Annotated in this window: 44 protein-coding genes and 2 tRNA genes (1 of these 46 cut by a window edge); 25 read left to right on the top strand and 21 right to left on the bottom strand. The window is 66.9% G+C overall.

Annotated features, from left to right (window positions below; genetic code table 11):
* On the bottom strand, nt 1–783 hold a 783-nt coding region (locus DMB80_RS08875), incomplete at its 3' end, for a DUF1542 domain-containing protein (RefSeq protein WP_111509501.1).
* 210 nt (nt 784–993) lie between these two features.
* Between DMB80_RS08875 and DMB80_RS08870 the strand changes: the two genes are divergently transcribed.
* On the top strand, nt 994–1,392 hold the full coding sequence (locus DMB80_RS08870) for a DUF4383 domain-containing protein (RefSeq protein ID WP_240431081.1): 399 nt from the start codon (nt 994–996) through the stop codon (nt 1,390–1,392).
* A gap of 3 nt (nt 1,393–1,395) precedes the next feature.
* Here the strand turns inward: DMB80_RS08870 and DMB80_RS08865 are convergent, their stop codons facing one another.
* The 4 genes from DMB80_RS08865 to DMB80_RS08850 form a co-directional block, all read right to left on the bottom strand.
* The gene (locus DMB80_RS08865; RefSeq protein WP_111509499.1) at nt 1,396–2,196 is read right to left on the bottom strand and encodes an MBL fold metallo-hydrolase; all 801 of its coding nucleotides are present in this window, start codon (nt 2,194–2,196) and stop codon (nt 1,396–1,398) included.
* Nucleotides 2,197–2,201: 5 nt separating this feature from the next.
* On the bottom strand, nt 2,202–2,894 hold the full coding sequence (locus tag DMB80_RS08860; protein ID WP_111509498.1) for a Crp/Fnr family transcriptional regulator: 693 nt from the start codon (nt 2,892–2,894) through the stop codon (nt 2,202–2,204).
* An 80-nt stretch (nt 2,895–2,974) separates the two neighbouring features.
* Nucleotides 2,975–4,006: a PE-PPE domain-containing protein gene (locus tag DMB80_RS08855; protein ID WP_111509497.1), complete on the bottom strand. Its 1,032-nt coding sequence runs from the start codon at nt 4,004–4,006 to the stop codon at nt 2,975–2,977.
* Between the two features lie 236 nt (nt 4,007–4,242).
* Nucleotides 4,243–5,436, bottom strand: coding sequence for an FAD-dependent monooxygenase (locus DMB80_RS08850; protein WP_111509496.1), 1,194 nt, complete (start codon nt 5,434–5,436; stop codon nt 4,243–4,245).
* Between the two features lie 72 nt (nt 5,437–5,508).
* On the opposite strand from DMB80_RS08850, the gene DMB80_RS08845 reads away from it, so the two are divergent.
* Nucleotides 5,509–6,072 (top strand): TetR/AcrR family transcriptional regulator, encoded by a 564-nt coding sequence (locus DMB80_RS08845; protein ID WP_111509495.1) that lies wholly within the window; start codon nt 5,509–5,511, stop codon nt 6,070–6,072.
* Nucleotides 6,073–6,173: 101 nt separating this feature from the next.
* Nucleotides 6,174–7,022, top strand: a complete 849-nt coding sequence (locus DMB80_RS08840; protein ID WP_111509494.1) for an NAD(P)-dependent oxidoreductase — start codon at nt 6,174–6,176, stop codon at nt 7,020–7,022.
* 5 nt (nt 7,023–7,027) lie between these two features.
* On the opposite strand, the gene DMB80_RS08835 is transcribed toward DMB80_RS08840, so the two are convergent.
* Nucleotides 7,028–7,101, bottom strand: a tRNA-Gly gene (locus DMB80_RS08835).
* 152 nt (nt 7,102–7,253) lie between these two features.
* Between DMB80_RS08835 and DMB80_RS08830 the strand changes: the two genes are divergently transcribed.
* The 4 genes from DMB80_RS08830 (at nt 7,254) to DMB80_RS08815 (ending at nt 10,201) form a co-directional block, all read left to right on the top strand.
* Nucleotides 7,254–7,330 (top strand) — tRNA-Pro (locus tag DMB80_RS08830).
* Between the two features lie 39 nt (nt 7,331–7,369).
* Nucleotides 7,370–8,812, top strand: coding sequence for a trigger factor (tig, locus tag DMB80_RS08825; RefSeq protein WP_111509493.1), 1,443 nt, complete (start codon nt 7,370–7,372; stop codon nt 8,810–8,812).
* 115 nt (nt 8,813–8,927) lie between these two features.
* Nucleotides 8,928–9,539, top strand: a complete 612-nt coding sequence (locus DMB80_RS08820; protein ID WP_111509492.1) for an ATP-dependent Clp protease proteolytic subunit — start codon at nt 8,928–8,930, stop codon at nt 9,537–9,539.
* Nucleotides 9,536–10,201, top strand: coding sequence for an ATP-dependent Clp protease proteolytic subunit (locus tag DMB80_RS08815; protein ID WP_046364528.1), 666 nt, complete (start codon nt 9,536–9,538; stop codon nt 10,199–10,201). The genes DMB80_RS08820 and DMB80_RS08815 overlap by 4 nt, the downstream gene beginning before the upstream one ends.
* Nucleotides 10,202–10,204: 3 nt before the next feature.
* Here DMB80_RS08815 and DMB80_RS08810 read toward each other — a convergent pair whose 3' ends face one another.
* Nucleotides 10,205–10,648 carry a TIGR03618 family F420-dependent PPOX class oxidoreductase gene (locus DMB80_RS08810; protein WP_111509491.1) on the bottom strand — a complete coding sequence of 148 codons (444 nt, stop codon included), beginning with the start codon at nt 10,646–10,648 and terminating at the stop codon, nt 10,205–10,207.
* 95 nt (nt 10,649–10,743) lie between these two features.
* Here DMB80_RS08810 and DMB80_RS28050 point away from each other — a divergent pair, with 95 nt between their 5' ends.
* Both DMB80_RS28050 and clpX read left to right on the top strand, forming a co-directional pair.
* Complete coding sequence (locus tag DMB80_RS28050) at nt 10,744–11,013, top strand: hypothetical protein (RefSeq protein WP_162938455.1); 270 nt, start codon at nt 10,744–10,746, stop codon at nt 11,011–11,013.
* A gap of 272 nt (nt 11,014–11,285) precedes the next feature.
* The gene (gene clpX / locus DMB80_RS08800; RefSeq protein ID WP_046364531.1) at nt 11,286–12,566 is read left to right on the top strand and encodes an ATP-dependent Clp protease ATP-binding subunit ClpX; all 1,281 of its coding nucleotides are present in this window, start codon (nt 11,286–11,288) and stop codon (nt 12,564–12,566) included.
* 68 nt (nt 12,567–12,634) lie between these two features.
* Here the strand turns inward: clpX and fdhD are convergent, their stop codons facing one another.
* A complete protein-coding gene (gene fdhD, locus DMB80_RS08795) occupies nt 12,635–13,459 on the bottom strand; it encodes a formate dehydrogenase accessory sulfurtransferase FdhD (protein WP_111509489.1) in 825 nt (274 codons plus the stop codon).
* A gap of 191 nt (nt 13,460–13,650) precedes the next feature.
* On the opposite strand from fdhD, the gene DMB80_RS08790 reads away from it, so the two are divergent.
* A complete protein-coding gene (locus tag DMB80_RS08790; protein ID WP_111509488.1) occupies nt 13,651–15,828 on the top strand; it encodes a glutamine synthetase III family protein in 2,178 nt (725 codons plus the stop codon).
* 82 nt (nt 15,829–15,910) lie between these two features.
* On the opposite strand, the gene DMB80_RS08785 is transcribed toward DMB80_RS08790, so the two are convergent.
* A complete protein-coding gene (locus tag DMB80_RS08785; RefSeq protein WP_240431080.1) occupies nt 15,911–16,999 on the bottom strand; it encodes an NHL repeat-containing protein in 1,089 nt (362 codons plus the stop codon).
* Between the two features lie 123 nt (nt 17,000–17,122).
* On the opposite strand from DMB80_RS08785, the gene DMB80_RS08780 reads away from it, so the two are divergent.
* Entirely contained in the window at nt 17,123–18,148 is a 1,026-nt protein-coding gene (locus tag DMB80_RS08780; RefSeq protein ID WP_276131527.1) for a Gfo/Idh/MocA family oxidoreductase, read from the top strand.
* 89 nt (nt 18,149–18,237) lie between these two features.
* On the opposite strand, the gene DMB80_RS08775 is transcribed toward DMB80_RS08780, so the two are convergent.
* The 5 genes from DMB80_RS08775 to iolC are packed head-to-tail and all read right to left on the bottom strand — an operon-like array spanning nt 18,238 to nt 24,421.
* Nucleotides 18,238–19,737, bottom strand: coding sequence for a CoA-acylating methylmalonate-semialdehyde dehydrogenase (locus DMB80_RS08775; RefSeq protein WP_111509486.1), 1,500 nt, complete (start codon nt 19,735–19,737; stop codon nt 18,238–18,240).
* 19 nt (nt 19,738–19,756) lie between these two features.
* The gene (gene iolD, locus DMB80_RS08770) at nt 19,757–21,709 is read right to left on the bottom strand and encodes a 3D-(3,5/4)-trihydroxycyclohexane-1,2-dione acylhydrolase (decyclizing) (protein WP_111509485.1); all 1,953 of its coding nucleotides are present in this window, start codon (nt 21,707–21,709) and stop codon (nt 19,757–19,759) included.
* A gap of 3 nt (nt 21,710–21,712) precedes the next feature.
* The gene (gene iolB, locus DMB80_RS08765) at nt 21,713–22,582 is read right to left on the bottom strand and encodes a 5-deoxy-glucuronate isomerase (RefSeq protein WP_111509484.1); all 870 of its coding nucleotides are present in this window, start codon (nt 22,580–22,582) and stop codon (nt 21,713–21,715) included.
* Nucleotides 22,579–23,460, bottom strand: coding sequence for a Cgl0159 family (beta/alpha)8-fold protein (locus tag DMB80_RS08760; protein ID WP_111509483.1), 882 nt, complete (start codon nt 23,458–23,460; stop codon nt 22,579–22,581). Before DMB80_RS08760 ends, iolB begins: the two co-directional genes overlap by 4 nt.
* Nucleotides 23,453–24,421 carry a 5-dehydro-2-deoxygluconokinase gene (gene iolC, locus DMB80_RS08755; RefSeq protein WP_046364011.1) on the bottom strand — a complete coding sequence of 323 codons (969 nt, stop codon included), beginning with the start codon at nt 24,419–24,421 and terminating at the stop codon, nt 23,453–23,455. Before iolC ends, DMB80_RS08760 begins: the two co-directional genes overlap by 8 nt.
* A 151-nt stretch (nt 24,422–24,572) precedes the next feature.
* Here iolC and DMB80_RS08750 point away from each other — a divergent pair, with 151 nt between their 5' ends.
* Nucleotides 24,573–25,304 (top strand): GntR family transcriptional regulator, encoded by a 732-nt coding sequence (locus DMB80_RS08750; protein ID WP_111509522.1) that lies wholly within the window; start codon nt 24,573–24,575, stop codon nt 25,302–25,304.
* A 1-nt stretch (nt 25,305) separates the two neighbouring features.
* On the opposite strand, the gene DMB80_RS08745 is transcribed toward DMB80_RS08750, so the two are convergent.
* A complete protein-coding gene (locus DMB80_RS08745) occupies nt 25,306–26,088 on the bottom strand; it encodes a TIM barrel protein (protein ID WP_111509482.1) in 783 nt (260 codons plus the stop codon).
* 174 nt (nt 26,089–26,262) lie between these two features.
* Here DMB80_RS08745 and DMB80_RS08740 point away from each other — a divergent pair, with 174 nt between their 5' ends.
* The 4 genes from DMB80_RS08740 to DMB80_RS08725 are packed head-to-tail and all read left to right on the top strand — an operon-like array spanning nt 26,263 to nt 29,661.
* Entirely contained in the window at nt 26,263–27,252 is a 990-nt protein-coding gene (locus DMB80_RS08740) for a substrate-binding domain-containing protein (RefSeq protein ID WP_046364009.1), read from the top strand.
* Nucleotides 27,252–28,310, top strand: a complete 1,059-nt coding sequence (locus tag DMB80_RS08735; RefSeq protein WP_111509481.1) for an ABC transporter permease — start codon at nt 27,252–27,254, stop codon at nt 28,308–28,310. Before DMB80_RS08740 ends, DMB80_RS08735 begins: the two co-directional genes overlap by 1 nt.
* A gap of 4 nt (nt 28,311–28,314) precedes the next feature.
* Nucleotides 28,315–29,139: an ATP-binding cassette domain-containing protein gene (locus DMB80_RS08730; RefSeq protein ID WP_111509480.1), complete on the top strand. Its 825-nt coding sequence runs from the start codon at nt 28,315–28,317 to the stop codon at nt 29,137–29,139.
* Nucleotides 29,140–29,181: 42 nt separating this feature from the next.
* Nucleotides 29,182–29,661, top strand: coding sequence for an SRPBCC family protein (locus DMB80_RS08725; RefSeq protein WP_111509479.1), 480 nt, complete (start codon nt 29,182–29,184; stop codon nt 29,659–29,661).
* A 12-nt stretch (nt 29,662–29,673) separates the two neighbouring features.
* On the opposite strand, the gene DMB80_RS08720 is transcribed toward DMB80_RS08725, so the two are convergent.
* Together DMB80_RS08720 and DMB80_RS08715 are read right to left on the bottom strand one after the other, a co-directional pair.
* The gene (locus DMB80_RS08720; protein ID WP_111509521.1) at nt 29,674–30,939 is read right to left on the bottom strand and encodes a DUF445 domain-containing protein; all 1,266 of its coding nucleotides are present in this window, start codon (nt 30,937–30,939) and stop codon (nt 29,674–29,676) included.
* 10 nt (nt 30,940–30,949) lie between these two features.
* Nucleotides 30,950–31,648 (bottom strand): Abi-alpha family protein, encoded by a 699-nt coding sequence (locus DMB80_RS08715; protein ID WP_111509478.1) that lies wholly within the window; start codon nt 31,646–31,648, stop codon nt 30,950–30,952.
* A 137-nt stretch (nt 31,649–31,785) separates the two neighbouring features.
* Between DMB80_RS08715 and DMB80_RS28045 the strand changes: the two genes are divergently transcribed.
* The 7 genes from DMB80_RS28045 (at nt 31,786) to DMB80_RS08690 (ending at nt 37,040) form a co-directional block, all read left to right on the top strand.
* Nucleotides 31,786–31,935, top strand: a complete 150-nt coding sequence (locus DMB80_RS28045) for a hypothetical protein (RefSeq protein ID WP_162938458.1) — start codon at nt 31,786–31,788, stop codon at nt 31,933–31,935.
* A 274-nt stretch (nt 31,936–32,209) separates the two neighbouring features.
* On the top strand, nt 32,210–33,571 hold the full coding sequence (locus DMB80_RS08710; protein ID WP_111509477.1) for an RraA family protein: 1,362 nt from the start codon (nt 32,210–32,212) through the stop codon (nt 33,569–33,571).
* The gene (locus DMB80_RS28805) at nt 33,568–33,945 is read left to right on the top strand and encodes a TRAP transporter large permease subunit (protein WP_276131526.1); all 378 of its coding nucleotides are present in this window, start codon (nt 33,568–33,570) and stop codon (nt 33,943–33,945) included. Before DMB80_RS08710 ends, DMB80_RS28805 begins: the two co-directional genes overlap by 4 nt.
* Nucleotides 33,942–34,907 (top strand): TRAP transporter large permease subunit, encoded by a 966-nt coding sequence (locus DMB80_RS08705; RefSeq protein WP_276131525.1) that lies wholly within the window; start codon nt 33,942–33,944, stop codon nt 34,905–34,907. The genes DMB80_RS28805 and DMB80_RS08705 overlap by 4 nt, the downstream gene beginning before the upstream one ends.
* Before the next feature lie 24 nt (nt 34,908–34,931).
* Entirely contained in the window at nt 34,932–35,201 is a 270-nt protein-coding gene (locus tag DMB80_RS08700; RefSeq protein ID WP_111509476.1) for a hypothetical protein, read from the top strand.
* On the top strand, nt 35,198–36,199 hold the full coding sequence (locus tag DMB80_RS08695) for a cyclase family protein (protein ID WP_111509475.1): 1,002 nt from the start codon (nt 35,198–35,200) through the stop codon (nt 36,197–36,199). Before DMB80_RS08700 ends, DMB80_RS08695 begins: the two co-directional genes overlap by 4 nt.
* A gap of 82 nt (nt 36,200–36,281) precedes the next feature.
* Nucleotides 36,282–37,040 (top strand): IclR family transcriptional regulator, encoded by a 759-nt coding sequence (locus DMB80_RS08690; protein WP_111509474.1) that lies wholly within the window; start codon nt 36,282–36,284, stop codon nt 37,038–37,040.
* A gap of 13 nt (nt 37,041–37,053) precedes the next feature.
* Here DMB80_RS08690 and DMB80_RS08685 read toward each other — a convergent pair whose 3' ends face one another.
* The 4 genes from DMB80_RS08685 to DMB80_RS08670 are packed head-to-tail and all read right to left on the bottom strand — an operon-like array spanning nt 37,054 to nt 41,049.
* Complete coding sequence (locus DMB80_RS08685) at nt 37,054–38,016, bottom strand: Gfo/Idh/MocA family protein (protein WP_111509473.1); 963 nt, start codon at nt 38,014–38,016, stop codon at nt 37,054–37,056.
* Nucleotides 38,013–38,885 (bottom strand): sugar phosphate isomerase/epimerase family protein, encoded by an 873-nt coding sequence (locus DMB80_RS08680; RefSeq protein ID WP_111509472.1) that lies wholly within the window; start codon nt 38,883–38,885, stop codon nt 38,013–38,015. The genes DMB80_RS08685 and DMB80_RS08680 overlap by 4 nt, the downstream gene beginning before the upstream one ends.
* Complete coding sequence (locus DMB80_RS08675; RefSeq protein WP_111509471.1) at nt 38,882–39,898, bottom strand: Gfo/Idh/MocA family protein; 1,017 nt, start codon at nt 39,896–39,898, stop codon at nt 38,882–38,884. Before DMB80_RS08675 ends, DMB80_RS08680 begins: the two co-directional genes overlap by 4 nt.
* Complete coding sequence (locus DMB80_RS08670) at nt 39,895–41,049, bottom strand: phytanoyl-CoA dioxygenase family protein (RefSeq protein WP_111509470.1); 1,155 nt, start codon at nt 41,047–41,049, stop codon at nt 39,895–39,897. Before DMB80_RS08670 ends, DMB80_RS08675 begins: the two co-directional genes overlap by 4 nt.
* Nucleotides 41,050–41,203: 154 nt before the next feature.
* Here DMB80_RS08670 and DMB80_RS08665 point away from each other — a divergent pair, with 154 nt between their 5' ends.
* Complete coding sequence (locus tag DMB80_RS08665; RefSeq protein WP_111509469.1) at nt 41,204–42,214, top strand: LacI family DNA-binding transcriptional regulator; 1,011 nt, start codon at nt 41,204–41,206, stop codon at nt 42,212–42,214.
* 334 nt (nt 42,215–42,548) lie between these two features.
* A protein-coding gene (locus DMB80_RS08660; RefSeq protein ID WP_420812156.1) for a 2-oxoacid:acceptor oxidoreductase subunit alpha crosses the window boundary here: on the top strand, nt 42,549–42,748 show its beginning. It continues 1,753 nt past the right edge of the window; only the first 200 of its 1,953 coding nucleotides appear in the window; its start codon is at nt 42,549–42,551; its stop codon lies off the right edge, out of view.

The raw sequence follows: 42,748 nt of genomic DNA, 5'->3' as shown, positions 1-42,748 counted from the left end.
GCCCCAGTCTCCGCCGCCGTTGTCCCAGCCCCCGCCGTCCCAGCCGCCGCCGGTGTCGGCTCCGTCGAAGCCCCCGCCGTCTGCGCTCCCGCCGTCGAGTTGGCCCTGTTCCATCCCGTCGGCGAACCCGTCGCCGTAGCCGTTTTCGAAAGCGTTCGCGTCATAGCCGACTCCGGCCATCCCGGAGAACAACGAGCTGAACAGCAGTGCCGAGCCGACGCCCCAGGCGCCCGCCACCAGCGCCGGCTTCCACCACGGCTCGGAATACCAGCCCGCAGGCACCGGACGGCCGGCGACCCGGCCACCGGGGTAGTAGTTGGGCGTGCGCTGCGACGGTGTCGGCGACGCCTCGATCTGCCGGCCGTCGAAGTCGACGCGGCGGTCCTCGGTGACTGCACCGGCCGATCGCTGACCGGACAGCGTCTCCAGATCCGGCCCCGGGTCCATACCCATCGCGGTGCGCGCCGCGCGCACGTAGTACAGCCCTTCGACGGCGCTCTCCTTGGCCAGTGCCGCCTGCTTCACGGTGGTGGCCTGGTCGATCTGCGAGGACGCCGCGGTGTACCGCTCCGATGCGTCGGCCAGCGCTTGCTTCGAGGCGTCGTCGGTTCCGCTCAGCCCGTACACCTGCCCGCCGAGACGCTCGATGAGACGACGGGCGTCGGCTTTGGCATCGGCCAGTGAAGCAGCGCTGCGCTGACCGGACGCCTTGGACGATGCGTACACGGCGATGCCGATCGCCGCGACCACCAGCACGATGAGGAGCAGGAGAACGCCTTCCATGGTTCACAGCGTACCGACAGGCCGCCGGTGAGCCCGGTGTCGTTTCAGGCCCTCACCCTCGGGTAGCAGGGCCGTCGACCGTCGGCGCCGCCGCGCGCCCCACGACACGAAAGGACATGACCCACCATGACCTCTCACAGGCCGACCTCTTCCACACCGAGTTCTTCGACTCGAGTCTCGGCGTCCCGATCGCACGTCCAGTGGGCCGCGATGATCGTCGGCGTCGTCTTCCTCGTCGTCGGCATCGCCGGGTTCATTCCCGGTGTGACCACCAATTACAGCGAGTTGAGTTTCGCGGGACATCATTCCGGGGCCATGCTGTTCGGGCTCTTCGCCGTGTCGGTGCTGCACAACATCGTCCACCTGGCATTCGGGATCGCAGGAATCCTGTTGGCGCGCAGTGCGACTACGGCGCGGCTGTACCTCATCGTCGGCGCCGTGATCTATGCCGTGCTGTGGCTGTACGGACTCATCATCGATCGCGGCAGCAACATGAACTTCGTACCGGTCAACGATGCCGACAACTGGCTGCATCTGATCCTGGCGTTGGGCATGCTCGCGCTCGGGTTGGTGCTCGGCCGCCCGGTGGCCGGTGCCGAGCGACGGTGACCCTCAGAGGGTGACCGTCTGACCGCGTTCGATGTGGATCAGACGGTCACCGAGGCCGCGCTCACGCATGGCCGCCGTGAAATCACTGAGCGGAGACGCAAAGACCCCGTAGTCGTCGAAGTGCACAGGAACGACCCGCGGAAGGTCCAGCCGCCGCGCCGCCTCCGCGCCGGCAACACCGTCCATGGTGACCGTGACGCCGAACGGGAGCTTCCCGCCCGCCGGTAGGCGCGTGCCACCCAGGTGAAGGATGCCGGCATCGATCGCGTCGAAATGCAAAGGAATCTCGGCGAGTTCGTCGATGAGCAAAGTGTCGCCGGAGATGTAGAGCCGGCACTGTTCGGTGCCGTCGCTGAACTCGAGCATGGAGCCCATCACCGGGGGGAGCAGCCGGCGCAGGGGCATAGGCGCGTGCCGGCCGGGTAGAGCCGTCACCGTCAGACGGTGACCGTCCTTCTCGATCAGCGACGTCCGCCACGTGTCCAACCCGTGCGCGGCGTGAAAACCCTTGCTGTGCAATCGGTGTGCGGCAGCATGCGTGGTCACGATCGGTAGCTCGTGGTCGAGCCCGCGTTCGGCGACACGATCCCAGTGGTCGCCGTGCATGTGGGACAGCACGACGGCGTGCAGGGGCGGGAGCTCGTCGACAGTGATGGCCGGCGGGCGCCGGCGCCTGGACCACAACCCGTACCCCAGGTAGGCGCGCTGGCCCTGATGGAGGAAGTTCGGATCGGTGAGCACCGTGATCCCGCCGCAGCGGATCAGCGTGGTGGCATTTCCGATGAACGTGACGCGCAGGTCCATTCCCGTCACCGTGCTGCCAGCTGGGCGCGGCGGGCGCCGTGCATGCGGGCGGCCAGAGGCTCGGACTCCCTGATCACGATGCTCTTTTTCGCGATGACGATCCAGCCGCGCGCGGCGAAGTCGCACAGCGCCTTGTTCACCGACTCTCGCGAACTGCCGACCAGATGGGCGAACTGCTCCTGCGTCAGATCCATCGGCACCCGCATCGCGCCGTGCTCCTGAACGCCGAAGCGCTGCGCGAGACCGAGCAGGTGTTTGGCCACGCGCGCGGCCACGCTGGCGTAGACGGTGTCGGTGATGCTGCTCGAGGTGTTCCGAATTCGGCGGGAAAGGATACGCATGAATCGCTGAGCCATCTCTGGCTGTGTCGTCATCATCGCCAGCAGCTCGTCGCGTTCGATCCTCGTGGCGGTCGCGTCGGTGATCGCGACGGCGCAGGTGGTGCGTGGGCCGGGATCGAAGACGGACTCCTCGCCGAACAGTTCGCCCGGCCCCAGTACCTGGACCAAGCACTCCCGGTCGGTGTCCCTGTTGAGGCCGACCCGAACCCTGCCGTCGTTGATCACGTACAGGCAGGTGTCGAGGTCACCCTCGGTGAAGATCACCTCGCCCGCGCCCCACCTCGCTGGGCCACGATGTCCGTTGAACCGCAGTCCAGGCATCGCTGCGTCGAGCGGCGCTTTCGAAGCGTCGATCATGATTCCTCCCCGAATAGCCGGCGTGGTCGCTTCGCCTGCTACCCGGAAAGAGGGCGTCTACGCGTGATGGAGAGACGAGATCAGTCCGCCGACGATGCGGCGCGCTCGGCCTGCCGAGCCGCGATGCGATCGCGCAGACGCGGGCGATCCTTCTTCGCCTTGGTTGTCGTGGAGTCCTTAGCGGCAGCAGCAACATCCGGCTGCGACGACTGCTGGCGCTCCGACAGCCTCGAGAACAATTTGCGGATGGGGCGTGGTGAATCGTCGTTCTTCGCGGTCGATGTCGTGGCGTCGGTGTCCGTCGGAGTCGTTGATTCGACCTGCGCGACCGTCGGTGTGACGGGGTAGGTGGGCGAGGGGAGGACCACCGGCCGCTGAACCTTGCCCGGCACGTAGTACTGGCTCTCGATGCCCGGTCGCAGCGCCTTGTCCTGAGCAGCGATCTGCTCCGGTGTCTTCCAGCCCGGGTTGATCAAGGGCAGCGGATAGGTGAGGAAGTACTGGGTGGTGGACCCGGTTCGCGGGTCTGTGTAGGAGACCGCCGGGTTGGAGAGATCGAGGCCGTTGTACCCGTCGCGGTGGACTCTCTGACTGAGGTTGTACCGGGCGAAGTTCCTGGTCCCGGCCGGGACGTCGGCGACGATGTCGTACTGCCGCAGGACGAACGTCGCGTTCGAACCGACGCCGTTGGCCAACGTCGGATGGCGACTGAAGAAGCTGAAGGGGCTGAAGTTGCCGGGTGTACTGGGCGCCCCGAGCAGGTAGAACTGCGTGGTGGTGTCCTCGGGGTGGGTGTTCATGTACTCGATGGCGGCGTCGGTGGAGTCGGAGTAGGTCCAGATCGTGTTCTCGCCGGGGTGTGCGGCGACATAGTCCTCGATCGCTTGGACGCCACGCTGCAAGCTCGCCGCGTTGACGCTGAAGTTGGCATAGGGAATCAGATCGCAGCCCGCGCCGGGATCGCAGCCCTGCCCGGTCGGCGCCTTGATGCTGGCGTAGTCCACCTTGGCGCCGAACAACCCGGTCATGTAGGCGACGTCCGCGACAGCAGGTGTCGCGGACAACAGCGCTGCGGCCGCCACCATCGGAACTGCGGCGATCACTTTGTTCATGGTTGCCCCCCTGTGGCTGTGCGCTAGCGGCACCCACCGCTCGAGCTGGAGGTTTGCCCGAATTGCTCAGGTCTAATCCCGTTCCCGCGCGACATTCGATGCCCGCGCGGTTGCTCGGCGACAGATGGCCCCCCATTCGTCGTTGGCGACGCTACCCGTGCGGTGTGGAAGTGTCGCCGGTAATCCCGGAAAAGTTCCACGCCCGTAATGATTTGCTGTTGTTGCGTCGTCATTGGTCATGCCGCCGAGAGCGCTGCGCGCGCCACGCTTTGCGCGTCGTAGGAGTTCACGGCAATCCGGTCGAAGATGGCTTCGATGCGTTCGGCCCGCTCGTGCGGTGTGAGCTGGGTCGAGCGGTAGGTGCGCCCTGCTTCCCGGGCGCCGTCTCGCACCTGGCGGGTCCGGGCCAACCGGAGATCCTGATAGAGCCGGAGCCGGGAAGGGAGATCGGCTCGCACGCACCCCTGCAGGACGGTCGCCAGGGTGACGGCGTCTTCGACGGCCTGGTTGGCGCCCTGGCCCAAGTGGGGGACGACGGCATGGGCTGAATCGCCGAGCAGTGTGACGTGACGTCCCGACCAGTTCGCGAGCGGCTCGCGATCGTAGATGCCCCAGCGGAACGTCTCGTCCATCCTGCCGATGATGTCGAGCACGGGTTGGTCCCACCCCGCGTAGGCGGCGGCGAGTTCGCGAACATCGCCGGGTGCGGTCCACGATTCGGTGACGTCGAGGTCGGTCGGCACGAAGGCGACGACGTTGAGCAGCCGGCCCGCGGAGACGGGATAGACCAGGAAGCTGCGGCCTGGGCCCATCCACATCGCGCAGGCATCCATCGCGGCGATCGGCTCGATGCCCGCAAGTCGGTCGGCCGGAATCAGCCCGCGGTAGGCCATGATGCCTTCGCTGACCGGCTGGGCTGGTTCGCTGACCAGGCCTTGCAGGCGCGAATGGATTCCGTCCGCGGCGATAAGCAGATCAGCGTCGACGGTGCTGCCGTCGGCGAACCGCACCGTCACCCCGTCGTCGCCATCGCGCGCCTCGATCACCCTGCGCCCCAACTGGATTGCCGAGGCGGGGAGCGCGCCGGAGAGCGCCGCCTGGAATTCGCCGCGGTGCAGGAACATCGTCCGCTGCGGATCGCCGAACGAGAGGCGGGACGGCTCACCGGCGACGGGCCGGCCGTCGGCGGTGCGGAACACGTAGTGCGAGTATTGACCGGCGACCGCGCGCAACCGCTCTCCGACGCCGAGGCCGTCGAACACCCGCGCTCCGTTGGGGGCGATCGACACGCCGGCGCCGAGGGCTCGCAGTTCCGTTGCCTGCTCGTACACCCGCGCATCGAATCCCCGGGCGCGCAGCGCCAGGGCCGCCGTCAGCCCGCCGATGCCGGCTCCGACGATCGCGACCCGCAGTGTCTTCCCATCCGTCATCGTCCACTCCTTTATTCGTGTACCGATCGGCACATCATTGACGATAGACGTACCGATCGGTACGTTCAACTGATGCCGCGCACTGCCGATCCCCAGCGTCGGACCGAGCTACTCCGTGCCGTCGTGACCTACCTCGAGGAGCGGGGAGTCGCCGACATCTCATTGGCGCCCATGGCCGAGGCGCTGGGGACGAGCAAGCGCATGCTGCTCTACTACTTCGGCGACCGCGGGGAGCTCCTGGCGCAGGCGATGGCCGCGAGCCGTCCGAACGCCGGCGAGATCTTCGACGGGGTGGCTTCGGCGGACGACTTCGTCGCGGCTGCACACACCCTGTGGCGAGCCATCACCCGCGGGCGGCAGCGACGCAGCGTCGCCCTGCTGTTGCAAGTGCTGAGCCTGGCGATCACCGATCCGGACACCTACCAGCCCTACGCCGACGATGCCGTGACCGTGATGCTCGACCCGATCGCCGCCGCACTGACGGGTCTGGGCTTCGAGAAAGCCGACGCGAGGGCGCGGGCGACGCTAGTCGTCTCCGGGTTGCGTGGACTGTGCCAGGACGGACTGGTCACCGGCGACCGGTCGCGCGTCGACGCCGCGGCAGAACGCGTGATCGCCGCGGCCGTCGCGGACTGACAATGTCGAGGGTGCCCAATTGACGTTGCGCACCAACGCGTTTCACGGTTTTCGGCAGCGCGCGCGGCCTCCCGCAGCTCGGATGACGCAGAATGGCGTGAATGCGGATCACGGTGTTGGGAACGGGCGCGATGGGCGCCGGGATGGCGCAGTCACTGCTGCGCGACGGCTTCGACGTCACGGTGTGGAACCGCACACCCGAACGGGCCGAGCCGTTGACCGACGACGGTGCCGTGGTGGCGCTCGACCCGGTGGCGGCGGTCGCCGATGCGGAGGTCGTGATGGCGATGCTGTTCGACACCGAGTCGACGGTGTCGGTGATGGAGACCGTGCTGCCGCACCTCGGCGACGGCGCCGTGTTCGTGCAGTGCGCGACGGTCGGGGTGGAAGGTGCGGCGCAGACCGCGTCGCTGGCCGCCACGCACGGTGTGGCGTTCCTCGACTGCCCGGTACTGGGCACGAAGGGGCCCGCGGAGCAGGGCAAGCTCGTGATGCTGGCCTCTGGCGATCCCGCCCTGCGGGACCGGGTGCAGCCGGCCTTCGACGCCGTCGGGTCCAAGACGCTGTGGGTCGGCGAGGAGCCCGGGGCGGGCTCCAAGCTGAAGCTGGCGTGCAACGCGTGGATCGCCTCGATCGCGGCAGCGACCGCGCAGTCGATGGCTCTGGCGAAGGGCCTCGGCGTGGATCAGCGCCAGGTGCTGGAGGCGCTCGACGGGTCGGCGGCGAACTCGGCCTACCTGCAGATGAAGGGCACGGCGATCATCGAGGATTCCTACGCGCCGCAGTTCAGTGTGGACGGCGTGCGCAAAGACACGGGTCTGATCCGGACCGCACTCGCCGACGCCGGGGTGTCGACGGACCTGATCGATGGCGTCCGCGCGGTGTTCGACAGTGCGAGCTCAGCCGGCCACGGCGGCGACGACATGGCCGCGGTGTACTTCGGGTTCTGAGCGGGTGGAGCGGGCGACGGGAATCGAACCCGCGTAATCAGTTTGGAAGACTGAGGCTCTACCATTGAGCTACGCCCGCGTGTCGCTGCAGCGCCGCTGCAGTACCGCCAGAGGATACCGGCCCCGCCCCCCGAGAATCCAATCGCCATCTGGATGTGGCTTCGCTGAGGTCAGGACGTAGGATCGCCGGTGGTCTGACGCTGCGCGTGAGCGTGAGGCGGCAGCGACGACCGGGGTGTAGCGCAGCTTGGTAGCGCATCCGCTTTGGGAGCGGAAGGCCGCAGGTTCAAATCCTGTCACCCCGACCAGTTCGACCCATCAGACGAAAGCAATAGAGGAGTACCGAAGTGAAGAGCACCGTCGAGAAGCTGAGCCCGACCCGGGTGCGCATCAACGTGGAGGTGCCCTTCACCGAACTCGAGCCGGAGATCGACAACGCCTTCAAGCAGCTGGCCAAGCAGGTCCGGCTGCCCGGCTTCCGCCCGGGCAAGGCGCCGCGCAAGCTCCTCGAGGCGCGCGTCGGCCGCGGCGCGGTGCTCGAGCAGGTCGTCAACGACGCACTGCCCACCCGCTACAGCGAGGCCATCACCTCGGAGTCCCTGCAGCCCATCGGTCAGCCCGAGATCGAGGTGACCAAGCTCGAGGACAACGAGGAGCTGGTGTTCACCGCCGAGGTCGACATCCGTCCCGAGATCGACCTGCCCGACCTGAGCACCCTCAAGGTCACCGTGGACCCGATCAGCGTCGAGGACTCCGACGTCGAGGCCGAGCTGGACTCGCTGCAGAAGCGTTTCGGCACCCTGACCGGTGTCGATCGCGCCGCCGAGAACGGCGACTTCGTCTCCATCGATCTGTCGGCCACGGTCGACGGCGAGGACGTGCCGGAGGCCAAGACCGAGGGCCTGTCGCACGAGGTCGGCTCCGGTCAGCTCATCGACGGCCTCGACGAGGCGATCGTCGGGCTCACAGAGGGCGAGTCCGCGACGTTCACCACGACGCTGGTCGCCGGCGAGCATGCCGACCGGGAGGCTGAGGTCACCGTCACGGTGAAGTCGGTCAAGACCCGTGAACTGCCCGAGCTGGACGACGAATTCGCGCAGCTGGCAAGCGAATTCGACACCATCGACGAGCTCAAGGCCGACCTCCGCGAGAAGGTGGCCCGCGTCAAGCGCGTGCAGCAGGCCGAGGCCATCCGCGACAAGACCATCGAGGAGCTGCTCACCCAGGTCGAGGTGCCGCTGCCCGAAGCCGTCGTGCAGGCCCAGGTCGACGACACGCTGCACAACGCCATCCACGGCCTCGACCATGACGAGGACAAGTTCGCCGAGTCGCTGGCCGAGCAGGGCAGCAGCCGCGAGGAGTTCGACACCGAGAACCGCACCAACGCGGAGAAGGCCATCAAGACCCAGCTGCTGATGGACGCGATCGCCGACAAGCTGGACATCCAGGTGGGGCAGAACGACATCACCGAGCGCCTGGTGCTCATGTCGCGCCAGTACGGCATCGAGCCCCAGCAGCTGATCCAGATGCTGCAGCAGAACAATCAGCTGCCGGCGATGTTCGCCGATGTGCGTCGCGGTCTGACCGTCGCGGCCGTCGTGCACGGGGCGACCGTGACCGACACCGACGGCACCGAGATCGACACCACCGAGTTCTTCGGGCCCACCGGTGACGCGGCCGTCGTGGACGACGAGATCGAGGCCGGCGACGAGGCAACTGCCGAGACAGACACCGAGAACGCCGACGACACCGACGCCGCCGAGACATCCGGGGACGACGACACCAAGTGATGCTCTGAGCGAACGCGCGGCGTCTGGGGACTCCCCAGCGGCGCGGGTTGGTTAGTGTCGTCCGTAAGACCGGTCACCGCGTCGGAAGTACACAGAAGAAAGCAGGTATCCAGTCGTGACTGACATGCGTGGCGCCTCCTCGGGCCTCAACCTTGTCGACTCGGTGTATGAGCGATTGCTGGCCGAGCGCATCATCTTCCTGGGCTCCCAGGTCGACGATGACATCGCCAACCGGCTGTGCGCCCAGATCCTGCTGCTGTCGGCCGAGGATCCCACCAAGGACATCCACCTCTACATCAACTCGCCCGGTGGCTCGATCAGCGCCGGCATGGCGATCTACGACACCATGGTGCTGGCCCCGTGCGACGTGGCGACCTACGCCATGGGCATGGCCGCGTCGATGGGCGAGTTCCTGCTCGCCGCCGGCACCAAGGGCAAGCGCTACGCCCTGCCGCACGCCCGCATCCTGATGCATCAGCCGCTCGGCGGCATCACCGGCGGCGCTGCGGACATCGCGATCCAGGCCGAGCAGTTCGCCAGCATCAAGAAGGAGATGTTCCGCCTCAACGCGGAGTTCACCGGGCAGAGCATCGAGCGCATCGAGGCCGATTCGGACCGTGACCGGTGGTTCACGGCGCAGGAAGCACTCGAATACGGCTTCGTCGATCACATCATCACCAGCGTCACCCTCAACGGCGACGGACCAGGAGCAGGAATCGACAAATGACCGATAACTCGTCTATTCACCCGTCGCTGGACTCCCGCGTGCAGCCGCAGGCCCGCTACATCCTGCCGTCGTTCATCGAGCACTCCAGCTTCGGCGTCAAGGAATCGAACCCGTACAACAAGCTGTTCGAGGAACGCATCATCTTCCTCGGCGTGCAGGTCGACGACGCGTCGGCGAACGACATCATGGCCCAGCTGCTGGTGCTCGAGTCGCTCGATCCCGACCGCGACATCACGATGTACATCAACTCGCCGGGCGGTTCGTTCACCTCGCTGATGGCGATCTACGACACCATGCAGTACGTGCGCGCCGACATTCAGACGGTGTGCCTCGGGCAGGCCGCCTCGGCCGCCGCGGTGCTGCTGGCGGCGGGCACTCCGGGCAAGCGCCTGGCCCTGCCCAACGCGCGCGTCCTGATCCATCAGCCCGCCCTCGGCGGCGTGATCCAGGGCCAGTTCTCCGATCTGGAGATCCAGGCCGCGGAGATCGAGCGCATGCGCACGCTGATGGAGGAGACCCTGTCGCGGCACACCGGCAAGCCTGCCGACGTGATCCGCAAGGACACCGATCGCGACAAGATCCTCACCGCCGAGGCAGCCAAGGACTACGGCATCATCGACACGGTGCTGCAGTACCGCAAGCTCTCGGCGCAGAACGCCTGACGCTCAGCCGTTGCTGTAGACCCTCGTCGGGGTCACCAGCACGGCGGTGCGGCGCTGCTCGCGCATCGTCGCGTCGTACGCGTCCCAGTCGTCGTGGGTTCCGCCTGCGGCGGTGAAGATGTCGCGGAGCAGCTGCGCGAGCATCTGCTCCGACTTCAGCCACGGCTGCGCGTCGTCGGGTCCGGCCAGCTCGGCCCGCCCCTCCACTGTCGCCCACTGCCATCCCCTCCTGAAGGTGATCGCAGTCTGCGGGCGGGCCCGCAAGTTGGCCAGCTTCACTCGTCCGTAGGTGACGTAGCCCAGGACCGGCTCGTTGGAGGCGGGGTGCGGGAGGACGCCGGCGTTGATCAGCGATGCCTGGATGGTGTGGTCGGCTCGCAGCGTCGACACCACCGCGAGCCCGTTGTCCGACTGAGCCAGCGCGACGGCGTCGGTGAGAGAGGTCACCCTCGAAGGCTACGGCGGGCAAAAGACCCACGGGTTGATCGCGGACGTGCCACGCTCTTGATCTACGTGGGCGTCAATATTCGAGGAGGATACCGATGGGGGAGATGCTGTTGCTGGCCGTGGCCGCCGCGGGGGCTGCCTTCACCCATGGCGTCGCGCACGCCCAGGAACCGGTGTGCCCGGCGGGCACGTACTGGGACGCCGCGACCGTCCAGTGCGTCGCGGTGAACGTCTACGTCAACCCACCCAACCCGGTCGTGGGACCTATTGGGCCGGTCGGGGTGGGTGGCGTCGTCGGGCCCGTCGGACCCGGTCCGGTCGGTCCCGGACCTGTCGGACCCGGGCCTCTCGGTCCCGGTCGCTGACGACACAGACGGCGCGCCGACCGTGCTTCCCACGGATAGGTACTCTCGGTCGAGTAACAGCGGCGACACGCCAGAGACTCGGTGGTGCGTTCCAGGGCCATCGGCACGCGGTCAGGCGATATGTTGTCGCAACCACACGTGAATATCAGCGGCGCTATTCGGCCTCATCGGTCGCCCTGGGCCCGAAGATGCGGGTAGCGTCGGAAACGTTGCGGTGCGACCCACCGAATCGATCGATGTGCAACAGCAAGAGGAAGTAGGACCCCTGCACCATGGCACGCATTGGAGACGGCGGTGACCTGCTGAAGTGCTCGTTCTGCGGCAAGAGTCAAAAGCAGGTGAAGAAGCTCATCGCGGGACCGGGCGTCTACATCTGCGACGAATGCATCGATCTGTGCAACGAGATCATCGAAGAAGAACTGGCCGACGCTGACGACGTCAAGCTCGACGAGCTGCCCAAGCCTGCGGAGATCCGCGACTTCCTCGAGAGCTACGTCATCGGTCAGGACACCGCGAAGCGCACGCTCGCCGTCGCGGTCTACAACCACTACAAGCGCATCCAGGCGGGGGAGAAGAGCCGCGATTCGCGCTCGGAGCCCGTCGAGCTCGCCAAGTCCAACATCCTGATGCTCGGGCCCACCGGTTGCGGCAAGACCTACCTCGCCCAGACGCTGGCCAAGATGCTCAACGTCCCGTTCGCGATCGCCGACGCCACGGCGCTGACCGAGGCCGGCTATGTCGGCGAGGACGTCGAGAACATTCTGCTCAAGCTGATTCAGGCCGCCGACTACGACGTCAAGCGCGCCGAGACCGGCATCATCTACATCGACGAGGTCGACAAGATCGCCCGCAAGAGCGAGAACCCGTCGATCACCCGCGACGTCTCCGGAGAGGGTGTGCAGCAGGCGCTGCTGAAGATCCTCGAGGGCACGCAGGCGTCGGTGCCGCCGCAGGGCGGTCGCAAGCACCCGCACCAGGAGTTCATCCAGATCGACACCACGAACGTGTTGTTCATCGTGGCCGGTGCGTTCGCGGGGCTCGAGAAGATCGTGTCCGACCGGGTCGGTAAGCGTGGTCTGGGATTCGGTGCCGAGGTGCATTCGAAGGCCGAGATCGACACCCAGGATCACTTCGCCGAGGTCATGCCCGAGGACCTGATCAAGTTCGGGCTGATCCCGGAGTTCATCGGTCGTCTGCCGGTGGTCGCCTCGGTGACCAACCTGGACAAGGAATCGCTGGTGTCGATCCTGTCGACGCCGAAGAACGCCTTGGTCAAGCAGTACACCCGGCTGTTCGAGATGGACGGCGTCGAGCTCGAGTTCGCCGAAGACGCGCTGGATGCGATCGCCGATCAGGCCATCCACCGCGGTACCGGCGCTCGTGGCCTGCGCGCCATCATGGAAGAGGTCCTGCTGCCGGTGATGTACGACATCCCCAGCCGCGACGACGTCGCCAAGGTGGTCGTGACCAAGGAGACCGTCGAGGACAACGTCCTGCCGACGATCGTGCCGCGCAAGCCTTCTCGCACGGAGCGCCGCGACAAGACTGCCTAGTTTTGCCACGAGAGTGCACTGGTGGTCGTTCGATCAGCTGATCGGCGACCGCCAGTGCACTTTCGCGGTCAGTTGATGACGCGGTCCGGGCGGGTGTAGACGTTCATCGACTCGCCCCGCAGGAAAGCCACCAGGGTCAGCCCCGACTGTGCGGCCAGATCCACCGCCAGTGACGATGGCGCCGACACCGCGGCGAGCATCGGGATGCCGGCCATCACCGCCTTCTGGGTGAGCTCGAACGACGCCCGGCCACTCACCAGCAGCACCGTGCCGCCCAGCGGTACCCGATGCTGTTCGAGCGCCCAGCCGATCACCTTGTCGACGGCGTTGTGCCTGCCGATGTCCTCGCGGACCACCAGCGCATGGCCAGCGGCATCGAACAGTCCCGCGCCGTGCAGGCCTCCGGTGGCGGCGAACACCTTCTGCCGGCGGCGCAGCTCCGCGGGCATCTCCGCCAGCACGTCCGCCTCCACGGTCAACGGGTCGTCACCGGGGGCGTGCTTGCTGACCAACCGCACCGCCTCCAGCGAGGCCTTGCCGCACACGCCGCACGACGACGTCGTGTAGAAATTGCGCGTCGGGTCGACGTCCGGCGGCGCGACGCCGGGCGCCAGCGTCACGTCCAGGACGTTGTACGAGTTCACCCCGTCCTCGTCGGCGCCGCGGCAGTAGCGCACCGAGGCGATGTCTTCTCGGCCCGCGACCACGCCCTCGGTGAGCAGGAAACCCTGCGCGAGCTCGACGTCGTTGCCGGGGGTGCGCATCGTCACCGTCAGGGGGTGGCCGTCGACGCGGATCTCCAACGGTTCCTCGACGGCCAGGGTCTCGGCCCGGGCGGTCGCGCCCCCGGCCGTCAGATGGTGCGCTCGTCGACGGGAGGTCACTCGGCCCACGGAAACGCCTCTCGTCGCGACATCTGTCCCATTGTGGTCTGTTCGGCCGTCGGCGGCCACGACGGCTGCCCGTAACCCGCGTCTTGCGACGTTGACGCTCGCGTAACAGGATCGGCATCGGATGTTCCTACTGTTGGCCGGTCAATCGTCTGTGAAACAGAAGCGGACGACGCAGCGGATAAGGAAGTCCAGTGAGCGGTAACTCGGTACGCCTGCAGGCGATCAACAATGTCGAAGCGTATGTCCCGCCGGCAATCAGCTTCGATCCGACGGAGGCACCCGGTGAGGTGTTCGGCTCGAACGTGTTCACCAAGGCGGAGATGCAGTTGCGGCTGCCCAAGTCGGTGTACAAGTCCGTGGTCGCCACCATCGAGAAGGGCGCCAAGCTGGACCCGGCCGTGGCCGACTCGGTCGCGTCGGCGATGAAGGACTGGGCGCTGTCCAGAGGCGCCACCCACTACGCGCACGTCTTCTACCCGATGACCGGGCTGACCGCCGAGAAGCACGACAGCTTCCTCGAACCCGTCTCCGACGGCCAGACGCTGGCCGAGTTCGCCGGCAAGACCCTGATCCAGGGCGAGCCCGACGCGTCCAGCTTCCCGTCGGGCGGCCTGCGCAGCACGTTCGAGGCGCGCGGTTACACCGGGTGGGACGTCACCAGCCCGGCCTACATCCTGGAGAACCCCAACGGCAACACGCTGTGCATCCCCACGGTGTTCGTGTCGATGACGGGTGAGGCGCTGGACTACAAGACCCCACTGCTGCGCAGCCAGCAGGCAATGGGCACTCATGCCGAGCGGATCCTGAAACTGTTCGGCCACAAGAACTTCGACCACATCGTGTCGTTCTGCGGTCCGGAGCAGGAGTACTTCCTCGTCGACCGGCACTTCTTCCTGGCCCGTCCCGACCTGATCAACGCGGGCCGCACCCTGTTCGGCGCCAAGCCGCCCAAGGGCCAGGAGTTCGACGACCACTACTTCGGCTCGGTGCCCGAGCGGGTGCTCGGCTTCATGATGGACACCGAGCGTGAGCTGTTCAAACTCGGCATTCCGGCCAAGACCCGGCACAACGAGGTCGCCCCCGGGCAGTTCGAGATCGCGCCGATGTTCGAGCGGGCCAACATCGCCGCCGACCATCAGCAGTTGCTGATGACGATCTTCCGCAACGTCGCCAAGAAGCACGGCATGGAATGCCTCTTCCACGAGAAGCCGTTCGCCGGGGTCAACGGTTCGGGCAAGCACGTCAACTTCTCCATGGGCAACTCGCAATTCGGCAGCCTGCTGGTGCCGGGCGACACCCCGCACGAGAACGCCCAGTTCCTGGTGTTCTGCGCGGCGGTCATCCGCGCGGTGCACAAGTTCGCGGGCCTGCTGCGGGTCTCGGTGGCCTCGGCCACCAACGATCACCGGCTGGGCGCGAACGAAGCTCCCCCGGCGATCATCTCGATCTTCCTCGGTGCACAGCTGGCCGATGTGTTCGAGCAGATCGCCAAGGGCGCCGCGACGTCGTCGAAGGGCAAGGGATCGATGATCATCGGCGTCGACACCCTGCCCGAACTGCCGACCGATCCGGGTGACCGCAACCGCACCAGCCCGTTTGCGTTCACCGGCAACAGGTTCGAGTTCCGTGCGCCGGGCTCGGGCCAGACGATCAACGTGCCGATGATCATCCTGAACACGATCATGGCTGATTCGCTGGACTACATGGCGACGGTGCTCGAGAAGGCAGTCGGTGAGGGCGAGGACTTCGACCAGGCCGTGCAGAAGTTGCTGACCGAGATCATCACCGAGCACGGCGCGGTCGTGTTCAACGGCGACGGCTACTCGGAGAACTGGCAGATCGAAGCCGCCGAGCGTGGCCTGCCGAACCTGAAGACCACGCTCGACGCGATCCCGGAGTTGATCAAGCCCGAGGCCGTCGAGGTGTTCGAACGCTACGGGGTGTTCAACGAGCGCGAGTTGCACAGCCGCTACGAGGTTCGACTCGAGCAGTACGCGCTGACGATCGGCGTCGAGGCCAAGCTCGCGCTGGAACTCGGCACGACGGTGATCCTGCCTGCCGCGGTGCGCTATCAGACCGAGCTGGCGCAGAACGTGGCCACGCTGAAGGCCGCGGGGGTGGCTGCCGATACGACGATGCTGGAAGCGGTTTCGGCTCCGATCGCCGACCTGACTGCGGCGTTGGCATCGCTGAAGGCGGGCCTGGCGGATCACTCCGCGGAGTCCGCGCTCGACGAGGCCACGCACGCGCAGAAGGTGTTGCTGCCCGCGATGGAGGCCGTGCGTGCGGCCGCCGACGCTTTGGAGGGCGTGGTCGCCGATGACCTGTGGCCGCTGCCGACCTACCAGGAGATGCTCTACATCCTCTGAACCCGGTCGCGATTGTGCGGTTTCATCCACGACACGCCGTGTGGCGCGGATGAGATCGCACAACCGGGGCGGCGCTGGGTGGCTAGCCGGGGTCGATGATCTGCACGACCCCGGCGGTCGCGCCGGCAACGAAGAGCCGCCCGGTCTTCGAGTCCACGCCGAGCGTGTACGGATTCTGCACCGTCGCAAATCGTTTGACTTCGCGGGGCATCGGGTTTGCCATGTCGTAGCCGACGACTTCGTTGGTCCCCGACGATGCGACCCACAGCATGTCGCGCGTGGAATCGTAGGTGATCCCGTAGGGGCCACCGGGCTGGGCGATCTCCGCGAGCTGGCGGGGCGAGGTGTCGAAGACGCGGACCGCATCGCCGCGGGTGTCGGCGGCGATCATCCGACCGTGCTTGTCGGCGACGAGGTGGGTGGGACCTTCTCCGGCGGGTGTCGAGCCCACGATCGTCAGGTTCGCGGTGTCGTAGATCGTCAGGTCGTTCTTGCGGACGTCGAGCAGGCCCATCCGGTCGCCGACCGGCGCCAGACCCGCCGGTTGCACGCTGTCGGTGAACACCTTGACGATGTCGTCGCCCCGGAGCGCGGTCACCGTACCTCCGAGCTCGTTGGCCACGAACACGGTGCCGTCCGGTGCCTCCGACGCGTCGTGGGGAACGGTGCCGGTGATGATCTGGGCTTCGGCGCGTCCGCCGGGAAGGTCGACGCGCACCAGCGCGTTCGCGCTTTCCACCGGTACCAGGACTGGTCCGCCCGGTTTCGCCAGCTGCAGATGGCGGGCGACGCCCGGTAACGGTGTGCGCCCGGTGATTTCGCCGGTGTCGACGTTGATCAGGACGAGCTCGTTCGGTCGGCGGGCCGCGACCGCCACGGTGCGGGTCACCGCGTCGACGACCACACCTTCAGGCGCCGACCCCACCCGAATCTGACGGCCGGGCGGCGGTTGCTGGGGCGCGGGAGCGTTCTGGGGTTCCGCCGCGGGCGGCAGGCTGTCGGTGGGTGGCCGGGTGCCCTCGGTGGGGGCGCCAGGTGGGATCAATCCCGTCGTCGTCGGGGTGCTCGTGGGCGCCGAGGGCGTGGTCGACGGGGCGGCCTGGTCAGGTGGTCTGCTCTCGCACGCCGCGACAAGACACGTCAACGCCAGGACCGCCCAGAGTTTGTTCACGATGGTCGGATACCCGCTGCGACGGCCAGCGTACATACCGTCATAACAGCTGTTCAGAGATTTTGTCTTGACGTATGCACAAAGCCTTTACACCGGTCGGGGCGGATCGTAGGCTCGGCCCTCGTGACCACCTCTGACCTCGAGTCCCACGTGCCGCACTCTGACGTGATTCGTGTGGGTGTGATCGGCGTCGGGGTGATGGGGGCGGATCACGCCCGCAAACTGTCCAGGGTTGTCTCGGGGGCGACGGTGACCGCGGTCGCCGACTTCGATCCCCGGGTCGCGGCCACAGTTGCCGACGAGGTGGGGGCGACGGCTCTCGAGGACGGCGTCGCCGTGATCGACCATCCTGCGGTCGACGCGGTCGTCGTCGCCACCCGCGACGACACCCACGCCGATCTCGTGCGGGCGGCGATCCGTGCACGCAAGCCGGTGCTGTGCGAGAAGCCGCTGGCGCCAACGGCTGCCGAGTGTCGCGAGCTCGTCGGCGAATGCGCTTCGGCCGGTGCGTCCGATCTCGTCACGCTGGGTTTCATGCGGCGGTTCGACCCGTCCTACGTCGCGCTGCGCGATCGCATCCGCGAAGGAGACTGCGGCGCACCGCTGCTCGCCCACTGCGTCAGTCGGACGGTGCAGAGCTACCCGGGCGGGGATTCGGCCGCCACGATCACCAATTCGGCTGTCCATGAGCTCGACGTCATGCCGTGGCTGCTCGACTCGCCGATCGTGGAGGTCAGTTGGCAGCACGGCCGGTCAGCCGCGCATGTGGCCGATCGGCAGGACCCTCAGCTGTATCTGCTGCGCACCCAGTCCGGTGTGCTGATCACCTCGGAGCTGTTCCTCAACGCCCGCTACGGCTACGACATCCGGTGCGAGGTGGTGATGGAGACCGGTGTCTGTGCGCTGACGCAGCCCACGCACATCGTCTCGGATTCGCAGCGCACGCGTTCGATTGACTATGCGGCGGATTGGATTCCGCGGTTCAGCGACGCCTACCGGCTCGAACTGCAGGAGTGGATCGACTCATTGCGCCTCGGCCGGCCGTCGACCCTGGCCGGCGTGACCGATGGTCTGCGGGCTGCCGTTGTCGCCGACGCCCTGATCGCGTCGATGAACTCCGGTGGCGCCTGGGTCGCAGTACCGGACTAGGGGACTCCGCGCGATCGCGTGTGCGCCGAGACTGCGGGGAGATCGCATAGTCGAGCCAATTGGCGATCTCCCCGCAGTTTCGGTGGATTTCAGTTGGTGGGGAAGCCGAGGTTGATGCCGCCGTGGGAGGGGTCGAGCCAGCGGGTGGTGATGGCTTTTTGGCGGGTGAAGAACTGGACGCCGTCCAGGCCGTGGGCGTGGCTGTCGCCGAAGAGGGAGGCTTTCCAGCCGCCGAAGCTGTAGTAGGCCATCGGAACCGGGATCGGCACGTTGATGCCGACCATGCCGACTTCGACTTCGTTTTGGAAGCGGCGGGCGGCGCCGCCGTCGTTGGTGAAGATCGCGGTGCCGTTGCCGTAGGGGTTGGTGTTGATCAGCTGCAGTGCTTCGTCGTAGGTCTCGACGCGCACGACCGACAGCACGGGGCCGAAGATCTCGTCGGTGTAGACGCTCATGTCGGGGGTGACGTTGTCGAGCAGCGTCGGGCCCAGCCAGAACCCGGCTGAGTCCCGCTCGGCGCCTGCCTCGCTCATCACGGTGCGGCCGTCGAGAACGACCTTGGCTCCGGCGTTTTCGCCGGCGTCGATGTAGGAGGCGACTTTGTCGCGGTGGGCCTTGGTCACCAGCGGGCCCATGTCCGAGTCTTTGGTGCCGTCACCGGTTTTGATGGTGGCGGCGCGCTCGGCGATCTTGGCGACCAGATCGTCGGCGATGGGTCCGACCGCGACGCATGCGGAGATGGCCATGCAGCGCTCGCCGGCGGAGCCGAAGCCGGCGTTGACCATCGCGTCGGCAGCCAGGTCCAGATCGGCGTCGGGCAGGATCACCGCGTGGTTCTTCGCCCCGCCGAGGGCTTGGACGCGCTTACCCGCGGCGGTGCCGGTGGCGTAGACGTACTGCGCGATCGGGGTGGATCCGACGAACGAGACGCTCTTGATCTTCGGGTTGGTGAGCAGTTCGTCGACGGCGGTCTTGTCGCCCTGCAGAACGTTGAACACCCCGGCAGGTAGGCCGGCTTCGGCCCACAGCGCGGCCAGCCACAGCGCGGCTGACGGATCCTTTTCGGACGGCTTGAGCACGACGGTGTTGCCGCAGGCGATGGCGACGGGGAAGAACCACATCGGGACCATGGCGGGGAAGTTGAAAGGGGAGATGATGCCGACCGGGCCCAGGGCCTGGCGGATGGAGTGCACGTCGATGTTGGTCGAGGCGTTCTCGGTGAACCCGCCCTTGAGCAGGTGGGGGATGCCGCAGGCGAACTCGACGACTTCCTGGCCGCGGGCGACTTCGCCCAGCGCGTCGGAGACGACTTTGCCGTGTTCGCTGGTGATGATCTCGGCGAGTTCACCCTTGCGCTCGTTGAGCAGTTCGCGGAACCGGAACAGCACCTGCGTGCGCTTGGCGAGCGAGGTGTCGCGCCAGGCGGGGAATGCCGCAGCTGCGGCGTCGATCACCGCGCGGGCGTCCTCGACCGAGGCCAACGCGACCTGACCCGTCACCTCACCCGTCGCCGGATTCGTCACCGGCGCAGTGGAACCACCGGCGCCGCTGAAGATCTCGTTGTTGACCCAATGCGAAATGGTGTTCATGTGTGCTCTTCCTCGGTGTTCAGGGGCGGTCGGACGGAGTGATCAAGGCACGCTGGACCTTCTTCCAGTCCGCGTAGCGCTGGTAGGCCTGCTGTGTCGAGTCGAGCGTCGACACTTCGCTGACCGGAACGTCCCACCACGAGTGGCTGTCCGGTGCGTAGATGCGGGGGTCGGTTTCGACATAGATGACCGTGGTGCGGTCGCTGGCCTTGGCGAGTTTGACCGCATCGGTGAACTCGGCGGCCGTGGTCGCCCGGATGACGTCGGCGCCCAGACTGGCGGCGTTGGCGGCCAAATCGACGGGAAGAGTGTCGCCGTCGAGCCGGCCGTCCGCACCGCGGTACCGGTATGCCGTGCCGAAGCGTTGCGAGCCCAGCGATTCCGACAGCCCGCCGATCGAGGCGAAACCGTGGTTCTGCACCAGCACCGGGATGACTTTGACGCCTTCCTGCACGGCAGTCACCAGCTCGGTGGCCATCATCAGGTATGACCCATCGCCGACCATCACGAACACGTCGCGATCAGGAGCGGCCATCCGTACGCCGATTCCGCCGGCGATCTCGTAGCCCATGCACGAGAAGCCGTATTCGACGTGGTAGCCCTTGCGGTCACGCATGCGCCACAGCTTGTGCAGGTCGCCCGGCATCGATCCGGCCGCGCACACGACGACATCGCGCGGATCGCAGAGCGAGTTCACCAGACCGATGACCTGGTTCTGGTTCAGCGGGGCACCGTCGTCGGTGCGATACACCTGCGACACGGTGTCGTTCCACTCCGCCGCGAGATCAACTGTGCGCTGACGGTATTCGTCACCGACCGTGTAGTCGCCGACCGCGCGGGCCAGCTCCTCGAGCGCCTCACGCGCATCGGCGACCACGCTGATCCCGCCCTGTTTGACGGCGTCCAACGATGCGACGTTGATGTTGACGAATCGGACATCGGGGTTGTTGAACGCGGTGCGCGATGCCGACGTGAAATCGCTGTATCTTGTTCCGATTCCGATGATCACGTCGGCCTCGCTGGCCAACGCGTTGGCCGCCGTCGTGCCCGTCGAACCGACCGCGCCCACGGATTGCGGGTGCTCGTGCAGCAGGGATCCCTTGCCGGCTTGGCTCTCACACACCGGGATGCCGGTCTGGGAGGCGAACGCGGCGAGCGCATCGTTGGCACCGGAGTAGATGACGCCGCCGCCGGCGACGATCAGCGGCGTGCGCGCCGACCGGATCACCTCAGCGGCGCGGGCGATCACCGATCGCTCGGGCAGGGGTCGTGCGATGTGCCAGGTGCGCTCGGCGAACAGCGATTCCGGCCAGTCATGAGCCTCGGCCTGCACATCCTGGGGCAGGGCGACGGTGGCGGCGCCCGTCTCGGCGGGATCGGTGAGCACCCGCATCGCACCCAGCAGTGCGGCGGGCAACTGCTCCGGACGCCACACCCGGTCGAAGTACCGCGACAGTGGCTTGAATGCGTCGTTGACCGTCACGTCGCCGCTCGAGGGCAGCTCGAGTTCCTGCAGCACAGGAGAACTCACGCGGGTCGCGAAGGTGTCGGACGGCAGCAGCAGAACCGGCAACCGGTTGATGGTGGCCAACGCCGCGCCGGTGAGCATGTTCGTCGATCCCGGACCGATGCTGGCGGTGACGACCCAGGTCTGCAGACGGTCTTGCTGGCGGGCATAGGCCACCGCGGTGTGCACCATGGCCTGCTCGTTGCGGCCGAGCACGTATTTCAGGCCGGGGTCGACACCGGCGGCGTGCGCGTCGACCTCGTCCTGAAGCAGGGCCTGACCGACGCCGGCGACGTTGCCGTGGCCGAAGATGCCGAGGCACCCGGCGAAGAACTTCTGCCGCTGCCCGTCCCGCTCGACGTACTGGTTGGCCAGGAACCGGACCGTCGCCTGCGCGACGGTGAGCCGCACCGTCGGTTCGGTGTCGGTGAGCTTCTCGGTGGACTTCGGTGCAGTGGAAACCACGGGTCACTCTCCTCGACTCGGGGTGAACGGCAAGCGGGGATCGATCTGCTGGTGCTCCCAGCTCGCGCGCAGCCAGGTGTGTGCAGGGTCGTCGCAGATGAGCCAGGCGCGGTTCGGGCCCGAGCCGGCCATCACGTTGAGGTAGTACATGTGGTGGCCGGGTGCTGCGATGGACGGGCCGTGGTAGCCGTGCGGTACCAGGACGACGTCGCCGCTGCGGACCTCTTCGAGCACCTCGATGGGACGCTCCGGGGTGCCGTAGACCCGGTGGTAGCCGAAACCTGGTGTGCCGGCTGGACTGTCGTCGACCTCGAAGTAGTAGATCTCTTCCAGCTGGCTTTCGACGTCGGTGTTCTCATCGTGCTTGTGCGCGGGATAGGACGACCAGTTGCCGCCGGGAGTCAGCACTTCGCAGGCGATCAGGGAGTCGGCCTCGAACGTCGTTGCCGTGCCGAAGTTGTGGACCTGTCGGCTGCAGTTGCCGGCGCCCCGCAGCTCGACCGGCACATCCGCGGCCGCCACCCGACGGTTCGGGAAGGACGTCGCTGCCCGGGCTCCGCAGATCGCGATCCGGCCGCGGCCCGACAGCGTGTACTGCTGCCCGATGCCCAGATAGACCATGTCGGCGGGCCCGTCGAACACCGAGACGCGAGGCGACAGCGCGAATGTCTCACCACCGCACTCGACGGTGGCGGCACCGGCCAGCGGAAGGATCATCACCTCGGTCTCGCCGGTGCTCATCGACACCTCGTCGCCATCGCCGAGATCGACCACGTGCAGGGATGATTCGCTCCATCCGGCATCCTCCGGCGTGATCGCGACGGTGAACGGTGCGGGGGCACTGCCCGCGGGCACATACAGCGTGGAATTCATCGGACCATCGCCACCGCGGTCGCGACGGCCGAGGCGACGTCGTCGTCGGGCGGATAGAGCAGGGTGCGGCCGACGATCAAGCCGCGCACCGAGGGCAGGGCCAACGCCTTCTCCCAGCTGGCGAACGCTTCGTCGGGATCTGTCGGATCTCCGCCCAGGAGCAGGGTGGGCATGGTCGTGGATTCCATGACGCGGTCCATCTCGTCGACGACGGGCAGCTTCATCCAGGTGTAGGCCGACGTCGAGCCCAGGCCCTGTCCGATGTGCACCGACTTGATGACCGCGTCCGGTGACAGATCGTTGCGGACCTTGCCGTTCACCCGAGACGACATGAAGGGTTCGAGCATCGCGATCAGGCCGTGGGCGGCGAGTTCGTCGACGGCCTGGGCGCAGGCGGCGAGGGTGGCGACGGTGCCCGGGTCGTCGAGATCGATGCGGCACAGCATCTTTCCGCCGTTCATCCCGGCCGCTGCGGTGGATGCTGCGGTGGCGCCGGTCATCCGGTCGTCGAGCTCGAACGACGATCCGGCCAGCCCGCCCCGGTTGAACGAGCTGAACACCACCTTGTCCTCGAGCGCGCCGAGCAGCAGCAGGTCATCGAGAATGTCGGCGGTCGCGAGTACCCCGTCGACACCGGGGTCGGCGAGCGCGGCGCAGAGCCGGTCGAGGAGATCGGTGCGGCTGTTCATCGCGGTCGGGCGGGTACCGACGGCGAGCGCGCCACGAGCCGGGTGGTCGGCGGCCACGATCATCAGGCGGCCGTTACCGCGGATCGTGGGTCGGGTGGTTCTGTTCTGCCAGGCGCGCGCGACGGCGCCGGGATCGGTGGCCCGCAGATCGGTGATCGCCGAGTGATCACGGCACAGTGCATCAGACATTGACGGCCTCCACAGCGGTCTGTTCGGCCAGTTCGGCGACCTCGCTGGCCGTCGGCATGGCGGTCGAGCATTCGAGTCGTCCGGCGACGATGGCGCCGGCGGCGTTCGCGTAACGCAGGGTCTTTTCCAGGGGCCAGTTGTGCAACAGTCCGTGGCACAGGCTGCCGCCGAACGAGTCACCCGCACCCAGGCCGTTGACGACGTCGACCTCGTTGGGAGGCACCGTGACCGATGATCGGCGGCTCTTGCCGAGCACACCGCGCGGACCCTGCTTGACGATGGCGAGTTCCACGCCCAGATCGAGCAGCGCGTCAGCGGCCTTATGAGGGTTGGACTCGCCGACGGCGATCTCGCATTCTTCCCGGTTTCCGACGGCAACGGTCACGTGCGCAAGCGCCTTGCGGACCTGCTCGGTGGCCGCGGCGGGGGAGTCCCAGAACATCGGCCGGTAATCGAGGTCCAACACGGTCAGCGGTCTCCGCTCTCGCGCGTGCCAAGCAGCGAAATGCGCACCGCGACTAGGCTCTTCGGACAGGCCGGTGACCGTCGCCCAGAACAGCCGGGCGTTGCGCACTGCGTCGGCGTCGATGTCGTCGACGGTGATCTGCAGATCGGGCGCACTCGGCTTGCGGTAGAAGTACAGCGGAAAGTCGTCGGGCGGGAAGATCTCGCAGAACGTGACCGGCGTCGGGAATTCGCCATGGGTCGCGACGTAGCGGTTGTCCACGCCCAGGCGTTCGAGTTCATTCCGGACGAACCGGCCGAACGGGTCGTCGCCGGCGCCCGAGATCAACGCGGTGCGATTGCCGAGCCGCGCTGCGGCGACGGCGACGTTGGCCGCACTGCCCCCGAGGAATTTGCCGAAGGTCTCGACGTCCTCGAGGCCGACGCCGACCTGCAGGGGGTACACGTCGACACCGCTGCGCCCGATGGCGAGGACATCGTATTGCTCAGAATTCATCACAAGTCACTCCGACGAGAAGGGTGTGGGTGGCTGCCTCTGACTGTGCCCCTGGACACATTGGAATGTCAAGACTTTGTCCTGACATTCTATCTTTGTGCCATTCGGTGTTAGGCTGCAACGGTCCGGCAAACTCGAGATCGGAGCCGACGTGCCGCTGACCGTGGAGCTCGACAGGTCAAGTCCTGTGCCTCTCTACTACCAGCTCGCGCAAGCAATCGAGGCCGCGATCCGCGATGGCGAACTGACTCCGGGGGACCGCTTCGAAAACGAACTCGCGCTGGCCAAGCGGCTGGCGCTGTCGAGACCGACGACGCGGCGAGCCATCCAGGAGCTCGTCGACAAGGGCCTCCTCGTCCGCAAGCGTGGCGTCGGCACGCAGGTGGTCCAGAACCCGGTGCATCGGCGCGTCGAGCTGACCAGCCTGTTCGACGACCTCGCGCGAGCCGGGCAGGAGCCGACCACCACGTTGCTCGACTACCGGGTCGGGCCTCCCGACGAGGACGTCGCGCGCGAGCTGAACCTGGCCCTCGATCGCGAGGTGGTGTCGATTCACCGGCTGCGGTGCGCCAACGGCGAGCCACTGGCGGTGATGACCAACCACCTACCCGTCGAAATCGCGCCGGACGCAGAGGAATTGGAGAAGAACGGGCTCTATCAGTCGCTGCGGGCGCGAGGCGTTCACATCCGGCTGGCGCGCCAGCGGATCGGCGCGCGCGGCGCCACCCGCGCCGAGGCGCATCTGCTCGACGAGAAGCCGAACGCGCCGCTGCTGACGATGGCTCGCACCGCATTCGACGATTCCGGCGCCGCGGTCGAGTTCGGCAATCACGGTTATCGCGCGTCGCGCTACTACTTCGATACGACGCTGGTCGACCGCTGACTCAGGCGAACGCCGCGCGGAACGCGTCGAGCGCGATCTCGCTCCCGGTCTCGCCTGCGCCGGACGCCCACGCTTCCATGCCGACCGTCCCGGTGTAGCCGCTCTCGCGCAGCGCCGCTGCGACCGCCGGGTAGTTGATCTCGCCGGTGCCGGGCTCACACCGTCCCGGCACGTCGGCCACCTGTATTTCGCCGATCGCATCGCCGCAGCGGCGCACGAGCTCGATCAGATTCCCCTCGCCGATCTGGGCGTGATAGAGGTCGAGCATCATCTTCACATTCGGATGTGCGACGCCTTCCACCAGCGCGAGAACATCTTTGGCGCGGGCCAGGGGCACTCCGGGGTGATCGACGATGGTGTTCAGGTTCTCCACCACGAAGGTCACGCCCGCGGCCGCGCCCAACTCGCCGAGGCGTGCCAAGGTGCGTGAGGCGGTCAGCCACATCTGACCCGAGGCCCGCCCGCGGGGACGTGCGGCCTGCCCGTCGACCAGTTCGGCGGTGTGCAGGTTCAGCCGTGTGATGCCGAGCGCCGCCGCGGCGTCGAGGCTCTGTTCCGCGGTGCGCACGACGTCGTCGCAGCTCGCCGGATCCACCAGATCACCGCGCAGGTAGCCGGTCATCGACGTGAATGTCGCGCCGGTGCGGGCCAGTGCCGGGAGATCTTTGTCGTGCCAACTCCAGATCTCGACGCCGAAGCCGCGCTCGTGAATCCGCTTGACGCGCTCGATGATCGGCAGGTCGCGGAACACCATCTCGGCGCACACGGACAGCTGGAAGGTCATTGCGGCACCCCTTTCCTGGCTCCGACACTATGACATGCAGTCCTAATGTCAGGACAAAGTATTGACTTTCGGCTGTGAGCCGTATTACATCGACTTTGAGGCGTGGCGCCAGGCACATCTTCACAGATGTCCGGCGCCGCATGGTCTCCACGACCTGAACAGCAAGGAGATGTGATGACGTTCAAGCGGCTCGCGACGCTGGCCGGAACCGGCGTTCTGGCGATCGGACTCGTAGCGTGCTCGTCGACGGGCGGAAAGCCTGCCGGCTCGGGCGAAGGCGGTGGAGGCGGAGGCACCGTCGACACCCCGCGCAAGACGATCGCGATGATCACCCACGAGGTGCCGGGCGACTCGTTCTGGGACCTGATCCGCAAGGGCGCCGAGACCGCGGCCAAGAAGGACAACATCGAGCTGCGCTACTCCAATGACCCGGAGGCGCCCGGTCAGGCCAACCTCGTGCAGACCGCGGTCGACAGCGGCGTCGACGGGATCGCCGTGACACTGGCCAAACCCGACGCCATGCAGGCCGCGGTGAAAGCAGCCGAAGCGAAGGGGATTCCGGTCGTGGCGTTCAATGCCGGCGCGGATGCCTGGAGCGCGATGGGTGTCAAGGAGTTCTTCGGGCAGGACGAGTTCATCGCGGGCCAGGCCGTCGGTGAGCGCCTGACCGGCGAGGGCGCCAAGAAGGCGATCTGCGTGATCCAGGAGCAAGGGCATGTCGGGCTGGAATCCCGCTGCGCCGGAGTCAAGGACAAATTCCCCGCCACCGAGACGCTCAATGTGAACGGCAAGGACATGCCGTCGGTCGAGTCCACCATCACCGCCAAGCTGCAGCAGGACCCCGCCGTCGACTACGTCGTCACCCTGGGCGCCCCGTTCGCGCTGACCGCCGTCCAGTCGGCCGGCAATGCCGGCAGCAAGGCGAAGATCGGCACGTTCGACACCAACGCCGCCCTGGTGGGGGCCATCCAGGACGGCACCGTCCAGTGGGCCATCGATCAGCAGCCCTACCTGCAGGGCTACCTCGCCGTCGACTCGCTGTGGCTGTACCTGACCAACGGCAACGTGATCGGTGGCGGGCAGCCGACGCTGACCGGGCCCGCGTTCATCGACAAGTCGAACATCGACGCGGTGGCCGACTATGCCAAGGGTGGGACGCGCTGATGACCACTCAAGAGGCGCTCGACGTCGGCAACCACAAGGTGGTGCGCGACGAACGGGTCAAGGAACGGAACCGGCTGCAACGCATCCTGATTCGACCGGAGATGGGTGCCGGCATCGGCGCGATCGGCATCTTCGTGTTCTTCCTCGTCGTCGCCGCGCCGTTCCGCGAGGCGGCGTCGCTGGCCACGGTCCTCTACGCCAGCTCCACGATCGGGATCATGGCGTGCGGGGTGGCACTGCTGATGATCGGCGGCGAGTTCGACCTGTCCTCAGGTGTCGCCGTCACGTTCAGCTCGCTGGCGGCCTCGATGCTGGCCTACAACCTGCACCTGAACCTGTGGGTGGGTTCAGCTCTGGCGCTGGTCCTTTCGCTGGCCGTCGGCTTCTTCAACGGCTGGCTGGTGATGCGGACGAAAATCCCCAGCTTCTTGATCACGCTGAGTACGTTCTTCATGTTGGCCGGCATCAACCTGGCCGTCACGAAGCTGGTCGCCGGCCAGGTGGCCACCCAGAGTGTCAGCGACATGGCCGGTTTCGCTTCTGCGCAGAAGGTGTTCGCGTCGTCGTTCACGCTGTTCGGCGTCAGCATCCGCATCACCGTGGTGTGGTGGCTGATCTTCACCGCGATCGCGACCTGGGTGCTGTTCAAGACGAAGATCGGCAACTGGATCTTCGCCGTCGGTGGTGATGCCGACAGCGCTCGCGCCGTGGGTGTTCCGGTCACCAAGGTCAAGATCGGGCTGTTCATGTTCGTCGGTTTCTGTGCCTGGTTCGTCGGCATGCATCTGCTGTTCGCCTTCAACACCGTGCAGTCCGGTCAGGGCATCGGCAACGAGTTCTTCTACATCATCGCCGCCGTCATCGGTGGCTGCCTGCTCACCGGCGGCTACGGCACTGCCATCGGCGCCGCGATCGGCGCGTTCATCTTCGGCATGACGAACCAGGGCATCGTGTACGCCGGCTGGGACCCCGACTGGTTCAAGTTCTTCCTGGGCGCGATGCTGCTGTTCGCGGTCATCGCCAACAACGCCTTCCGCAACTACGCCGCAAAGAAGTGATGAGATGACCATCTCCATGGAGAAGCCCAGCAGCGAGACCCCGTCCGGCGGAAAGGTACCGCTGGTCGAGTTGCGAAACGTCGGCAAGTCCTACGGCAACATCACCGCGCTCAAAGACATCTGTCTGCGCGTGCACGCCGGCGAGGTGACCGGCATCCTCGGTGACAACGGTGCCGGAAAGTCGACACTGATCAAGATCATCGCCGGGTTGCATCAGCAGACGGAAGGTGAACTGCTCGTCGACGGTGAAACGACGAAGTTCGCTTCACCGGCCGAGGCGCTGGGCAAGGGTATCGCCACGGTGTACCAGAACCTGGCGGTCGTGCCGCTGATGCCGGTGTGGCGCAACTTCTTCCTCGGCCAGGAATTGCGACGCAAAACGTTCCCGTTCTCGTTGGACGCGAACGCGATGCGGGCGACCACGCTGACCGAGCTGTCGAAGATGGGCATCGATCTGCCCGATGTGGACGTACCCATCGGCTCTCTGTCGGGCGGGCAACGCCAGTGTGTGGCTATCGCCCGTGCTGTCTTCTTCGGAGCGCGGGTGCTGATCCTCGACGAGCCGACGGCGGCGTTGGGCGTCAAGCAGTCCGGGGTGGTGCTCAAATACATCACCGCGGCCAAGGAGGCCGGCTTCGGCGTGGTGTTCATCACGCACAACCCCCACCACGCGCACATGGTCGGTGACCACTTCGTCCTGCTCAACCGTGGCCGGCAGAAGCTGGACTGCACGTACGACGACATCACACTCGAGCACCTGACTCAGGAGATGGCGGGCGGTGACGAACTCGAGGCGCTGTCGCACGAGCTGCGTAGCGCCAAGGGCTGATCTGACCGATTGACCGCCCGGTGCCGTGGGTATGACGGCGACATGGCTACGACGACACCGGTCAAGAAAGAAGATGCCGGCCCCCATGCGGTGAGCCGCAGTGTTCAGGTCAGCGCCCCGGCGGCGGAGATCTTCGCGCTGTTGGTGGATCCGCACCGGCATCACGAGGTCGACGGTTCGGGCACCGTGCGCGACGCCGAGGTGAAGGGGCCGCACCGGTTGAGCGTGGGCGACAAGTTCACTGTCGGGATGAAGCAGTTCGGCGTGCCCTACCAGATCACCTCGACCGCCACCGCGGTCGAGGATGATCATCTCGTCGAATGGCAGCATCCGCTCGGTCACCGCTGGCGCTGGGAACTCGCCGCAGTCGGGCCGGGAGTGACCAAGGTGACCGAGACGTTCGACTACTCCACCGCCAAGCTGCCGATCTTCATCGAGTTGACGGGCTACCACAAGAAGAACGCCCAGGGCATCGAGTCCACGCTCTCCGGGTTGGCCGCACGGTTCGCCGACCGTCTCTGACCCACCTGCGCTTCAGCGGGTGACGAGTTCGATGATCTGAACCTGGAGTTCGCCGACCACGCCGCCGAGTACGGCACCGACGGCGATCATCAGGGGCTCGTCGTCCTTGAACACCGGCCGCAGGATCGACTCGTACTCCTCGTTGGTGAGCCGACTCATCTTGTCGATGATCGTGTTCTCCAGATCGATGACCTCGGCGGCATAGCCTTGCGCCTCGGACAGCGTCGACGGGAGGCGCTCGAGGACGAGCGTCACCACCCGGTCCTTCATGGCTCGATACCGCTTCGTGCCGACGGCCAGTGCGACGATGGGTGCGGCGACCCCGCCGGCCTGCCTGTCGATCGCCGCCTCGATCTCGCGAGTGACGAGGGCGAAGAGTTTGTCCGAGCCGGGCCCCTTGATCAGTGCGTCGAACAGGAGGTCCGGCGCGAACAGATCGTCGGCCAGGATCTTCGCGTAGTCGCGGGTGATCTTCTCCCGCTGCGCATGTAGGAGCCCCTGGAAGGTGAAGAAGCCCAGGTATTTTCGTGGATAGATGGGCCGGAAGAGCATGTTCAGGGCGATGTAGTCGCTGATGAAGCCGACCGCGAACCCGAAAGCCGGCATGATCCAGGGGTTCTGGAACAACGCCCAGGCCACCATCTGCACCAGGCCGATGACGAAGCCGAAATAGATGCCGCTGCGGCGGACGAACGCCATGGCATCGGTGCTGACGCTGCGCATCAGCTTGACCAGCTTCTCCTTGTTGCGCACCAGAGTCGTCACAGAGAGGAACTGGATGTCGAGGTAACGGGGGAGATCGGACTTGATCTCTGTCATCAGATTCTGGGTGAGCGCAGGGATCTGAGCGACGATCCGATCGCGCACAGCGCGGCGACCGGCCTCGGGCAGGCTGTCCCAGAGTCCGGGCCGTACCTCTTCGGCCAGGTCCCGGATGATCTCTTCGATCGCCGCGTTGAGCGGCTCCTGCAGTCGATCCAAGGCGTCGTCGACATCGAACCGGTCGAGGAGTTCTTCCGGCTTGAGCAGATTGGAGGTGAGCAACTGGATTGTCGTCGAGCCGACCTTGCCGGCTCGACGTGGCACGATGCCCTGCCAACCGAAAATTCCCCAACCCTTGAAATCCAGTGGCCGGTACAGCATTTCCACGGCGACCAACTTCGTGCTCCAGCCCACGAAAGCCGCGATGAGTGGCATCGACAGATAGATCCACCAGTAGGTCGAGACGTCGGTGGTGATCTCGCTCCAGCTCGCGATCGCCTGATGGGTGGTCGTCATCGCCGGCACATCACCGGCCCTCGCCGGTCGCCGCTGCCCAGAATTCGTTGCCCAGGGCGGACATCGACAGGGTTGCCCGCTCGACCTTCGCCGGGATCGGCCCACGGGCACCGCTCTTGACCGCGGCCAGTACCGAGGTCTCCGCCATCAGCAGCTCGTACTCCGTCTCCAGTTCGCGATCCTCCGGTCCGATGTCGACCAGGCCCAGCGACAGCAGATGAGTGACGTACTGCGGAACCATCTCCGGCAGCGCGACATTGGCTGTCCGGCCGATCAACGAGGCGTTCTGCAGCACGGGGCGCGACGATGCACGCGACTGACCCCACACCGAGATGGTGACGACCGGTGACCGTGACCCATCCGACAGCGCGCCGAGGATCCGTGCCTCGTCGGCGACCAACTGGTCGAGGAGTCGGTGGAAGAATTCGGTCCTGCTCCCGCGGGTGTTCTGATCCAGGGCGCGCTCCAGCAGATGGTTCAACTTGCCGCCGAGGGAATCCGGTGAGGACCTGGTGGTGTCTGCCGAGGTGTCCACTTCGGCAGCCGATGGTGTCGTCGTCGGTGTCGAATCGGTGCCGTCGAGGGCGTCGAGGCTGTGTCGTAGCGCCTCGACGATCTGCTTCTCGGTCCAGCTGTAGACATCGAGTCCCACACGAACCGCGCCGACGGCGTGGCTGAGCAATTCTCGCGGGTCGTACGGCTTGGGCATACGGAGAAACTAGTCGTACCGCACAGCGCTGAACTCAGGGTTGGGCAAAGCCCGTCTGCCAACATTCACATGATCGACACCGTTTCGCCGCTCGCTGCGGCGAGCCCCTGCCGATTCATCGGAGCACAATGGTGGGTATGGACAGGGAACTCGATGCACCGGCGGGCGTTCCGGCGTGGCGCGATCCGCTGTCGGCGGGATGGCGTGCGCACCGCGGTCTACTGATGTTGCGTCTGCGCTGGTACGAGCGCCGCGGCACCGCCGTCGACCGCGCCGGCGCCGCCTGACCGAGTCGGCGGACCCTCAACCGGCGTAGTGCCGGAAGCTGGCGTTTTCGTTGCCTTTCGTGTGTTGGCATCGGAACCGTTGCGCACCAACCCCTTTCGAAGCGACCGGCGGGTCGGTAGCTGCGCTGGCGCCTTGGGGCACGAGGCCGGCCCGCTAGCGCATCCCGGAGGTCGTTGACACCGATCTGGTGACCGACGCTTGACAAAAGCGCTCGGTGTGATCACGCTAACATCACAAGTGATAACAGCTATCACAGAATGATATGAGGTGAGCATGAGGGTAGCCATTCTGGGTCTCGGCGAAGCTGGATCCCTTTACTCGGCGGGATTCCTCGCCCACGGTTGGCACGTGACCGGTTACGACCCGGCTGACGTGGCCACGCCGCCCGGGGTGACGCGTCACGCCGACGCCGCCGACGCGGTACGCGACGCCGACATGGTGGTCAGCCTCACCAGCGCCCGCGTCGCCGTGCGGGCCGCCCGTGGCGTGGTCCCGCACCTGCGGCCCGGTGCGGTGTACGCCGACATGAATTCGGCTGCGGTGGCCGTGAAGACCGAGGTGGCGGCGGTCATCGCGGAGGCGGAAGAGATCGCCTTTGCCGATGTCGCGGTGATCGGATCCGTTCCCGAGCACGGGTCGAAGACGGCGCTCGTGGTCAGCGGCGGCGGATCGGCGGCCGCGGCCCGCTACTTCCGGGAACTCGGCGCGACGGTCGAGGACATCGGTGGCGGTCCGGGCGACGCGTCTCGCCGGAAGCTGCTGCGTAGTTCGTTCATGAAGGGTCTGGGGGCGTTGATCGTCGAGTCCACCGAGGCCGGCGCTGCTGCCAATGCCCTGCAGTGGGTCCGTGACCAGATCGCCGGTGAGCTGGCCGGGAGCTACTCCTCGCTCGATCGACTGCACGACGGCACGATCAAGCATGCTCAGCGTCGCGGTACCGAAGCGGCTGCCGCCGCCGATCTGCTCGACGAAATGGGAGTCGCTCCCGTCCTGGGGCGAGCGGCAACGCAGGTGCATCTCCGGCTCGCCGATTCCCAAGGCCGGGTCGAGGACGAACTCCTGCCCGCCTATCACGGTCTGCCCGTCGCCAACATCGGTGACGCACGGGATCGGATGGGTCTGCTCGATTCGGGCATCCGGCCCCTGTGGAAGGGGGCGCACGTCGTCGGCCGCGCGCGTACCGTGTGGACGCGCGCCGGTGACAACAAGGCGTTGCAGGAAGCCCTGGAGAAGGTACGTCCGGGGGAGGTGATCGTGATCAACGGACACGGCGACTGCAACCGCGCCCTGATGGGCGAGCTGATCGCCGAGCGTGCCCGCTCGCGCGGCTGCGTGGGCATGGTGATCGACGGCGCTGCCCGCGATGTGGAGACGCTGGCCGAGATCGGGTTCGGTGTCTGGGCCCGGGCCGTCAGTCCTGCGGGTCCGTACAAGAACGGCCCCGGCTACATCGACGTCCCGGTCGCGGTCGGCGGCGTCGTCTGCCACCCGGGCGACCTCGTCGTCGCCGACGACGACGGCGTGGTGGTCGTGCCTGCCGCCGAAGCCTTCACCAGTCTGGCCGCCGGCCGTGCCGTGGAGGCAGACGAAACCCAGCGGCGTGCCGCCATCATCGCCGCCAGGAGTGCCTCATGACCGCCGTGTGGGCACTCATCGCGTTCATCGCCGCGATCGTCATCTGGAACGCCGTGTTCAAGCGCAACATCGGCGAAGCCATGATCGTCGGACTGGTCGCCGTCGCCGCCTTCGCGGGTTCGAAGGCCCCGACCTATGTGTGGCACGGCTTCGTCGACTCCATCTCCGAAGAGGTCACCTTCGCCGGCCTGGCGTTCATCTTCATGAGTTTCCTGCTGGCCAAGACGCCGGTGCTCGACCGCCTGATCGATGTGCTGAACTCGTTCCTCGGCCGGCTCAGGGGCGGGCCGGTCTATACGTCGACCGTTGCCGGCGGCATGTCGGCGCCATCGCGCACGTCGGTGCCTCGGTCACCGCCGCGGTCGGATCGGTGACGGTGCCGTGGATGAAGCGCTCGGGAGTCAGCCCTGAGCTCTCGGCCACCGTCGTGGCGGGATGCGCGGGAATGGGAGTGACCTTCCCGTTCAGCGCCACCATGTTCATCCTCGTCGGCTCCGCGACCGTCACCGGCCTCATGGAACCCGATGAGATCGTGCTCCCGCTGGCGCTCGCAGGTCTGTGGTGCCTGGCCTACCGCCTGGGCCTGAACTTCTACCTCGTGCGCAAGAACCGCCTGCAACCGATCGCCGCCGAGGACCGGCTGCCGATCCGGACGAGCCTGCGTACCGGGTGGCAATCGCTGCTGCTCTTCATCCCGATCCTGATCCCGCTGGCACTCACCCGGGGACCCCTCGCCGCGGAGCTGTCCGCCTACACCGACCTGGTGATGTCCAAGGCGATCAGCCTCATCACCTGGATTCCGGTGCTGATGATTGCGCTCGTGCTGTTCCTGGGCCGACGGCATCTGCCGCGCCAAGCCTCCGCCTGGTGGAAGATCCTCGGCGACTCCGCTCCGCAGTTCGGGGTGATCGGCGTGACGATCGTCGCCGCCTTCACCGCGTCGAATGTGCTGGGTGATCTCGGCTTGCCCGCACAGCTCACCGCCGTTCTCGAGCACGTTCACGCCCCGGCGTGGTTGATGGCCATCATCGTCGGCGTGGTCATCGTGGTGATCGCCATTCCGCTGACGGCGTCGGCGACCATGGCAGCCGTCGGCGGTGTCGCGGTGGCAGCGCTGGTGGGCGTCGGCATTCCCGCGCCGGTCGCTGCCGCAGCGGTTCTGGTCTTCGCCTCCACCGAGGGCGCCTCACCTCCATCGGGCGCCCCGATCTATGTGGCCGCCGGCATCGCTCAGGTCGATCCGTCCAAGACTTTCCTGCCGCTGCTGAAGTACTACTGCATCCCCATCCTCGGAGTCGGTGTCCTCATCGCCCTCGGCCTGCTACCCATCGCCTGACCTGACAGAGACAAGGAATCGATCATGACTCGCACCATCTTGCTCACCCTCTTCCGGATCAGTGTCGCGGCATTCCTGCTCGGTGGAGCCGTCGTCGTGGGTCTGCAGGCGGTGGGCCTCGCCCTCGGCAACGGGGCCTTCGTCGACAGCATCAGCGACAACGTCGCGCCATGGGCCTACGGGGCAGCAGGTGTGGCCGGCCTGCTGGCCTTCGCGCTGTCGTACTTTCACCTGAGCGACACAGCGAGCGGCGAGGACGACTCCGCGTCGACTCTGGTGCACGAACACGCATGACGTCGGTGCATCACGCGGCAGGTCCACACTCCGGCACCCGGTATGTGGACCTGCTCGCCCGCCGGGACGGCGCGCCGCCGGGATCGAGCTGGTGGGTCTTCGACGACGCTGACCGAGGTACCGCCAATTTTGCTGGACCGCAACAGGTTCGATCAGCCGCCGGATCCATTCGCACGGGTGAGGTCTTCAGTCTCGACTATCCGCTGACCGCCTTCGACCCGCCGATGTCGCGGTCTCGCTCCGCTCCGACGCACACCATCACCTGCGCGCACGAGCAGTCCCGCGACGACCATCTCGACGGCTTCTTCTTGCAGGCCAGCAGCCACCTCGACGGACTGCGGCACCGACGGGTGTCCGGATACGGCTTCTACGACGGTATCGGCGACGACACCGTCGTGGCCGGTTCACCTCCGCTGGGAGTGCAAGCCTGGGCCGACGCGCCGATCGTGGGACGGGGCCTCCTGCTCGACGTCGCCGGCCTGCTGGCGGAGGAGGGTGCCGAGCTGGATCACGCGGCCGGGCCGGCGATCGACGCCGACGTGTTGGCCCGCGCGGCCCGTCGCCAGCGGGTCACGGTCGAACCGGGAGATCTGCTCCTGGTGCACACCGGCTGGGCAGGTTGGTTTCTGCAGGCCGACGCCGAGACCCGCGGACGGCTTCGTGAGCAGCGCAGCGCGACGGGCTTCGCGCAACAGCGACTGCTCCCGGAGTGGCTGTGGGACAACCAGATCGCTCTGTTCGCGACGGACACGTTCGCCGTCGAGGTCCTCCCCGTCTTGGAGTCGAGCCCGTATCACGCCACGGCGCCGGAAGACGGCGGCATGATGCATCAGGAGCTGATCGCCAAACTCGGGATCCCGTTGGGCGAGCTGTGGAATCTGACCGCGCTCGTCGAGCACAGCCGCCGCACCGGCCGCTGGGATTCCCTGCTGACGGTCAAACCGTTGAACCTCGTCGGTGGCGTCGGATCGCCCTGCAACGCGACGGCGATCCGATAGCGTTCGCGGCGCGCCGCCGGGTCGCGCGAAACTTCGCGCGCCGGCGCGGCCCTACGATGAGCGACGTGCGAAGGCAATCACGATGACCGCCCCGGCCAGCAACATGCGGTCCCTGGATCGGTCATTCGATGTGCTGGACGCGCTCCAGCGCGCGAAGCATCCGATTCGGCTGGCCGACGTCGCGCGTGCCAGCGGTCTGCACATCGCCACGACGCAACGCATCGTCAACGTGCTCGTCGCCCGAGGGTATGTCGCCCGCACCGGCGACGGATACACCGCGGGGCCGGCATCGCTGGCAGTCGCCCACGCCTACCTGGTCAGCAATCCACTCAGTGCGCTCGCCCAGCCGGTGCTCCAGCAGTTGGCGACCAACACCGGATACGCGGCGTCGCTGTATGTCCGGGTGGAGTACAGCCGGGTGCTCATCGCGCGCGTGGAAAGCGACCATCCGCTGAGTTACGTGCTGCCGGTGGGAGAGCGGCTCCCTCTTCACCTCGGCGGCGCGGGCAAGATCTTCCTCGCAGAGCTGGATGCCGTCGAGCGGGAACGTGCGCTCGACGGGGTCGTCGACGTGCATCTCGCCGACGGTGGATCGGTGTCGCGGGCTGACTTCGAGTCCTCACTGCAGCAGGTACGGGAGGACGGATACGCGGTGTCTGTCGGTGAACGCCTCACCGGCATCGCATCCGTGGCCGCACCGGTGCGAGCGGCTGACGGGACGCTGTGCGCCGTACTGGGCGTGACGGGACCCGCCGATGCGATCGACGACGCGGCGCGCGCCGTTCTCCTCGCCGAAGTGCGCCGTGCAGCAACGGCTTTCGGGAGCCGTCTGCCCACGTAGCCCGCGACGTCTCTCAGCGCGGTGTCATGCCCGCCGCTCGGTAGGTGTCGTCGATCAAAGCCATGTTCGCCACCGCGTCGGCGAGGTCCAGCAGCAGCGCGTCGCCGCGTTCGACGTGGGCGGCGAAGGCCTCCAACTGGTAGGTGTAGGACGCGCGGGTGCCCAGGTGTTCCACGCTTTCGCCGCGTGCTGTGGTGATCGTCAGCCGGTCGTCGCGGCGCGGGTTGATGAAATCGTGCACCAGCACCTGCCCGTGTGACCCGACCACCCGCAGAGTGAACGAATACTCGTCGTCGACCATCGAGTTCGTCGTAGATGCTGTTGCGCCCGAGTCGAACACGAACTCGGCATCGAAACGCTCGTCCACTCCCGGCGTGCGCTCCACCGCCATTGCCGACACCACGCGCGGGGTCCCGAAGCGCCGCATGATGTGCAGTGCGTAGCACCCCAGATCCATCAACGCCCCGCCGGCCATGTCCAGTGACCACCGCGGATCCCCCGGTGCCGGCTCGGGCATGCCCATGGCGACCTCGATCCGCGCGAGTTCACCGAGGGTGCCGTCGCCGGCCAGCTCGAGCGCCCGGCGCATCACCGGGTGGAACAGGTAGTGGAAGCCCTCCATGACGGGGACGCCCGCCGCCTCGGCTGCCGCCGCGACCTTGGCCGCTTCGGCACGGTCCCGAGCGAACGGCTTCTCGGTGAGCACCGGCTTGCCCGCGGCGATCGCGGCGAGATTCCACGGCGCGTGCAATGCGTTGGCCAACGGGTTGTAGATGACGTCGACGTCGGGATCGTCGATCACATCCTGATAGGAGTCCAGGACCCGCTCGACGCCGAATTGCTCGGCGAATACGCCGGCACGCAACGGATCCCGGGCGGCGACAGCGACAAGGCGGTGCCCCAGTTCGCGGGCCGGGCCGACGATCGCGTTCTCGGCGATCCGGGACGCGCCGAGAACGCCGATCCGCAGGCTCACGCCGTGACGCCCGCGACGACTTCCGTCACGAAGGCCACGCTGGCGCGGACATCGGCAAGCGGTCCTTCGCCCTCGGGTTCCCCGGTGAGTATGGTGTCCTGCTCCATCACGTACCAGCCGTCGAAACCGCTGTCCTGCAACGCCGTGACGATGCCGGCGATGTCGACGTCGCCCTGCCCCAGCGGTACGTACATGCCGGCGGCGACGGCCTCGGTGTAGGTCAGCTCGCCGGCCTGGACCCGCGCTGCCAATGCCGCGTCGACGTCCTTGAGATGGCAGTGCTGCACGCGTTCGGGGACCTGGCGGGCCAGCTGCAGTGGGTCCGTGCCACCGATGAGAAGGTGTCCGGTGTCCAGGCACAGCGGGATGCGGGAACCGGCGAGCACACGATCCACCTCGGCGCGGTTCTCGACCATGGTTCCGACGTGCGGATGCAACACAGCTTTCAGGCCCCGTTCGGCGACCACCTCGGTCAGCCGGTCGAGGTTCGTCAGCAGTGTCTCCCATTGCCGCTCGGACAATTCCGGACGGGTGTCGTACCCGTCGGCTCCGGTGGCCGCGGCGAGCACGACCACGCCCGCTCCGGCGGCAACCAGCGAATCGAGGGGGCCGGCGAGGTCGTCGACCGGGTCGTGGGTCTCGTCGAACAGCACCACGGGCACGAAGCCGCCGACACACCGAAGGCCGAACCGGTCGAGTGTGTCCACGAGCTCCGCGGTGTCCGACGGAAGGAATCCCTCGGGGCCGAGTTCTGTGGCGGTCAGACCCGAGCCGGCCATCTCTGCCAGTACTCGGTCCGGCGGGAGCTGATGGCCCCAACCGGGTACCTCACACACGCCCCAGGAGATCGGGGCTCCTGCGAGTTTCACTGCTGTGCCTCCTTTTTCACGGTGTCGATGGCGACCGGGACGCCGCGGCGCAGCGACTCCGTGGCCGCCTCCGCGATCCACGCCACCTCGACGGCATCGGCGACTGTTGCTCCTCGGATCGGCGCGCCACCGACGACGTCGACGAACGCGCTGAGCTCGGCCCGGAACGCCTGAGTGAACCGGTCCATGAAGAAATGGTGCGGCTGACCGGTCGGGAACGAGGTGTTCGGATCACCGTTGAGGACCGGGGCACCCTCGTCCCAGCCGGCGACCATGGTGTCGTCGAAACCGTGCACCTCGAGCCGGCAGTCGTAGCCGCGGCCGTTGTAGCGGGCGGCGGAGACCACGCCGAGCGCGCCCCCGTCGAAGCGCACGGTGATGACGGCGGTGTCGACGTCCCCGTACTCGGCGAACAACGGGTCGCCCTGGACGCTACCTGTGGCGTACACCTCGACGACCTCCTGACCGGTCACCCAGCGGATCGCGTCGAAATCGTGCACGGCGCAGTCCCGGAAGATGCCGCCGGACCCGCGGATGTAATCCATCGGCGGGGGAGCGGGGTCCATCGTGGTGCTCCGCACCGTGTGCAGCCGTCCCAACGTTCCGGCGTCGACACCCTGCTTGACCGCGGCGAACGCGGCGTCGAAGCGCCGCTGGTACCCGACCTGAACCGGGACTCCGGAGCGGGCGATGATGTCGGCGACCCGGGCGCTCTCGGCCGCGGTGGACGCGATGGGCTTCTCGCAGAACGTCGGCAGGCCCGCGTCGACCGCCGCCAGTGCGAGCTCGGCATGTGCCGGTGTCGCTGCGGCGACGACGACGCCGTCCACTCCCGCCGACAGCAGGTCGGCCACTGAATCTGCGGGCGTGGCACCGTATTTGGTGGCGACTTCGGCGACGACGTGGGGCCGCTCGTCGGTGACGACGAGACGCTCCACATTCGGCAGGTTCGTCAAGGTCTCGGCGTGGAAGGCGCCGATGCGGCCGAGGCCGATCAGACCCAGGGTGGTCATGGCATTCTCCGATCGTGGTGGTCGTTCAGCGCGGATTCGAGCTGTTCGTCGGTGAGGTCCTTGTGCAGGGCGTCGATCACGATGTCGACCTGGCTGCGCGGCGCCAGACTGCCGACCGGGGGATCGCTGTCGAGGTTGGTGGGGAATGCATAGCCCTCGGCGGTGGCGATAACGACGTTGCGCACCTCGTGCGCGGGCCGGCCGGTGGCGCGCATCCGGCGCAGTGCCGGGTACACCGCGCGCACCATCGCAGTGCGGTCGAGCACCTCCATGGCCCGCCCGAACGGTGAGCTGACCTGCAGCAGATTGGCGATGCGCCGGATGTCGCCCGAAACATTGGCTCCCGCACCGTGATAGAGGGCGGGATTGAAGAACACGGCGTCGCCGGTGCTCAGCGGGATCTGCACGTGGTGGCGCGCGAAGTAGTCGATGAACTCCGGTCGGTGAAACGCAAGGTAGCCGCCGGCGAAGCGCTGCGAGAACGGCAGCAGCATCGTCGGACCGCTGTCGATCGGCATGTCGCAGTGTGCGACGGCGCCCTGCAGCGTCAGGGCCGGCGACATGCGGTGCAGGTGGGCCGGATACTGCTCGAGCTGCTCGACGGGAACGAAGCCGAGGTGATAGTCCCGGTGCGGAACCTGCGCTGCGCCACCGGGATTGACAATGTTGACCTGCGAGGTCACCTGGTAGCGAGGCCCGAGCCACGCCTGGCACACCAGCGCCAACGTGTCGTTGGCGTAGTAGTCGGCGTACGTCTGGGGATCGCGGAGCGCGAGCTTCTGGGCTGCGTTCCAGATGCGGTCGTTGGCTCCCGGCGCGCCGAAGTGGTCACCGGCGGTGCGGTCGTCGTCGCGCTCGTGTTCGACGATCGCGAAGAACGCGTCGTTGGCCTTTGTGACCAGCTCGCCGCTGAAGGCCCCGGTGAACACGACGACACCGGGCCCGTCGGTGAGAGCGCGGATCACCTCGGCCTGCAGGGCCCGGCGATCGGCGGACACGGCTTCTGCGGCGTACACCAGGACATTGCTGCGTACCTCGGCGGCATGCGGATAGTCGGCCGGGTCGGTCTGCTGCTCGACATACGCGCGGAACTCGTCGAGGTCGCAGTCCGCCTCGCCGAGCCATGCGGCTGGGTGCAGGGAGGTGGCCATGTCGATTAGTCTTGCTGTGATCGGCACCGCAATCAACGGCAAAAATCCATCAAAAACACCTCACGACATCCGGTGAACAGACACAAACTCGAGCAACACGCCGCGGATTCACTCGAGTTCATGTCTTTTCGCGGGGAGAAACAGGGGCACATCGGTGGCGCATCGGTACAAGATCCGGGAGATCGCCCAACAGAGTGGGCTCAGCGAAGCGACGGTGGATCGCGTGCTCAATCGGCGGCCCGGTGTCCGGGAGACCACCATCGCCGAGGTCGACCAGGCGATCGCCGACCTCGACAAGCAGCGCGCGCAGCTGCGGCTCAACGGTCGGCGCTACCTGATCGACGTGATCATGCAGACGCCGCGGCGATTCTCCGACGCGTTCCGCGCCGCGGTCGAAGCCGAGCTCCCGGCGTTCGCGCCGGCGATGCTGCGGGCACGCTTCCATCTGTGGGAGGCCGGCTCCACAGCACAGATGGTCGACACCCTGGATCGGATTCGCGGCAGCCACGGGGTGATCCTCAAGGCGCAGGACGAGCCGCAGGTCGCCGAGGCGGTCGACCGGCTGGTGGATTCCGGGGTCCCGGTGGTGACCTACACGACCGACATTCCGGCCAGCACGCGCAGCGCCTACGTCGGCATCGACAACCACGGCGCGGGCGTCACGGCGGCCTATCTGGTGCAGCAATGGTTGGGCGACTCGCCGTCGGACGTGTTGATCACCCTCAGTCGTGCGGTGTTCCGTGGCGAAGGAGAGCGCGAGGTGGGCTTCCGATCCGCGCTGCGGGGATCCGGCCGGACGATCGTAGAGGTCAGCGGCAGCGACGGCATCGACGCGAGTAACGAGCGGTTGGTGCTCGACGCGTTGGCTTCCAACCCCGGAATCGAGGCGGTGTACTCCGTCGGAGGTGGCAACGTGGCGACGGTCGCGGCGTTCGAGAAGCTCAACCGCCCGTGCCGGGTCTTCGTCGCACACGATCTCGACGCCGACAACCGCCGCCTGCTCGGCGAAGGGAAGCTGTCAGCGGTGCTCCACAACGATCTGCGCGCTGACGCGAGGCTGGCGCTGCGGCTGATCCTGCACGAGCGCGGTGCTTTGCCGGCCAAAGCCGCCCGGCCGGTACCCATCCAGGTGATCACCCCCTACAACCTGCCCGCGCAGGGATAGCTGATCGCTACTGATGAGTAACCTTTCTTAAGAGACTGGCCGGCGGTCGAATCGCCCTGATTGACGTGACCAAGACCACATTTGCTGATGATCTGCGGGCTCGAGATCCTGTCTGAGCTGTGCGTTCTCCGGACCGCAACCTGCACGTCATCTGCGCACCTGGTGTAGGCGGCCCTAAGAGAAGTGCCATAATCGGTACTGCCAGTGACACCAACTTCTTGACACGTGTCCATTGACGGCGCACCGCATCGGTGGCGACTCGATGGACATTCGCCCGAAGCCTCACTGGAGTGCGGACGACAAGGCCGACGAGAAGGACACGGAAGGCGAGCGAGTGGCAGACAACGGCATCGAGACCGGCCCGGGGAGTGCGAGCGCGTCAGGCGCGCCCCGGCAGAAGCTCGAAAAGGTCGTCATCCGTTTCGCCGGTGACTCCGGCGACGGCATGCAGCTGACCGGCGACCGATTCACCTCGGAAGCCGCCCTGTTCGGCAACGACCTTGCGACGCAACCGAATTACCCCGCCGAAATCCG

It is taken from the genome of Mycobacterium kyogaense, from assembly GCF_003254575.1.
GTDB classification, from domain to species: domain Bacteria; phylum Actinomycetota; class Actinomycetes; order Mycobacteriales; family Mycobacteriaceae; genus Mycobacterium; species Mycobacterium kyogaense.
Note: the sequence above shows the minus strand (reverse complement) of the source record. Positions and strands in the feature narration are given on the sequence as shown.

Coding starts and splice junctions, on each gene's coding strand:
- DMB80_RS08695 (WP_111509475.1), top strand. CDS start 35,198: ATGACGTCGGTGCATCACGCGGCAGGTCCACACTCCGGCACCCGGTAT.
- DMB80_RS08845 (WP_111509495.1), top strand. CDS start 5,509: ATGCCGCGCACTGCCGATCCCCAGCGTCGGACCGAGCTACTCCGTGCC.
- DMB80_RS08865 (WP_111509499.1), bottom strand. CDS start 2,196: ATGGACCTGCGCGTCACGTTCATCGGAAATGCCACCACGCTGATCCGC.
- DMB80_RS28050 (WP_162938455.1), top strand. CDS start 10,744: ATGGGGGAGATGCTGTTGCTGGCCGTGGCCGCCGCGGGGGCTGCCTTC.
- DMB80_RS08730 (WP_111509480.1), top strand. CDS start 28,315: ATGACCATCTCCATGGAGAAGCCCAGCAGCGAGACCCCGTCCGGCGGA.
- iolC (WP_046364011.1), bottom strand. CDS start 24,421: ATGAATTCTGAGCAATACGATGTCCTCGCCATCGGGCGCAGCGGTGTC.
- DMB80_RS08710 (WP_111509477.1), top strand. CDS start 32,210: ATGAGGGTAGCCATTCTGGGTCTCGGCGAAGCTGGATCCCTTTACTCG.
- DMB80_RS08745 (WP_111509482.1), bottom strand. CDS start 26,088: ATGACCTTCCAGCTGTCCGTGTGCGCCGAGATGGTGTTCCGCGACCTG.
- DMB80_RS08860 (WP_111509498.1), bottom strand. CDS start 2,894: ATGATCGACGCTTCGAAAGCGCCGCTCGACGCAGCGATGCCTGGACTG.
- DMB80_RS08775 (WP_111509486.1), bottom strand. CDS start 19,737: ATGAACACCATTTCGCATTGGGTCAACAACGAGATCTTCAGCGGCGCC.
- DMB80_RS08740 (WP_046364009.1), top strand. CDS start 26,263: ATGACGTTCAAGCGGCTCGCGACGCTGGCCGGAACCGGCGTTCTGGCG.
- DMB80_RS08840 (WP_111509494.1), top strand. CDS start 6,174: ATGCGGATCACGGTGTTGGGAACGGGCGCGATGGGCGCCGGGATGGCG.
- DMB80_RS08725 (WP_111509479.1), top strand. CDS start 29,182: ATGGCTACGACGACACCGGTCAAGAAAGAAGATGCCGGCCCCCATGCG.
- DMB80_RS08850 (WP_111509496.1), bottom strand. CDS start 5,436: ATGACGGATGGGAAGACACTGCGGGTCGCGATCGTCGGAGCCGGCATC.
- DMB80_RS08670 (WP_111509470.1), bottom strand. CDS start 41,049: ATGGCCACCTCCCTGCACCCAGCCGCATGGCTCGGCGAGGCGGACTGC.
- DMB80_RS08870 (WP_240431081.1), top strand. CDS start 994: ATGATCGTCGGCGTCGTCTTCCTCGTCGTCGGCATCGCCGGGTTCATT.
- DMB80_RS08715 (WP_111509478.1), bottom strand. CDS start 31,648: ATGCCCAAGCCGTACGACCCGCGAGAATTGCTCAGCCACGCCGTCGGC.
- DMB80_RS08675 (WP_111509471.1), bottom strand. CDS start 39,898: ATGACCACCCTGGGTCTGATCGGCCTCGGCCGCATCGGCGCCTTCCAC.
- DMB80_RS08815 (WP_046364528.1), top strand. CDS start 9,536: ATGACCGATAACTCGTCTATTCACCCGTCGCTGGACTCCCGCGTGCAG.
- DMB80_RS08700 (WP_111509476.1), top strand. CDS start 34,932: ATGACTCGCACCATCTTGCTCACCCTCTTCCGGATCAGTGTCGCGGCA.
- DMB80_RS08855 (WP_111509497.1), bottom strand. CDS start 4,006: ATGAACAAAGTGATCGCCGCAGTTCCGATGGTGGCGGCCGCAGCGCTG.
- DMB80_RS28805 (WP_276131526.1), top strand. CDS start 33,568: ATGACCGCCGTGTGGGCACTCATCGCGTTCATCGCCGCGATCGTCATC.
- DMB80_RS28045 (WP_162938458.1), top strand. CDS start 31,786: ATGGACAGGGAACTCGATGCACCGGCGGGCGTTCCGGCGTGGCGCGAT.
- DMB80_RS08760 (WP_111509483.1), bottom strand. CDS start 23,460: ATGTCTGATGCACTGTGCCGTGATCACTCGGCGATCACCGATCTGCGG.
- clpX (WP_046364531.1), top strand. CDS start 11,286: ATGGCACGCATTGGAGACGGCGGTGACCTGCTGAAGTGCTCGTTCTGC.
- iolB (WP_111509484.1), bottom strand. CDS start 22,582: ATGAATTCCACGCTGTATGTGCCCGCGGGCAGTGCCCCCGCACCGTTC.
- DMB80_RS08720 (WP_111509521.1), bottom strand. CDS start 30,939: ATGACGACCACCCATCAGGCGATCGCGAGCTGGAGCGAGATCACCACC.
- DMB80_RS08735 (WP_111509481.1), top strand. CDS start 27,252: ATGACCACTCAAGAGGCGCTCGACGTCGGCAACCACAAGGTGGTGCGC.
- DMB80_RS08690 (WP_111509474.1), top strand. CDS start 36,282: ATGACCGCCCCGGCCAGCAACATGCGGTCCCTGGATCGGTCATTCGAT.